This window comes from Flavobacterium sp. ACN2 (assembly GCF_002303885.1).
Lineage (GTDB): Bacteria > Bacteroidota > Bacteroidia > Flavobacteriales > Flavobacteriaceae > Flavobacterium.
The window spans coordinates 403,701-454,278 of record NZ_MRCM01000001.1; the positions used below are offsets into that span (position 1 = coordinate 403,701).

Genomic DNA, 50,578 nt, shown 5'->3' on the forward strand with positions numbered 1-50,578 from the left:
CTAAACGCTGCCAATCAGCACCTACTGGATAATAATATGAAAAAGCCACCGCTTTATTTTAAAACTTTACAAAATGCAAAAAGATTAATCCAGCCAAATTGTAATTAATTTTCCCTCAATCCCCAACAGTGCATCTAAACCAAATCTATAAAGCGCATGAAGACAGACACTAAAAATAGGGAACCAATCTCTTCAAATCTTCCATAAAATGTATAGAAATTTGTCCCATTCCTCTCATAAAAGCCAAATGGCGCCAATTGAAGGCAATTGGCGCCATTATTTACATATATTACCCTGTTTGTTAAGCACTTCCGACTCATTACATCTTTTCAATACTGGGAGGAATCAATTTATACATGACCGCCGTTACAATTCGTGATAAAATTGTAGAGCTGATTAACCCCCCAATTAGCACAATTGCCAATGGCGCGATCAAAGGATTTGAATTTAACGCAATCGGAATCAAACCGCAGATTGCAGTAATTGAAGTCAGTACTACAGGCAGAAAACGTGTTTCTCCTGCAATTGCAATAGCTTCTTCGATCGAGTGTCCTTCCTGTCTCAGCTGATTGGTGAAATCCACCAGCAGCAAAGAATTCTTTACCTGAATTCCCGAAAGACCAATAAAACCGATTATAGCAACCAAAGACATCGGGCTTCCATTGAGAAGCAATAATAGCACACCTCCTAAAATCCCCAGCGGTATGATAGATAATACAATAATAATTCCTTTAAAAGTTTTAAACTGCAGCAGTATAAATACATTTACTTGCGAAAAGCAAGTGATTTTAAATTTATTTTATGAAAACTCAAAAAAAGAGATCAGACTGCCCGGTAAGTTTTTCACTTGAAGCCTTTGGAGACAAGTGGTCACTGCTGATTGTTAGGGATTTGATGCTTAAAAAAAAATGCACCTATGGCGAATTGGCAAAGTCTGATGAGAAAATAGCAACTAACATTTTGGCTGCCCGGCTGCTTTCATTGGAAGAAAACGGAATTATCCAGAAACTGGAACATCCTGACAGTAAAGCCAAAGTATTATATCAATTGACGCAGAAAGGAATGGATTTAATTCCAATAATTGTTGAAATTAATCTTTGGGCGGAAAAGTATACCGACATTCCTGAAAAAAGAAAAGAATTGCTGGCACAGATGAATGCTGATAAGGAAGGATTTATTAGAAATGCTTTTAAAGAACTGGAATCAAATCTATGAAAATACCTGTTTGACTCTCAGATACGTATGAAAAAACAGTCTGTCAAAAGAAAAACACCTCCCCAGTACAGGCTCAAATCCCTTGACAGGACTGCCCATTTTGCGTAAATTTGCCCCATGACAACCGAGGAAATAAAACGCTATTTTGAAGCCGCCCCCCCGCCCAAAGAAGTGGACTGGAAGCCCTGGGCCAAAATTACAGATTCACAGGCATTTCTAAAGAGCTGCTACGCCACTATTAAGAATTACAAAGGAAGCCTTGATATGTGTCCGGCCTGGTGGCACCTAAAAGATTTTTATATGCTTATGAGAGCAAATGCGCAGCAAATTTCAAGTGAAAACCAAAGCGAACAGCCCTGAATGTGCAGCACTGTTTTAAAAGGCATCCTTATACCTGCATCTTATATTTTTACTTTTACCGGTTATATTATCAAGCGGCCGCCTCCAGAAGATGCCGCTGAAAGCATAAAGCGGATATTCAGCACCGTTCTTTTTTTGACCGTCCCAATCTAGGCGCCGTATTGGTTTTAATCCTTTTAATGCAGTATTATGCACCTGTAAGCTGTTTGAATAATTAAAAAGCGGTCCGGGCTATGGCATAATCCGGGTCTAAATAACTATTTTTACAGCCTTGCAGCCTAAATGATCATGCGGAAAACATACTGATAATGAAGAGATTTAAATTCTTAAAAAACAAATATAAAGCTGAGCTGCTTATCGATACAGGCACTTACAGGGACATTCCATACTATTTTTTTGAAAGCGAGCTTCATGATACCGATTTCTACGAAATCATATTTTTCTCTAAAGGAAACGGGATTTTAGAACTTGACCAGCAGCGAATTGAAATTTCAGACCATACCGTGATTTTTATTTCTCCATTTCAAAAAAGAAAATGGTTTTTGGACAAGACTAAAATTGAGTGTTCTTTCCTTTTTTTCCAGGACAGCTTCCTGTCTGATTTCTTCTCTGACAAGCTCTTCACTTTCAGGCTGCAGTATTTCTACAACAAAACCAAACCGCTCTCTATCAAGGTTAGTGATGACTTCTTTTCACAGTTGGAGAATATAATCGGCGAGCTGCTCGCTGAGATAAAAACATTCAGGTCAGACAGCGACCACCTTATAAGGGCACTGCTGTATGCTGTACTGATCAAACTCAACAGGGCCTATGCATCGCATTACCTTCTCTGCTGCGAAACAGAAAATAACAGCACTGCATTTATGTTCAAGGAGATCCTGCAGAAGCAAGTCCGCAGGACAAGAAACATCGACTATTACGCCCGGCAGCTGGGCATCAGCAGGGTTACGCTCAATAAATGCATCAAAAAGCAGTTCGGAGTTACCGTTTCTGAAATGGTAAATGAATTTATACTCTTTGAAATAAAGTCCCTGCTGTGTTATACCAGGCTTAATGTAAATGAAATTTCATACCGGCTTGAATTCTCCCAGGCCAATCATCTGACGCGTTTCTTCAAGGCGCAGACCGGGACTTCCCCAAAAGAATTCAGGAATGCTTATCAAAATGGTAGTTCTGTTATCTAACCGGTAATTATTCTCTTTGGGCTGTATTGTATTTTTGCGGATGAAAATATTTTTCCAAAAACAGCCTATCCATGAAAAACAGCACCAGATCTGCCTTAATGTTTACCTTGATACTGCTCCCCTGCTTACTATTTGGACAGCAGCGGCAAACCATTGAACTTGCTGATTTATACAAAAAAGGTAAGCTGAAACCGGTAAACAGAGAGGTAAAAATTGTTTCCAGTGACAGCGGAGCCTATCTAAAAATAGCCCAAAGCAAAAAGGAAGGCCTTGTATGGCTGCCTTTTAAGGACTTTAAAAACGGTACAATTGAAATCCAAATGCGGGGAAAAGACGTTTTCCAGCGGAGTTTTATAGGGATTGCCTTTCACCGTGCCGATGACAGCACTTATGATGCTGTCTACTGCCGTCCTTTTAATTTCTCTGCTAAAGATTCCATACGCAGAATTCATGCCGTGCAGTATATTTCCCATCCCGATTTTACCTGGGATAGATTAAGAAAGCAGAGCAATGCGGTTTTTGAGAAAGAAATCATCAATCCGCCAGACCCAAACGGCTGGTTTACAATGAAATTAGTAATTGAGGGCGCAACTGTCAAAGCCTTTATAAACAATGCGGCCCAGCCTTCCCTTACAGTGCAGAAACTCAGCAGTGCATCACAGGGAAAAATAGGGCTCTTTACAGCAGACAGCAGCGGAGGAGACTTTAAAACCATCAGGATCAATTATAAAAATTAAAAACAATGCCCCCTGGATGCCGGGAGAGCCTACTTCTGTGATAAAATTCACTTATGGACTGCCTGGTACCTCATTATGTCAAGAAAGGCCTGTAAATATGAGCTAATATCAAATATTATGATCAAAAGAATACTTTTAATTACCCTTATTTTTATGCCCCTTTTCACTGCTCAATCACAGAAGGAAAGCTTCAGTATCTGGGGAAGGATTGTAGATAGCGGATTCAATCCTATTGAATCATTTTCCATTAAGGTTTTCGAGCTTAATGCTTTTACAGATCAGAGAAAAAAAATCCAGGATTTTAAGGTCTGGGATCATAATGGGGAATTTTTAATAAAAAACCTTAGCGCGCAGCCTTATCTTATTGAAATTACAGTTGAAAATTATACCCGGTACAGCATTATAAAAACAGTGGCAGATAAAAACGAATCAGTAGGAGAAATCGTTTTACAGAATACCTGGTAAACCAATGAAGACCAAACTATCCCTGCATTGTGTCCTTTTGAAACCAGAACTTACCAAAATGATGCTCTCTTACAAAACAGATTTTTTTTGATCAGCAAAAAAAAATGCCCGCCAGATTTTAGCTCCGATTGGCAGTGAAATCCTTCTGCGCCGTGGTCCGCTACAAAAGATTATAACAGACAGCGGGACAGTTCCATGAAAAAATTAATTTGATACCTGTACTTTATTGTGATAATATGATTCCCATTACACGAAGACCTGCCTGCTTCCCTTTTTTGAGGACTTTGATCCGGACAACACAGATCATGCTGCATGACTTTGATCCCATTAAAATGCACAGTGAAAAAGCCCCGGTCATTCCCGGTTTGACAAATGCTTTTCCGAGACAAAAAATAAATTTCTAACCGGACCCATCAAGGCTTTGGCCCAGTGCAGAAAGAACACTTTTTTCAGCAGCAGCACAAATCCGGCAAAAGAACTGGGTTTCTGCAAATATAGGTCGGCCCCCTTCTCAAAGGCATCTTCAATATCCGAAGCATGATCCCAAGTGGAAAGCATAACGGCCGGGATGTCCCGAAGCCCATCGTCTTTCTTTATTTCCTCCAGCGCCTCTTTCCCTCCTTTAACGGGCATATTGATATCGATAAAAATCATATCGGGATTGGGCTTGGATTCATCCCTGAGCGTATCTAGGAGCTCCTGACCATTTTCAACGGTCGTTACCTCAGAGGGCACCTCAGCCTCCTCCAAGGCATCAAGGAATAATTCCTGGTCTTCGGTATCATCCTCGGCCAGTATAATCTTTACCGGCTCTTTTTCATCTGCCCCTTCAGGGGACGTGCGGGCATTCTCAGAATTTATCATCTCAAAGCGGATTTAAACTCATCAAATGTAGCGCAAAAATGCTTAGAAGATTCCTGTAAACCAATAATATTAAAAACAGCAGGAAATTTAGCCCGCAAAGAGCAGGCACAAATAATTCAAAAAAAACCGCCGGCCAGATTTTATAAAGCACTATGGCCTCGCTGACAATTCTGCTGCCTTTACCGGAGATCAGACCCGGTCTTTGAAAAAAAATCCAAAAACAGGTAAAAATACGGGCAGGTCTGCAAGGCATTTGTACTAATTTTAGTCTGATTAAAAAAATCTTAAAAAAAAACCGGCGCGAGCTTCAAGGCTGAGAGTCTGTGTATGTTCTATATAATGAGCCCTGTATCATTAAACCTAAATAATTATGAGAATTGGAATCATAGGAATCGGCAGCCTTACCCTTGAACTGGCCATAAGGTCTGCCAGGGCAGGATATAAAATTACCCTGCACAATCCCAGGGGCAACAGCCTTGTAGGGGAAGTTACTGCAAAAATGGGATCCAATGCCACCCTTGGCTCCCTTGAGAAGGCAGCGGCAGCAGATATTATACTTTTATTCCTTGCAAAGGATGATCTGGAGTGTGTCTTGAAGAAGCTGCCGGAGATGTCAGGAAAAATAATCCTGCATACCAGCAGCCTGATTTTTGATCCCCACTCGCTTTTATCGGGCATAACCCATGCAATGACCTACAAAATTACGGCATCGCTGCTCCCCGAGGCCCATATTGTAAAGCTCTTCAATCCGATAGATTTAAAAGCTGACAGCAAATGCACGGCCCATACAAATAGGGAAGAAATATTTTTTATTGCCGATCACAAGGCTTCGGGAAACTGCACCCGGAATTTTCTTAAAACACTGAATTTTACACCCATTGATCTTACCGGCAGGCTGCATCTGCAAAATACAGCAATGAAATTAAAACCAGTAATGCGTCCCCGCAGAGGGCCGTTTTCATAATAAACCGAATTAAAAAGACAGATTCCTGCATCGGACCGCAATGAAAACCAAAGCTCACCTTTTAGGGTATAAAAAAAGCTGCCCCGGCGTATGGGATGCTCCGGCCTTCTGATGTGAAGAAAACGGTTTTTCGGATCTTTGATACCAAAAACAAAAAAGCCCGCCTGGGTACAGCAGACGGGCCTGGGTAAAAATCCTGAGTTAATTGAGTTAAGCTGGGTAATCTATTGATATGGTCTGCGAGAGGTTCTGCTCACTTATAAAGGCCTCAATATACTGCTGCACTTCATTTCTTTTATCGGGCTGGGTCTCAAAAGTATTGATATGATACTGCTCGTCCTGGTCCATGATATGGATAATCTCGGTATAGCCTTTTGAAATAAGGCTTCCTTTTAATTTAATTACCCTGAGCTGCTGCTGAGGCTCCAGATCCTTTCTCACCCTGAATTGTACTTGTCTGTGCATTGTAAAAAAAACTTACGGTGATAAACCGCTGTGATTATAAATCAAATATAATTATTAAAAAGCTAACCCAGGCATGCCTGAATGTTAAAAAATAACCTGTACGGCCTAAAATTTGCTGCTCCGCTGCTTTAAGAGCAGCAGCAACGTAAAGACCGAGCCCTGGTCCTTTGGCTTTTGTGGTGCCGCCATGCTGCTCAGCAATTTTCCTGCAGAGCGAAAGCTACACACCGCTGCCTTCATACTGGTCTTTGGAATGATAACAGTCAAAGGACGTGAAGATCCGCTCACTGTTAGCATTATCAAGCCCGATGCCATTATCCTCAATACTGATCTGCATCCAATCCCCCTGCTCGTCTTCTATGATACCGCAGGCGATAGCCACACGGAGCGGTACCTCTGCTTTGGATAATTTCAGGGCATTGTACACCAGACTGTAAAAAAGCTCTGTCTTTCAAATATGTCCGCAATCCATTAAAGCTCAATATCCCTTGTTTCTTTTCAGTACTTTGATATAACAGCAGACTGCGGCAATGAACGCTGAAAGAAAATTGGAGTGAATGCTGAAAGTAAAACTGATAATAATATCACTTGTGCCCTGAGATTAAAAATACCTGCAGCGGCAGATCCGGCTGCTCTGCCTTGGCACTCACTGCCTAGCCCCCCGCAAAAGCTTTGACTGCGCAGAGAAATACAGCCACGGCTGCTAAGCAGCAGGCCGGCCGGGCCACTTCAAATCATCCTTTGAATAAAATAAAAAATTTCAGCTTAAAAGGAAACCATGACCCGCATGGGGATCCTTCCAGTCAATTTCCATGACTCTGCGTATCAGGAATTTTAAATCCCTGTATGATACGGGCTTGACGGCATAAAAATCCGCCCCCATACCAAAGGCACGCTCCATAGTTCGGGGATTTCCCGAGGTGGAAAAAATAATAACCCGAATGTCTTTTATATCTTCTGAGCAGCTGCGTATTTCTTTAAGACATTCAAAACCATCTTTTAAGGGCATCTGCAGATCAAGAAGGATAAGGTCTGGAAGCGGATCCGGCTTTACAGACAGGGCTTCCATAAGCGCTTTGCCGTTTTCAAAAAGCCTCAGGCCCGCCAAAGGGAACATCTCATAAAAAAGCTCGGCAAAAATTTCCCTGTCATCAGGATCGTCATCGGCAAAATCGATATTTTTCATAGCTTTATGGCGTAATATTCTCTATTTTATAGTATAAGTTTAAGGAATCTTAAAATTAAAACGCTATATCTATAATCTATATTGACTTAAAACTTTAAAATCTGATGATACAAAAGATTACTAATAATTAAATATACACAATTTTCCGGAACCTGAACAAAAACAGGAATCTTACCGTAATTAAAACTTTTTCTTAACTGATTTCAAGCCCCTGCACCACAAAGGCATTGCCGCCGCAGCCTGCTCTAAGCCAGAGGAAAACTCTCTTAAAGGCACCCGAATTTATTTTTATAAAGATTGAGTTCCTTGTCGGTTTTTTCCAGCAGTTTCTCCAGAAGGGCAATCTTGTCACTGTAGAGCCTGTTTAAAACACTGCCCTGTCCTGTGCCGGCAATGCTTTTAAAGCCGGGTTCCACATAATGACTGATGTCAAACTTTATGATGTTTCTAACATCCATTTCAAAGACTGCGGCAATTTCTTCCAGCTTTTCAAAACTCAACCGGTTTGAGCCTTTTTCAATCCTGCTGTAGCCCGCCTGTGTGATATTAAGCCTTAAGGCCATATACTCCTCGGTGCAATTTTTAAGTTCTCTGATTGTTTTTATATTTTCATTTATTCTGCTGTACATAAATCTGGATTTAATTACGTTTAAATTTGCATGCTAACGAACATGCTGAATCAGGCACTACTGCAAATAAATAAACCTGAGGTTTTCATGCAATAACAAATGTTAACTGTTTGGATGTTTTTTTTCATGGCATACTCCAGGCAGCTCAGGTACACGGTACTGATATTAAGGCATGAAGCAATATAATACTACGGCACCCGCTGCGTAAAGCCTGCAAACTGGATATTCATGGTTTTATAGCACTCCATTGGAGAATGCATGTAAAAATCCTTTATCTTTTCGTGAAGCAAAAAAATAATCTCCCATAATAATTCTTCGCAGCTTATCTCCATATCTCTAGATTTTACATAGATTCATATACAAATTAACGCTGCAAAGACCGTAAAAATTTCCTAAAAAATATCAAAACTCTGCCTGGCCACTATAAAATAGTACTTCCAGCCGAACTTAAAATTTTGCTTTATGCCGTCAGCCTGTTTTACATGATCGCCTGCCAGGAAAAATGGATTCAAATTCAGCAAGGATTGTCTGTCATGCAGAGCACTCTTAGGCATCTTAATTACTTACTGCCTGCTTTTTTTTTCCTTAAAAATTCTAAACTGATTATTTTCAGCTCACACCTTTTACAGGAGTGAGGGAAGAATGCTTTGTGATTTAAAACCTTATATAAAAAAATAGCTTCCCATTTTTTTTATTTTTGATTCAATTTTCTTATTTTTAAAAAAAATATTTTGTGGAAAAAACTTTTGTGCTTCCTGATAAAATACTTCAATTACTTGCAGCAAATATTAATTCATGCCTTACTTTTGAAGAGCTCTCAGAACTGCTTAACCCGGTTTTTAAAACCTCAGGCATGAATATCGGCAATCCGTCTCTTGAAAAGCTGAAGCATGCAGAAACAGTAGATGCCTTAATATTTTTGGAACAGCAGGGATATATCGTTTTAAATCCAGATAATGACCAGAGCACCGTAAGCCTTAAGGGGATAATTAAAATAAAAAATGACAGGGGCTTAAAAAGCAGCTTACCAAGCTAAAACAATTCACCTGCCTGATAAACTTTAAAGAAGCCGGCGATGCAAACAGATAAAATAATGCCAATATTCATAACCTTTGTTAATTATAAAAAAAGAATATAAAAAAGCATGCAGACCAGCAGTTATGCCTTTAAACTTCTTCCTAAAAGTTAATAAAAACACAATTTAATTTCTTTTTACCCTTTACCGCATTTCAATACACTACATTTGAACAAATTAAATATTTAAGATGCAGGAAGGTACAGTAAAATTCTTCAATGAAGATAAAGGTTTCGGATTTATAACGCCAAATAACGGAGGAAATGAAATTTTTGTCCATGTTTCAGGCCTATCGGAAAATATCCGTGAAAACGACTCGGTTCGATACGACATAAAAGAAGGCCAAAAAGGGCCGAACGCAGTAAATGTAGTGATAGCTTAATATACTATAGCTTTGATAAAGCATCTGTCCCTGACAGGTGCTTTTTTTTTTATCATAAAACAATTCAAGAGCCTTTTGGCCTTATTAAATTATTTTTTTAAGCATTCCGCTAATATAAAACCATGAAACGGAAAACATTAAATAAATTATTTGGCATATGTGATAAGCTTCATCAATATAGATGCAAATCAAAGAATGATTTAAGGGATCTTTTCCTATTGCAGGTCCTGACCAGTTTGATTATGGATAATAAAAAAGCAAATAATTATTTTCTGTTCTGAACTAAATGATTGATAATACGCTCAAGGATTATCAGTATTGCTTAATATTAAGATATTTCTTTTAAGCTGGATCTCCTGAAATCTAAAGGTGAGATACCGGTATATTTTTTAAAATATTTTACAAAATAAGAGTCATCGTCAAAACCCAGGCAATTTCCAATTTCACTGATATTATAACTGGTGCCGAGTAGCAATCTTTCTGCTTCTGCAATAATCCTTTCGCAGATAATCTCAGAGGGACTTTTATCTAATAATTGGCTGGTAAGACCCGATAATGTCCTGGAAGAGATCTGCATAAGTTCTGCATAATGGCAGATTTTAAGTTCTTTTTTATAATTTTCCTCTACCAGATCCTTCAGCCCTCATAAATAGGAAACTGTAGTGCACCTGCTTTTTTTCAGCCTTAGTTTTTACGCCATAACTAAGCAGAGACATAATGATTTTTAAATACCAAGGCAGTCCCATTTCTTTGGCAAATTCAGGTGTCGGCGGTCCTGAAATAGAAATTATTTTCCATTTGGTCTTAAAACATTCAACGATTTTTCAAGTATTTTTTGATCCTGGCTGTTTACAACAACATCATAATCTTTAAGTATAGTTTCAAAATCAATTGTTTTGCAATGGCAATTCCTATTTCTCCCTTTTCAATCATTTTTGCTTTTATATCCTTATTTTATAATTACTCTAAACAAAGAAACAGCCAAAAAAATACGTATCATAAAGAAAAATAAAATGAATTTTCAATCTATAATTAGATAACTTAACAGGATTCGAACACGAGGAATAGAGTCAGGATTAAGTTTTTATTATCCTAAATTGTATTGAATTGATTCATTGACAAATAATGATACCCATTTAGAAAATTACCTTTCATTTAATGATTACTTATATCTTCCCCTCTCAGATCCCCTTTATTAATTGTTGCTGGACTGAGTTTAAAAATTAGTTTGTTTCTGCATAAAAAGCTTACACAATTTCCACATTAAACATGGGAATTATGAAACATCTTAGTAAGCCGGCATAATGCAGTCAGTACCGCTTTAGGATAACTTTACAGCACCAAAAAACATAATCTATGCATCCAAATACGATTCTTCTGCAAGACATAGCGGACAATACCCTTCTGCCTACGGCCGTCTATACTGGTGATAATCTTATGATTGTATTTGCTAACCAAGCTATGACCGAAACGTGGGGAAGAGGAAAGCAGGTGCTGGGCAGAACATTTAGCGAAGTGCTTCCAGATTCTAAAAAAGAATATTTATCTAATCAGGCTCTTAGCGTTTTAAAAACGGGAATACCAATTCAGGACCGGGATGAAAAAGTAGAAGTCAGCAGAAATGGTGTAATTTTATCCTATTACTTGAACTATAGTTTTATTCCGCTTTACGATCCAGATAAAAATATCTACGGCGTACTTAATACCGCTGCAGATGTTACAGAACTTCATGAATCCAGAGAGAAGACCCTTAAGGCAGATGAAAGGCTTAAAATGGCAATTGATGCTTCCGGCATAGGAACATACGAGATAAATCTAACAACCAGAGAAGTTGCTTCATGCGGAAACTTTAAGCAGATTCTAGCAGTTGATGAACTGAAAGATATTGATGTTTTAATTTCAAAAATCCACCCCGAAGATCTGGCTGTCCGGGAGAATGCACATAGAGAAGCCGAAATTACAGGGCTGATATCTTATGAAGCAAGAATAATCAGCAGCGGCCAATCTGAGAAGTGGGTAAAAATAACCGGAAAGATTGTTCGTGATTTAAATGGATCGCCCCAGACCATTATAGGAACTATTCTGGATATTAATGAGCAGAAGAAGTTTCAGGAAGAATTAAAAAAACAGGTTGCACAAAACACAGAAGAGCTTCGCCGCTCCAATGATGATCTTCTGCATTTTGCACATATTGTCAGCCATGATCTTAAAGAGCCTGTAAGGAAAATTAAGTTTTTCAATAATCTCTTAAAAAATGAGGCGCAGGATTTTATAAAAGAAAAATCTAAAAAATATTTTGACAAACTGGATCAGAGTGCACAGAGAATGCAGAATATTATTGAAGGGATTTTAGCCTACTCCACTATTAACAAATCCATACAGACTGTTGAAAAAATAAATCTCAATGAGATTTTTGAAAATATTAAGACCGATCTCGAGCTTATCATGAAAGAAAAAGGAGCCATACTAATTACCCGAGAACTTCCTGATATCCAAGGGGCACCAATTCTAATACACCAGCTCTTTTACAACCTTATTCAAAATGCCCTAAAGTTTTCAAAACCGGATCAGCCCCCGCGTGTTACCATAAAATCGTCGATTATAAAGGATAATGGTTCGGACTTTTTAAGGATCATCATTAAGGATAATGGAATCGGACTGGATCCAGTCTACGCTGAAAGGATTTTTAATGACTTTGAAAGGCTGCATTCCAAAGATGAGTATGAAGGAAACGGCCTGGGTCTCTCGCTCTGCAGAAAAATAGCAAAAAGGCATAATGGAACAATCACCGCTCCGGAAAAAAAGATAAAGGTGCAGAATTTAGAGTTTCTCTTCCATTAAGACAGAGCAGATCTGCAATTTAATAATATCAATTCAGCTGGTCAAATGGCAAAACTGTACAATATTGGAATTACCTTCAATTTTACCGCAAAAAGCTAAGGCGGTTTATAAAGATATTTCACAAGGCAAAGTTTTGCTGCAAAACCGTGGCAAATCGACTATTGGAGCTTCCTGCAAAAGTGCCGCACAAAGCTAAGGCGGATTCTATTTAAGCTGTCTTAAAAAATCAAATAGATTTTTATACCAATCCCCAACAGGACATCAAAACCAAATTCATAAAGCAAGGAAAGACAGACACTATATATGGTAAGTCAATTTCTTCAAATCTTCCATAAAATTTATAGAAATTTGTCCGTTCCTGCCACCACAGCCAAATGGCGCCGATTGAAGACAATTGGCGCCATTTTTTATATGTTTTTTGGATTAATACATTCATCTTACTTTTGTTTATAGATATCTTGTCAATTCATACTTTCCAATTTCTGAATCATTGCTTTTGCAGATTCTGAACCTGAGTCTAATTCGAAAGACTTTTTATATGATTTCAAGGCATTCTCTTTATCCTCATTCAAAAAATACGCTTCACCTAAACTATCCCAGGAATTGGAATCATTTGGAAATAATTTTACATTCTCCTGAAATACAATCAGTGCGCTATCCATTTGTTTGTCCTGCATAAATGCATAGCCAATTTTGTTCAATACATTACTCGTATTTTTTTTCATTGTTTTTTTTACAGCATCTATATACGCATATACAAATGCATCTTTTTCATCCGTTTTTATGTCTGGCTGAACACCTTTTCCTTCCCAATTCGTTTTTGTAACCGGATTAATAGATTGTATATAAGGTAGCGATATTGTAAATCCGTCATTCAAATTAATTCGTTTTGTTCTATTAGCGCCACCTTTAGTGATTTCTCCTACTACTGCTGCCCTGTCCAAATGTTTTAATGTGTAAGTAAATGCTTCTGCAGCTGAAAAAGTATGCTTACTGGTTAGAATATAAAGCGGCTTGTCTGTGCTTCGTTTTCCCTTTACATTTTCAAACGAATATAGTTGTGTTTTTTCATTGGTTTCTCGTTCATAAAAATCACTTAATAAAACAGGTTTTTCATAAAAGAAGTAACTCGATAATAACTGCATCATACTTGGAACACCACCTCCATTAGCACGCAGATCGATAATGATTGCATTAGTATTGCTTAAGAAATTCATTGTAGCTGCAACAGTTTCTTCTGCATATTTTATATCTGCAAATTGGTTTAAATTTAAATAGCCAATATTTCCGTCCAATATTTTTACCTCTTTAAATCCGTAATTAATTTCGGCCATTTGCAAAGCCATTCTTTTCTCCATTTCTAATTGCGCTTCCTGAGAAATAATATTCTTTTCCCTGGTAATATGCTCCGGTTCAAATCGAACTTTTAAATGTAAATCTTTGCTAATACGTTGTAAATCTTCGGTTAGTATTTTAGAGAACTCAACAGGACTTGTAATTTCTTTATATTTATTAGATTTTAAATTTTTATCCAGTTCAATTGTCATTCTTTTTGACAAATCTAAATCGATATAAGATTTTCCAATATGAGTTTTTATTGCCGATACAATGGCCTTTTTCTCTTTTGTATCCAATAGCCGTTTACTGTCTTGTGCCATTGTGTTTTGTACAATTAAAAATAGTGTCAGAAGGATCATTTTAAAATAGTTTTTCATAATGTTTTATTTTTAAATATTTATAATTTACAGCAAACCTATCTGTAAACTAAAATGATTTAAAACTTCTTTCATGAACCTGTAAATAGTTAGCACATACAATTAATTTGTATAATCAAATCTAGTTGAAGTCGAAAATAGTAGTGTTTATGTTTCATTTAAGTGAATTGATGCACATTGTAGGGTAAAAAAGTCAATTTTTGTTAATTTTGACTCATGACTGAATTTCTTAAAAAATACAAAGCTTTTATCTATGGATTGGTGATCCAAAGGATAATAGCGGCTGTTTTGTTACATTTTCATTTTATTTACATAGATAATACCGCACTATTGTCCAACACATTGAGTTTCATTTTTAGCTGGCTGATAATCTCACTGCCTATCCATTATTTTTCATTTTTAAAACAGCATAAAGCCACTAGTTTAAAGTTACTTGTCTTAATTGTCATTTTTTTGGCAATCATTGTAAACGATATGAATTCGAAAATAATTGATAATCCAATAACATTTGTAGGATTAGTTGGTGTTGGATTATCTTTTTTCTCCATTATAGCCCCCTCCTATTTTAAGAAGCATGGCTTGATTCTAATCGGTTTTTATGTTCTGGCCTTAGGCTATTTCTATTATATAAGGGTTTATACTAAAGATGTAAATAATTATTTTCAGCAGGAAAAAGAGATTAAAATTATCCTGACGCTTCCCTTTTTTATTTTACTTTTTATATGGTTTTATCAGCAATGGAAATGGCTCAAAACAATAGAATCAAAAAAAGCTAAAGCAGAGTTATCTTTATTGAAAAGCCAGATCAATCCGCACTTTTTTTTCAATACTTTAAATAATCTATATGGTCTAATAATAGAGAAATCTGATGATGCTCCAAACGTCGTTTTAAAATTATCTGACATAATGCGCTATACCATTTATATGGGAAAACAAGATACCATACCACTAAAGGATGAAATAGAATATTTAAAGAATTACATTGATTTACATAAAATACGATATCAAAAAAGGGTCGATATTTCTTTTAATCATGAGGGGCAGGCTGAATATAAAATTGCGCCATTATTATTTATTATTCCCTTAGAAAATGCTTTTAAGCATGGAGTAGAGCGTTTAACGGAAGATGCTTATATTCACATTAATATAAAAACTGATAATGACCTAATCTGTTTTGACATTGAGAATAACTTTGAAGCGCGGGAATCTCAAACTCCCGGTATTGGATTAAACAATTTAAAACAGCGTTTGAAGCTATTATATCCTAATAAACACCAAATGAAAATTGACATTACAGATTCTATTTATAAATTACAACTAAAAATAGAAATGACATGATATACTATTTAATTATAGATGATGAACCTATTGCACATCGTATTATTGAAAACTATTGCGAAAACTTGATGCATTTGGAAAAGAAAGGAAATTGCTATAATGCCTTTGAAGCTATAGAATTCTTAAATGAAAATTCAGTCGACTTGTTATTTTTAGACATCAATATGCCTAAATTATCTGGCTTCGATTTTTTAAAAACATTACCCAATCCACCTAAAATAATAGTAACCTCAGCCTATAAAGAATTTGCCTTAGAGGGTTATGAACTTAATGTCTCTGATTATCTGCTGAAACCATTTGGTTTTGAGCGTTTCATAAAAGCAGTTAACAAAACAATTGATAATGCTCAAAATAAAAAAAGTATAACAGCAGGGCCAACAAACGAAGCAGAGCCAAAAACAAATAGCTTCTTTTTAAGGGGTGATAAAAAGTACCATCAAATTCATTTTGACGATTTACTGTTTATAGAAGCTTATGGACATTACTGTAAAGTATATCTAAAAAATGACATGATTATAAGTCATCAGAAAATTTCAGATTTTGAACAGCTTCTTCCAAAATTTAATTTTATAAGAACCCATAAATCTTTTATTGCTGCAAAAGATAAAATTAAACAGATTGAAGGTAACAGGATATTAATTGATAAATACAAAGTACCTATTGGACAAACTTATAAAGAAAACATTATGATGCTTTTATAATTTTGAATTTAATAAACCATTTACATTCATCTTATAGAGTTTCCCAATAGGAACTGTAAAATCACTGATCTTGATCCTGTTTCCTTCCACACTTTTAATATGTTTAATGGCAACAGCAAAGGATTTATGTACCTGCATAAAATCATTTTTAGGCAGTAATTCCATCAAATCAGAGAGTTTTTCTCTAACAAGTATTGCATTGTCATTTTTGGTAATTACTTTAACGTAGTTTCCTGATGCTTCTACATATAAGATCATACCAATAAAAATCTGTATGTGTTTTTTATCTGCACGTAAAAAAATGCTTTCTGAATGTTCATCCTCTACAGGATTAATGCTTACTTTAGAAGTCAAACTGGAAATTTTGTTTATCGCTTTTAAAAAACGTTCAAAACCAAATGGTTTTAAGAGGTAGTCAATAATATTAAGTTCATAACCTTCAATTGCGTACTGCTGGTAAGCTGTCGTAACAATAATTTTGGGAGGAGATGCCAGTGTTTTTAAAAATTCAAATCCTTTTAATTTGGGCATATTTAGATCTAAGAAAATTAAATCTACCGTATGATCTCTTAAATAATCCAGAGCCTCTAAGGCATCATAACAATTCTTTTTTAACTGCATATTGGGAAGCATATTACAATACTCCTCAATAATAGTATGCGCTATATGTTCATCATCTATAATTAAATACCTGATCATTATAATTTTAAAATTAAAAGTGCTTTGTATGTAGTATTATTTTTTGAAACTAAAAATTCATGCTTTTTTGGATAAGCCAATTCTAATCTTCTTTTCAAATTCTTAATACCGATACCAGATGACTGACCTGCTAAATCCATATCATAGTTATTCTCTACTTTAAAAGATATAGTATTATTATTTGAACTAAGTTTAATAGTAACAAATGCATTTTCTCTTAAATTTTCGACACCATGTTTAAATGCATTCTCCAAAAGCATTATATAAAGTAAAGGAATTATTTTAAGCTGATCATCCTCCACAGTAGTTTCAAAATTTACGTTTATCTTTTTGTGATAACGTAAAGTATGCAGGTCGATGTAGTTTTTTAAATAGGCAATTTCCTCTCCTATCGTAACAAAATCTTTCTGGCCTTCATAAATACTATAACGCATCATATCAGAAAGTTTCAAAATTAATTCCTGTGCTTTTTTCTGGTCCTTTGCCACCCAGCCGTACAAATTATTGAGCATATTAAAAAAGAAATGGGGATTTACCTGATTCTGCAGATGCAGCAGCTCCATTTTCCCGTTTTCGTTTTTTAGTTTAATAATAAACAAAATTTGTTTTACCAGCCAATAAATACCAAAGCAAAATAATGCCAGATAGAGCAGGAAATAAAAACTGATAATCGGAATGCTGACTTTTGGACTATAGTTTTCAAAAAGTACTACAGAATCCTTATTTGAGGTAATTACTATAAAAAATATTACCACTATTGGGACTGCTGCTAAAACTAAAGCAATTGCCCCGATTATATTCCTCTTGTTATTGTTAGTTGCTAAAATCATAATCACAAATGTAAATTAATAAAAATTATTGATAAAATAAGTTGACAAACAATACATACAACACTTCCAACAGCCAGAAATAAGTGATGAAAACACTTTATGAGCACCAAGTATATTTGTGTCACAAAACAGACTGGTTCATCACATTTACTTTATTGATATCAGCTAAGAAAATATGTTTGTTTAAAATTTAAATTCAAACAAATGAACAGTCTTAACATTTCCAATCTCTCCAAAACCTATTCTAATGGTGTAAACGCGCTGCAAAACATAACGCTGGATATTCCGGTAGGCATGTTTGGTCTTTTGGGTCCCAATGGTGCAGGAAAATCAACTTTAATGAGAACAATCGCCACCTTACAAGAGGCAGACTCCGGCAGCGTGAAACTCGGAGATATAGATGCCCTTAAACAGAAACATGAACTAAGAAAAGTATTGGGATACCTGCCCCAGCAATTTGGTTTGTACCCTAAAATTTCCGCTGAAGTCCTCCTGCACCACTTAGCGGTGTTAAAAGGAATTACTAAGCAAAAAGAACGCCGCGAAATAGTGAATGCCCTTTTACATAAGACTAATCTATATGAGGTAAAAAACCAAAACCTAAGCGGATTTTCAGGCGGAATGAAACAGCGTTTTGGCATCGCGCAGGCATTACTCAATAACCCAAAATTACTTATTGTTGATGAGCCCACTGCCGGACTCGATCCTGTTGAAAGAAACCGGTTTTATAACATCTTAAGCGAGCTTAGTGAAAACACAGTGGTAATACTATCAACGCATATCGTGGATGATGTAAAGGAATTGTGCACGAGCATGGCCATCATCAATAAGGGAGAAGTACTTCTTAAAGGGAATCCTTTGGAACTAATAAACCAGACTGAAGGAAAAATATATCAAAAAACAATTCATAAAAATGAATTGGAAGAGTATAAGAAAGAATATAAAGTAATTGCAGAAAAATTATTTCTTGGAAAACCTATAATTCATGTCATAAGTGAAAACAATCCCGAAAATGGTTTTATCTCAGTAAATGCTGGTTTAGAAGATGTGTACTTTTCGCAGATTCTTGCCAGTTCTAAAAAGAACCTTTAATTCTCCTGAATACTTAATCAAGTAAAATTTTCTATTCTAATCTATTAAAATTAACGATTAACCATGTGGTACGACATATTTAAATTCGAAATCCAATACCGAATAAAACGCCCTGACACCTATATCTTTTTTATTTTTATATTCTTCTTTTCCCTTGCGGGTGTGGACTTTGTCTTTCAAGGGATTGATATGGGTTCCGTAAAAACAAATGCGCCTATAGTAATAGCTAAAGCAATGGCTGCTGTTACCGCAATTTTAATGATGGTGACTTCTTTGATTATGGGTGTTTCAGTATTGCGGGACTATCAATACAATATAGAATCCCTATTATTTGTTAATCCAATCCAAAAGCGGGATTATTTATTAGGCCGGTTTCTAGGCTCTTTTGCAGTATTATTGTTTGTATTTACAGGGCTTTTATTAGGATTTACCCTTGGGGAATTTATGCCTTGGCGTTATCCGGAAAATTTAATGCCTTTTAACTTTTTAGCTTACATTCAGCCCTTTATAATTATAGTGCTGCCCATGCTGTTTTTTGGATCGTCATTGTTTTTTGTTAGTGGCGCTTTAAGCAGAAACTTAATGGTAGTCTATACACAGGGAGTACTTCTTTTTGTTCCCTTTCTATTGACAAAATCTATAAAGAACGATTTCCTGCAAGCCCTTTTAGATCCTTTTTCCCTGACAACGCTCACTGATATGAATGCCTTGTTTACAGCGGCAGAACGCAATTCAACGCTTGTTCCTTTTACTGGTGTGCTTCTATACAATAAATTATTCTGGGTTTTTCTAGGAATGCTTATTTTAATAGTAGGGTACTTCAAGTTTAATTTTAGTACAGCAAAAAACAAAAAACCTAAAGAGAAAAAAATAAAGACTATCCATGACTTAACTACTGCCGCTAACGAGAATCTCAAAATCCCCATAGTATTAATACAGTATAATTTTAAATCACAATTTGTTCAGCTATTACAACTTACATGGTTTTATTTTATATCCATTTGTAAGCAGGTATCATTCTGGGCTATTATCATCTGTGCATTAATTATCATTTTAATAAACTCTATTAATCTGAATACTGCATATGATGCTGCCAGTTATCCTACAACCTATCTTGTTATAAAAGAATTAAAAGAATTATCGCTATATTTTTTTGTAATAATACTAATCTTCTATTCTGGCGAGCTCATTTGGAAAGAAAGAGAAATTAAGCTGGATTTAATCTATGACGCAACATCCATATCGGGTATTATAAGCCTGCTGAGTAAATTCCTGGGCCTTTTATTGATTTATATCGTATTGATACTCTCACTAATTATATTTGGGATTACCTTTCAAACGGCAAACGGCTGGTATCACTATGAACTGGATGTTTATTTCTATGGCTTTTTTATTGAGTTTTTTCCCTTTCTGGTTTTGTACACTTTTATATCTTTTTTCTTTCAGGCGCTGACAAATAATAAATTCACAGGCTTTATTTTAGTAATGGTTTTTGTTATCCTAAATACTGTTTCGGATTTTTTTGGTTTCGAGCACGATCTTTACAAATTTGGCGGGAGCGGTCTGGGTTCCTATTCAGACATGAATGGTTACGGTCACTTTCTAGTATCCTATTTGTGGATTAAGGCATATTGGATTGTATTTGGCATTCTCTTGCTAATCCTCGCTTCGATTCTCTCTGTCAGGGGCACTGAAACCAGTTTAAAAAAACGCATCGAGCTGGGTATGCAGCGCTTTAAAAAACCCATGCTCAAATTTGTATTGTCAGTATTACTGGTATTTGCTTTGCTGGGAAGTTATATTTTCTATAATACCAATATCCTGAACAAATATGAAAGTACCGATGATAAATTAGAATTTAGGGCAGATTATGAAAAAACACTCAAAAGGTTTGAATATCTGCCGCAGCCTAAAATTACCGATGTTAAGCTGCAAGTTGAGCTGTATCCAAAAACCGGAGATTATACTGCTCAAGGCTATTACATGCTTACCAATACCTTAAAAGAACCTATTTATAAAATCTATCTGCAAAAACCGTTGGGCTCGGAAATAAATTTAGAAGAAGTAAATTTTGGACGGGAAGTTTTTTTAGATAAACAATATAACCAATACGGCTTCTATATCTACACCTTAAAAAAACCATTACAAGCAGGTGAGGCTGTTAAAATGAAATTTAAACAGACCTATACAACAAAAGGTTTCAAAGAAAATGATTCTAACAGCAGTGTACTTCATAACGGTACATTCTTGACAAATAAAGCATTTCCAACTTTGGGCTACAGCAAAGAATACGAGCTTGATGAAACTAGAATCAGGGCAGAATTTGAACTTCCGGCTGCAAAAGGAATGGCCAAAAGAAACGATAAAACGGAATTAACTTATTCAAGTACCGGAGGCAGCGCTGATTTAATCAATTTTGAAGTTACTATCGGGACAGAAAAAAGGCAAAAGGCAATTTCCTCAGGCACTTTACAAAAGAGATGGACATTAGGCAATCGTTCCTATTTCCATTATAAAACAGATAACCCCATAGTAAATCAGTATGCGATAATATCGGCAGATTATGAAGTTTCCAAAAGCAGATGGCACCCTAAAAATAATAGTTTGGCAGTCCCCGTAGATTTGGAAATCTATTATCAAAAAGGACATCAGTATAACGTGGAGAGAATGATCCAGGCTTTCAAATTATCTTTTGATTATTTTTCAGCAAATTACGCCCCTTATCAGCACAGCAATATTCGAATCATAGAAACTCCTGCTTACACCCAGCAAGCAGAGTCGTTCTCCGGTGCAGTGACATTTTCGGAATCCAATGAGTTTATGCTCAATATTGATGACCAATCAGATGTGGATATTATTCTCTACAGAACAGCGCATGAATTAGCACACCAATGGTGGGGAATGCAGCTGCAGGCGGCTAATGTTCAAGGAAAAAATATGATTTTGGAGACCCTGGCCCAATATGCTGCCTTAGTGGTGATGAAAAAGAAATACTCCAAAAAAAAAATAGAGCAGCTTCTGCAAAAAGAACAAGAAGTCTATCTGCAGGCAAAAAAGAGATATACTAATCAAGAAGCACCATTAGAATTAGTTGAAAAACAAGATTATATATTCAATGCAAAAGGAATTTTAGCAATGTACGCTCTTCAGAATTATATTGGGGAAGAAAAGGTTAATCTTGCTTTAAAAAGGTTTATTCGTGATTGGAACAATTCTAACGGAAAATTGAAATCAAAAACTCCTAATTATCCAACATCAAAAGAACTGCTGACTTATTTTATTGAAGTCACCCCTGTTTCTTTGCGTCATAAAGTGTATAGTTTGTTTGAAAAAACGGAATTCGATAGCAATATTATTTTTAGCGATAAATGATTCCCATTTTATTAATTATTCGCAGTAAAAAAATAAAAAATAATAATGGCTAAAATTTATGCTGGAATTATTTTCATAACAATACTTGCCTGTACATTTTTCGGGCAAGTATTTTGAAAATTAAAGGTAGAGCTAATACTTTTTTGTGGCTAAAAGTTAAGTCTGCAGCCAGCAGAAATCAATCATTACAAATTTTGGCATGAAATGCAGCTCATTTCCTGCTTCATGAAATTTGGATCAATGTTAATGGGGATTTTAAAAGCTGGGTTAATTTAGTTTAGAATCCAGTATTTTTAATAAATTTCTAACAAAAACATACCACCGTTAATCAGTTAGTTAACGTTAAACAGAAGCTGCATTGAAAGCGGTTTCGGGCTTAAGGTTCAATCCTGCTCTTGGAACGGTTCAAATCGTGTTAAAGCACAAAATACTAAAAAGAAGCTGTATTTTTCTTTTTGAGGATGTAATCGAGCGACAAAGGTATTCCTGCCGGCTATTTCTTCCGGTTATGATTCAATTTCATCGCTTCTGTTTCGATTTCCTCTACGGTTTTCCTTTTCCCTTTAGAAATCCATTCTAAAAGCTCTTCTTCAAAAAAATACAGCTTTTTACCGTATTTATAGCAGGGAATTTTTCTCTGCCGTACAAGAGCGTAAATTGTAGGCTTTGCTTTTCCTATGATCCAGCTTGCTTCTTCAATACCGATAGGAATACTTTTTTCTTTAGATTCATATACCTGCACATTCTGAATCAGAACTTTGATCTCGGCAATTTCTTTCACTAAGTGCGCTACTGCTTTGGGCAGGTTCTCAAAAGAGATTTCGTTTGTGTCCATAACTGTCGTTTTTAATAGTTATGTTGCAAATGAAAAAAGTGTTTCTGCTGTGTCCTTCTTCACAAGAGAAACATCTGAAAAACACAGTGATTTACAAGTATCGGCATTTAAAAATATGTAAGATCTTCAACAATCTTTAAAAGACCTTTCTGTTCATCATCTTTCAGATGCGTTTTAATGCTTTTCTGCTCAACATCTTTTAAAGCGTCGGCAAAAGTCAGTTTTAAAAATTGTGCGGCTCTGTCCTGCCTGCTGGCTTTAAAACAATTCCAGATATTCCAGCCAAAATGATAAAGATCCAGATTGGACAGATCTTTTACTTTTACCGGCTTAATATTTTCGAAATTTATGCCTTCAGCATATATGATTATATTCCTTCCCAATTGTTCCAGATCTTCATCCGAAACGTACAGCGCAAACTCCCGCTTTGCATAACGGATGGCTGTATCAATCCTTTCCTGTTTTTGATTTCTGGCTGCATTTTGACGCTCCTCCCTTATCTTCTCAATATCAAGGGCTGAATTTTTACTTTCAGGCATTTCGGGCTTAATTAAACCATTCTGAAGCCCTTCTTCTATTTTTACAAGGTCCTCACTTGTAATGAGGCTTTCAGGCGATTGCTTTTTTTCAGCCTTCAAAAAACGATTCAGTATTCCTGCAGCCAATTCGTTTAGAAACAGGCTTAGAATTGCAAACATTAAAACTCCAAATCCAGTGCTGATCCAAAAAAAAACACCGGCCGTATATTCATCCGCACCTTTTTCCAAGAGCACCAGTCTTCCGATTATGCCGACAAAAATGCAGACTAAATAAACAGAGAGATAAACTGCAATATATTCGAAGAACTTTACTTTCATTGGGGTCTGTTTTTTAAAGATTCCAATTGTATTGCCTGCGAAGCTTTGTTTTTCTTCTCATCGACCACTTTTGCATAGATTTCAGTAGTTTTTAGGTTAGTATGCCCCAGCATTTTACTGACCGTATAAATGTCTGTCCCGCTCGACAGCTGCAATGTTGCAAATGTATGGCGGAAGCAATGGAAGGTAATATTTTTTTTTATGCCTGCCGATTCAACCCATTTTTTTAGAGGGCGTGAAATCCACGATATGTCTGTCAAATCCTCAAAAACAAGCTGCCGGGGAAGCCTCGGTTCTCCGCAGAGCTGAAGAGCCTGCTCAGAAATAGGCATATATTCGACACCCTTTGTCTTTTTCTGCGTGAAGTGAAGTCTGGCAATACCCTCTTCCAAAATTATCTCTTTCCAGCGGAGCTTCTGAATGTCGGAATGTCTCAGTCCTGTAAGTGCTGAGAAAAGTGCTGCCCTTTTAAGGACATCTTTTTCACATGCTGTTGATGCCAGTACATTCAATTCTTCAATGGTCAGATATTCACGTCTTGATTCCTGCTCGGGAATGCCTTTTATTTTTGAAGATAAGTCAACAGTTAAATATCCGTCGATAAAAGCCTGTTTCAAAGCCGCTTTAAATATGGAAAAATAAGCTCCCGCAGTGTTACTGGAAATGGTTCCTTTTCTATTTCCTTCTAGCGGAGCGGCTAATAAAAACAGTTTAAAATCCTGTGCCATTCTGTAGTCAATCTGAGAAAATATAAGGCTGTTTCCTGAATAGCTTTTTAAAAATTCTTTGGTCCGCTTCCAATTGATCTGTACAGATTTTGAACTTCGAGCGTGTCTTTTTGCCGCCAAATCTGCAATGTATTTAATAAAATCCTCCAGCCCTTTTTCTTTCTGTTCAACTAATATATTCTCAGCATCACTGTAGAGATCTCTATTATCATATTCTTTCTGCTGAACTTTACGGATTCCGTCGGCATACAGCATTATTTCACGGTCGCTATCGCTTCTGCACATTATTATTCCGTTATCGTTGCGCTTCGGTTTGTAGGATTTTGTTCCCTCTGCATCCGTTCGGGCGGTTCTTTTTTTGTCCCACTCCACTGTTGTTACCGATCTGTTTATATATTCACGGATTCTTTGGGGAGTTTTCTTTCCGGAAACCTCAACAGGATAGCTTTCTATATAAACATACCATTCATTTTTGTTTTCTGCTTTTCGAATACGCACAGTTACCTTGGTTTTCAGTAATTGTTTCATATAAAATCATTTCTGTTATAAAAGTTATCAATTTCCATTTTTGGAGCATATACATACTTTCCGCTCTGTCTGGTTGGTATTGAATATTTCCGGAGATGGCTGTCGACAGAATCTTCAGATATTTGAAATCTCTCAGCTATTTCGCTAATGGAATAGCAGTCTTCTTTTTCAAGTCTGTATAATTTTTTCTTCAATGTATTTCAGATTCCGGCAGGCTGTGGAAAATGAAAACATCTCAGCAATGATTTTCCGGTCAATCCCTAGAAGGTAGGTTCCCAGATTAACTGAAGGAATTTTTCCGTATACAGAAGCCACTCTTTTGGGGCAACAATTCTCCCCCACAGAAAGACATTCTTTATTTTTCTCTTTTCATCGCCTATTTCCCTCTATTAAGGTACAATAAGTATACATAAGAGACACTTTGTCTCCACTTAAGTGCCGGTGCAAATGTGGTACAAATATATGATGAAAAAAGATTAAAAAAGAGCAGAAACAATAAAAAAGAAAAAAGAAAAACCGCTGTAAACATTAAGTTTCCAGCGGTTTAGCACTTATTATTAACCGATGTTAATCGATGTTAATTAACCTACTTGACCTCTTCGAATTCAACGTCTTCAACGTTATCTCCAGAAGACTGCTCTTGTTGTGGAGCAGCTTGCTGTCCTTCACCACCTTGAGCGTACATTGCTTCTGTAGCTGTTTTCCAAGCTGCATTTACATTGTCTAATCCTTTTTGGATTGCGTCAAGATCTTGAGATTGGTGAGCCATTCTCAATTCAGTTAAAGCGTATTCGATAGCTGTTTTTTGATCGTCTGTCAATTTATCTCCTAACTCTTTCAATTGAGATTCAGTTTGGAAAATAGTACTGTCAGCTTCGTTCAATTTCTCAGCTCTTTCTTTTGCAATTCTGTCAGCATCAGCGTTAGCTTCAGCATCTTTTTTCATTTTTTCGATTTCTTCAGCTGTTAATCCAGAAGAAGCTTCGATACGGATATCGTGAGATTTTCCAGTTCCTTTATCAGTTGCAGAAACTTTGATGATACCATTAGCATCGATATCGAAAGTTACTTCGATTTGAGGAACTCCTCTTGGTGCTGGTGGAATACCATCTAAGTGGAAACGACCGATAGTTTTGTTATCAGCTGCCATAGCTCTTTCTCCTTGTAATACGTGGATTTCAACAGATGGTTGAGAATCAGCAGCAGTAGAGAATACTTGAGATTTTTTAGTTGGGATAGTTGTGTTAGACTCGATTAATTTAGTCAATACACCACCCATAGTTTCGATACCTAAAGAAAGAGGTGTTACGTCAAGTAACAATACATCTTTTACATCTCCAGATAAAACTCCACCTTGAATAGCAGCTCCAATAGCAACAACCTCATCAGGGTTAACACCTTTAGATGCTTTTTTACCGAAGAATTTTTCAACTTCGTCAGCGATTCTTGGCATACGAGTAGAACCTCCTACAAGGATTACTTCGTCGATATCAGATGTAGATAAACCTGCATCTTTTAATGCTTTAGCAACTGGCTCCATAGAACGTTTTACTAAAGTATCAGATAATTGCTCAAATTTAGCTCTAGATAATTTTTTTACTAAGTGTTTTGGTCCAGAAGCAGTAGCAGTTACGTAAGGTAAGTTGATTTCTGTTTCAGCAGAAGATGATAATTCAATCTTAGCTTTCTCAGCAGCTTCTTTCAAACGTTGCAATGACATTGGATCTAAACGTAAATCAATACCTTCTTCAGATTTGAATTCGTCAGCTAACCAGTCAATAATAACCTGGTCAAAATCATCTCCACCTAAGTGAGTATCACCATTTGTAGACAATACTTCGAAAACTCCGTCTCCTAATTCAAGAACAGAGATATCAAAAGTACCTCCACCTAAATCGTAAACAGCAATTTTTTGATCATTTCCTTTTTTATCTAATCCGTAAGCAAGTGCAGCAGCAGTTGGCTCATTGATGATACGCATAACTTTAAGACCAGCGATTTCTCCAGCTTCTTTTGTAGCTTGACGCTGAGCATCGTTAAAGTATGCAGGAACAGTGATAACTGCCTCAGTTACTGTTTGACCTAAATAGTCTTCAGCAGTTTTTTTCATTTTTTGAAGTGTCATAGCAGACAATTCTTGAGCAGTGTATAAACGACCGTCAATATCCACACGTGGAGTATTGTTGTCACCTTTTACAACACTGTAAGGAACTCTTTTTGCCTCTTCTTGAGTTTCAGCAAAAGTGTGTCCCATAAAACGTTTAATAGAAGCAATCGTTTTTGTAGGATTCGTTACTGCTTGTCTTTTTGCAGGATCACCTACTTTAATTTCTCCACCTTCAACAAAAGCGATGATAGATGGTGTAGTTCTTTTTCCTTCTGCGTTAGGGATAACAACTGCTTCGTTACCTTCCATTACAGAAACACAAGAGTTCGTCGTACCTAAGTCAATTCCGATTATTTTACCCATTTTTTATATATTTAATTTTTGATTTAATTTTATAACTCAGGTGGCATAAGTCAATCTTTGTGCCAATATAAAAAACTAAATAAAATTGTCAGTTTTAGCGTCAGTGCCCTAAAAATCATCTGACAACATGACATTTTTAAAACCTGACATTCGTGGCACGACATATTTTTTTCATGTCATTATGAAGCAATTATGAAGCTGTTTCCCGCTATCCGCTCTATCTTTTATGCCGAACCCCGGCGCAAAAGGATGCCGCTTCTATCGGGGCTAGGGCATCCGTTTTCATAAGAACTTATTTTTATAAAATTTAGGATACTTTCACTAAGTCGAAATTAATTACATTAGCATTTCTCAAAATTAAAAAAATGGAAAATTACAGCATTATCATCTTTATACTTGCAATCGTAATAGGACTATCAGCTTTTGCAGACAAAGCCAAACTTCCCTACCCGATTCTGCTTGTAATTGTGGGAGTGGCCATCGGATTTATCCCAACTATGCAGGAAATAGAAATTAATCCAGAAATTATTTTCCTGATATTTCTTCCGCCATTGTTATATGATGCTTCTTTCAATATTTCCCCAAAACATTTTAAAACGAATCTTAGTACTATTAGCACATTAGCAATTCCGCTTGTATTTCTTACTACTTTTTGGATTGCAGTTGTTTCTCACTACATGATTCCAGGCATGACATGGCCTTTGGCTTTTGTACTAGGCGCCATTCTCTCTGCGACAGACGCTGTTGCAGCAATAAACATTACAAAAGGTCTTGGTTTACCCGAAAAAACACTTACAATATTAGAAGGCGAAAGTCTTATAAATGATGCCTCTGCTCTTGTTGCTTATCGTTTTGCAGTTGCTGCTGTTATGGGTGCTACTTTTATAATCTGGAAAGCCGCTTTTCAATTTGTTTTCTTATTGGGAGGAGGTTTTTTGGTTGGTGCGATAATGGGCAAAATATTAGGAATCATACTAAGGACGGTTAGAAATAACATTAATGTCGTTGTAAGTTTTATGCTTTTAATGCCATTTGTAACCTATCTTGTCGCAGAGCACCTAAATGTTTCTGGAGTAATTGCAGTTGTTATTCTAGGTTTGGCAATGGCGCGTTTAAGCAATAAAGTTTTTCCTGAGCGCTTAAAAAACAGTTCTAAAAGTCTTTGGGATGTTATTATCTTCTTACTCAATGGATTGATTTTCATCTTAATCGGACTCAATTTTCGATATATATTAAAAGACATCGACGACGGAATGATTTTACCCTATATTGGCTATGCCATAATAATTACAATCGTTGCATTATTAACTAGAATGACAAGAGTGTTTTTTCAAAAGAAAAACCTGCAAAAAGCCTTTCAGAAGAATAAAAACGGAAAAAGAAAAGTAAGCGAAAATGCTCTTCTCGATTTTGGAAACAGCTTAATTATAAGCTGGTCTGGAATGCGAGGCATAGTATCACTGGCCATTGCCATTGGACTTCCCAAATTTCTAGAAGACGGAACTCCTTTTCCGCTCAGAAATGCTATTATATTTATCTCTGTTGCAGTTGTATTATTGACATTAATCGGGCAAGGATTAACACTGCCGTGGATTGTCAAAAAAATAAATGAAATTGAAGAAAAAAAACAGCTAAACCAATAAATTTATAACTACACTAACTAACCCAATTTAAACCAAAAACTATGGAACATGAACTAAAAGGCCACTTCGACGAATTTGAAAAACCGGAAGTAATAAGACGTAAACTTCTTCCTTGGTGGATAAAAGTTTTCTGTTGGATTTTTATGCTCATGGGAGTTTGTGCAATAGGTTCTCTAATTATAAATCTTTTTGTTCCGAATGTAAATTTATCACTTTACGGGTTTTCAACCGACACCGCTTATTCTGGAACTGGAATTTTTATAATTTCTATTATGCTTTTAAAAGCATTTGCAGCATTTTCCCTCTGGTTCGAAAAACCTAATGCCATTATGATTGCCAAAATAGATGCACTTGTGGGTATTGCAATATGTGTTGCTTCTTTGTTTATACTTCCTTTTAGTGCAGGAAAAGACCATTTTTCTTTTAGATTAGAAATTCTACTCCTTATTCCTTATTATATGAAAATCAATAAAATTGAATACGAATGGGATAATCTTGAAAGCATCTAAAAAATAACGTAATTTTATAACTGTGCATTTTTGTTTCATTTAAAAACTATCAAGAAAATGACTTCAGATATTCTTACTACAACATCAGATTCAGAAATTGTAACCACACGTATCCTGAATTTCCCGCAAGAACTTGTTTTTAAAGCGTGGAGCGATCCAGAACATTTACAAAATTGGTGGGGACCAAAAGGTTTCACCAATACTTTTCATGAGTTTAACTTTTGCGAAGGCGGAAAATGGAGCTTCATTATGCATGGTCCAGAAGTTGGAAATTATGCCAATGAATGCGAATTCATCAAAATAGACAAACCCAATCTTATTGCTTGGAAACGCCATTCGAAACCACTTTTTCAAATCTTAACCACTTTTGAAACTATTGCCGAAAATCAAACCAAAGTAATTTTTAAAATGCTTTTTGAAACTGAAGCAGAATGCCAGAAATTAAAGCCTTATGTTGTCGATAAAAACGAAGAAAACTTTGACAAACTGGAAGTTGAATTATCTAAAATGTAATTATGAAAACTTAATTCCGTATTTTTACCTTATCATCAATCATTAAACAATCAAAAATCAATCACATGAAAAAAATTATCCTTCTAGCAATTTTTCTAATTGCTCAATCCTTTTATGCGCAAAACCAAGTCGCAAAAAAACCTGAAACTGTTATTATTATCAACAACGAAATTGCCACAATGGATCAAGTTATGAAATATGGCAATGAGGGTTATGTCAAATCAATGAATAAAGGCGTTAGTGAAGAAAAGCGAAATGAACTAGCAAAAAAATTTGGCGATAAAATTGGCGACAGAGAATTTATAGTGGTCGTAGAAGTTTTTACCGAACAAGAAAAAATCGAAAACGATAAAAAGACTAAAGACAGTGCCTTAGATCCAAAACCTCAAGTCGAACAAAAACAATTTCTATTAAATGTAAACGACAAAGCCAAAGACTTTACCTTAAAACTTGTCGACGGCAAAGAGGTAAAACTTTCTGACTTAAAAGGAAAAGTGGTACTGGTTAATTTCTGGGCAACCTGGTGCGCACCTTGCCTACAAGAGTTCTACGATATTCCATCAAAAATTCTCGAACCTTTTAAAAATGATAATTTTGTCTTTTTAGCAATCTCAAGCGGAGAAAAAGAAACTGCAGTGGCTAAAAAAGTAGTGAAGTTAAAAAATGATGGTCTTAATTTTAATTTCGGCATTGATCCAAATAATATAATATGGAATCAATATGCTACAAATGCAATTCCGAAAAACTTTTTAATTGATCAAAACGGAATTATACAATATGTGGCAGTAGGAAATGCGGAAGGAAACCTAGATAAGATAGCAAGCGAAATCAAAAAACTGCTTTCAAAATAGATTATTGGACCGCCTATTTATAATGTGAAAACGAAAAAAAATTATGCATGCATAGTAATTTTGTGCTATTCGTTTGTTTTTTATTTGTAATTTCGGTTTTTCAATAAAATACAATATTAAAAATGGCTTCATTTACAAAAGAAATATCTTTCCGTTGGTCAGATCTTGATCCTAATTTTCACGTTCGTCACAGCGCTTATTATGATTTTGGTGCGCAACATCGTATCGAAATTTTAGAAGAATTGGGTTTAACATTAAAAGTAATGCAAACGCAAGGTTTTGGTCCTGTTTTGTTTAGAGAAGAATGCGTTTTTAGAAAAGAATTAAAACTTTCTGATAAAATATTCATTCATACTAAAACTTCAAAAATGAAAGCCGATGCTTCTCGCTGGTCAATCATTCATGAATTTAGAAGAGAAGACGATACACTTTGCGCAACAATCACGGTTGATGGTGCGTGGATGGATACAAAACTGAGAAAACTAGCTTCTCCAACGCCAGAAATCGCGATTCAGGCTTTGAGTATTTTCCCGAAAAGTGATGATTTTGTTGGACTATAAACCAGCAAATTGTAATCTTATAAAAAATCCCAAAAACAATTTTAAATATTGTTTTTGGGATTTTTCTCTTAACCAAATTGTATTTTTAATTTCGTTATTCAAACTTTAATCCAAAGTTTACTTTTTCAAAAGTTGTACTGCACGAAAAGGCAAATCGTCCGACATTAACAGTTCCGAAAATTCCGCCAACTGAATGTCCAGAATAAAATCCACCAGTAGAAAATCGGCGAACCTGATATTTTAAAGCAATATCATTTACCTTCGAACTCAACTGCCCAAAAGCAATTACATGCGGGATAATTTCATAACTCCCAAAAACTTTGGGAACCAGTTTTTTGTAATAATCAAAACTTTCATCAGTTTCATAATCAATAATTGACGAATGCAAATTTTCAAGATTTCCGCCAATATAGGTGTTTTCAGAAAAATGCCAGGAGATACTGAAACCTGTAAAAGTTCCCTCATAACCGCTTCTAGAATCTACATAACCGATACCAATTGTAGCTCTAAAATTTTCGCAAATTTTCCCTATGTAACCCACATAAGTGCGATCGATTTCGGATTTGTCAATTCCAGCACCAAAAATGATATCGTCTTCACACATGGTAAGAGCATACTGAAAATAAGCTGAATATTGATCTTGATTTGCCGCGACGACACTCCGGCCTTTATCGAGATCTATATTGGGAGAAATTAAGGTTGAGTTTATAACGGCGAAATCAAAAGTATTGAGTTCTTGGGCAAATGTGGGGACAGTGAGCAGGAGCAAAAGTAGTGTCTTTTTCATAATACTATTTTTTTAAGGCTTACAACATTCTGATACTAAATTACATACATTTTTCCTGTTAATAAAAGAAGTTCTTTGAAGTGCTACATTACTCGTCAAAATACATTATTTTCATAATCAGCTTCATTTAATCGATAAAAACTCAATAAATCATCGATTATTAACACTAAAAACATTGAAAATATTTTGAAAGCTTTTTTTCTGATAACTTTAAGATATTATACTTTGTTTTAAAAATGGTTCGGTTTAATTTTATAAGTCTTAATAACAAATGCCATTAAAATGAAAATACTCAAACTACTCTTTATACTAATTCCTTTCTTAAGTTTTGGCCAGCAAGGAAATATAAAAGCACTGGATATTAATTTAAGTAATTATGAATATCCATTCCCTGTTCAATTTATCGAATTGAGCAGTCAGCGTCAATACATGAAAATGAGCTACATGGATATCATTCCAGAAAACTACAATCAAAAAAATATTGTGTTACTTCACGGAAAAAATTTCAATGGCGCTTATTGGGAAACTACTATTAAAGCCTTGACAAAAGAAGGTTATCGTGTAATTGTTCCCGACCAGATTGGATTTGGGAAATCGACAAAACCAGACCATTTTCAATACACTTTTCAGCAGTTAGCCGAAAACACCAAGAAGCTTTTAGATCATTTGGGAATTCAAAAAACGACCATTTTAGGACATTCTATGGGCGGAATGCTGGCAACTCGTTTTGCATTGATGTATCCTGAAACAACAGAAAAATTAGTTTTAGAAAATCCGATTGGTTTGGAAGACTGGAAATTAGTTGTTCCGTACAAGCCTGTTGATTGGTGGTACGAATCGGAATTAAAACAGAATTACGAAGGCATCAAACAATACCAAATGGCAAATTATTACGATGGAAAGTGGAATGCAGATTATCAAAAATGGGCAGAACTGGGTGCAGGATGGACAACGGCACCAGACTATGATCGAGTTGCTTGGAATTCTGCTCTGTTATACGATATGATTTTTACGCAACCTGTTTTGTACGAATTTAAAAATATTAAATGTCCAACGCTATTAATTATAGGAACGAGAGATAAAACTGCTTTAGGAAAACCACTGGTTTCTGAAGAAGTGCGAAAAACAATGGGAAATTATGCTGAGTTGGGTAAAAAAACACAGAAAGAAATTCCAAATGCAAAACTCGTAGAAATTCCAAATACAGGGCATTTGCCACATATCGAATCTTTTGATTCGTTTATAAAATCATTAATCGTATTTTTGAAATAATTTATCAGCTATGAATTAATTTTTCTTTTAATTAAAATAAAATTAGTGCCAATACGTGTAATTGCTTCGCCTGTTCGCTATCGCTCGGGTCGTGGCAAAATCTAAAATCTAAAATCAACAATCTAAAATTAAAAATATGTTTACAATCGAACAAATAAAAGAAGCGCATGGAAAAGTAAAAAGTGGTGCAGATTTTCCAAATTATATCCAGGATTTAATCATTTTAGGCGTAAAAGGATATGATACTTACGTTCACGACGGAAGCACTGTTTACTACGGATTAAATAATTATACCGCAGCAGCCGAAGAAAAATATCCAGAAATTAAAGTTGCTGATTCTCCAAACAAAGAACTTTTTATAGAAAATTTGGTAAAACATCAGCATGGCGAAACCGATTATATGACTTTCTGCAATCATTGCGCACAAGCTGGAATTGCAAAATGGCGTGTTGATATTATTGAAATGACTTGCACTTATTTTGATAAATCGGAACATGAAATTTTAATCGAAAAAATTCCTGTTTAATTGCTTCAATATTCATGACTATTTTCAACCAAAACCACCAAACCATCTTCAAAAAAAGCATTTTACTTTTAGCTTTAATAGTTTCTTTCTTTGGCTTTTCTCAAAACAAAAAAGAACATTCAAAATTTAAAGTCATTGCTTTTTATACGGCAAAAAACGATCAGGCGCATATTAGTTTTGTGCACGAAGCCAATAAATACTTTCCAAAATTAGCTGCAGAAAATCATTTTAAATACGATTCTACAAGCAATTGGGATAATTTGAATGCTAAGTTTTTAGCGAAATATCAGGTTGTTTTATTTTTAGATACAAGACCTGAGAAAAAAGAACAGCGAGAAGCTTTTCAAAAGTATATGGAAAATGGCGGCGGTTTTATTGGATTTCATTTCTCTGCATTCGCTTTAAATGATTCTAGCTACAATCAAGATTGGAACTGGTATCACAACACCTTTTTAGGTGCTGGCGAATATGGAAGCAATACTTGGAAACCAACTTCGGCAGTTTTAAGAGTAGAAAATGAGCACCCTGTAACCAAAAATTTGCCTAAAACCTTCTCTTCTGCTCCAAATGAATGGTACAGATGGTCGAATGATTTAACCAAAAATCCAGATATCGAAATTTTAGTAGCTATTGACGAATCTAGTTTTCCACTCGGAACTGGTCCAAAAGCCCACGAAATCTGGCATAGCGGTTACTATCCTGTGGTTTGGACAAACAAAAAATACAAAATGCTGTACGTAAATATGGGACATAATGATATTGATTATGAAGGCGGAACAAACAAAACATTATCATATACTTTTGAAAACAAAACACAAAGTCAATTAATTTTAAATGCCTTGCTTTGGCTTGGAAATTCAAAGAAAAAATAAATTGTACAAACAACCAAAATTAAACCATTTATAATACCCAAAAACATTATTCTTTTATGAAAAACCAAATTGCTTTCGTTCTTATTACACTAGCTTTATTTTCCTGTAATTCCAAACAGCAAGAGAAAAATAATCCTAAAAAAGAAATTGTACAAGAAAGCAGTAAAGCAAATAAAACTGAGAATACTGCAAAGACAGCTCATTATGAAATCTCGGTTTATGATGATCCTCAATTTACAGACAGAATTTTAGACACTCGAGAAAGCTTAAAACAACTTTCTAACGAAAAGCTTTTCTCAAATATTAGTGCTAAGTTGACAGCAAAACTAGATGAAAAACAGCATCAATTTTTCAAAACAAACGCAGATTACGAACTGCTTTCTTTTGCAAAAGGCAGTATATTTCAAAATAACAGTGAAGATTATATTTTTATAGTTTATGATGCAAAAAATAATAGAACCAAAATTTTATTGTTTAATGCCACAACAAATACATATGCAGAGCTTTATAAGGATATAAAAGTTGAAAATGGCTTAGAAAATGCCGATTGCGGCAGTTATTCTTTTGGAACGCTAGATTATCAATTTGCTGTCGAGCATTTAATTACAAATGAAGACGCGATTAGAATAAATCCCGAATATTATTTAGAGTCACCACCAGTTAAGATTACTGATATATCAAAAGACGAAAATTTTGCATTGCAAGATGGATGTTTTTCAAAGAAAGCTTCCAAAAAAAACTTCGAAAACACACTTTGTATTTCGACAAGCCCTGTTTACAATAATTGGGATTGTCTGAAGTATAATAAAACAACTAATACTTTTCTAATTTTTTACAGTCAGGCATTTGCTGACTAATCAACTGAAAATAAACCATGAAAACAATTTCAACATGTCTACTACATTTTCACCTATTATAAACATTGAAGAATTATTAAAGATTCAAGATTCAATTATCTTAATTGATGCTCGGCCTGGCGCAAATACTTTTGAAAATTATCAAAAAGAGCATTTAAAAGGTGCTCGTTTTGTCGATTTAAATCGTGATTTGGCAGCAATTCCAGAAAATCCTGCAAATGGCGGAAGACACCCCTTGCCTTCTCCTGAACAATTTGCAAAAACACTTTCTGCATTAGGAATTTCACCTTCCGATCATGTTGTCGTTTACGATGATAAAAATGGCTCTAATTTCGCTGCACGTTTCTGGTGGATGATGTGTGCCATTGGACATGAAAAGATTCAGGCTTTAAATGGCGGTTATCAAGCTGCGATTCAAGCTGATTTTCCAACCAATTCTGGAAATGAGACTTTTGAAAAAATAGCCTATCCTTCTCAAGAATGGAAATTACTTTTAGCCGATATTGACGAGGTCGAAAAAGCTCGTAAAAACGATCAAAATATCGTAATCGATGTTCGTGACAAAAACCGTTATGATGGTTTAATAGAACCTCTGGATTTAATTGCTGGACATATTCCTGGAGCTATCAACGTTCCTTTAACTGGGAATTTAGACGAAAACGGATTGTTTAAATCTGCCGAAGAATTGGCAGAAAAATACAAAGCTGTTCTTAAAGATATAAAACCAGAAAATACAATTGTCCATTGCGGCTCTGGCGTTACAGCCTGTCATACGTTATTGGCGATGGATTACGCTGGACTTCCAATTCCGAAATTATATGCAGGTTCTTGGAGCGAGTGGTCAAGAAACGATCGCGAAATGGCGTTGAAAGAAAATAAATAATACTTACAAAAATATAATGCAACACTGGGATATACTTTTATCAAATCAGGTAGATAAAAAGAAATTAATAGACAATATATTAAATGGCGAAGCAACGGGCGAATTAGCCGTTTTTAACCATCAAAAAGGAATACTGTTTTCTGATATTGCCATCGAAAAATTCATCGAAAAAGAATTTCAATATGACAGCGTAGAAGCTTCTCCAGATTCGCACAGACAACTTCGCACTTTTTCGTCTGGCGAACGTAAAAAAGAGTTTTTAAAATACTGCATCAATCAAAAACCAGATTACATTATTTTCGATAATCCTTTTGATCATTTGGATCAGGCTTCAAGAGTAATTTTAGCCGATTCGTTAAAAGATCTAACCCATGATATTGCAATTATTCAGCTTTTAAATCGTACTGTTGATGTACTTGAATTTGTGCCCAATAAAGCTCAAATTAAAGATAACACATTCGAATTGCATCCATTTAAAAAAGCCGAAAATCATTTCAAAACATTAAATACAACTGCAATTCCTAAAGCAACAGAAACTCATACTTTTCCAGAAGATGAGCTAATAAGGCTTGAAAATGTTTCGGTAAGTTATGACGAAAGAAAGATTCTCGACAACATTTCCTGGACAATCAAACAAGGCGAATTCTGGCAGTTAATTGGTCCAAATGGTTCTGGAAAAAGCACAATTTTATCTTTGATTACAGGAGATAACCCGAAAGGGTTTGGGCAGAATTTGTTTTTGTTTGGAAGAAAAAAAGGAACTGGCGAAAGTGTTTGGGATATTAAAAAACAAATCGGGATTTACACTACTTCTATGATGGATCTGTTTCAGAAGGGCCATACGGTAGAACAGATGATCTTATCGGGATTCTTTGACCAAATCGGATTGTATACAGAACCTACAACACATCAGAAAAATATCGTAACGCAATGGCTCGAAGTGATTGAAATGACGCATTTGCGCAAAAAGCGTTTTATAGATCTTTCTATCGGGCAGCAGCGTGTGGCGTTAATTGTTCGCGCCGTTTTAAAACATCCGCCATTATTGATTCTAGACGAACCTGTAGAAGGTTTAGACGACGAAAATGTAGATTTGGTAATTCAGCTTATCAACACCATAAAACAAGAAATCAATGTTTCTATACTCTACGTTTCGCACCGAATTGAACAAGGCCTTGCTCCTACTTCTGTTTTCGAACTTTTTCCATCAGAAACGGGATCAACCGGAAAAATAAAATAGCAATCAGAATTAAATTAAAATGAGTTAATTAGATAATAGGTCAATTAGATAATTATCGACAGAACGCAAAGCATATCTGTAGAGACGCACTGCAGTACGTCTCCGCAACGAATATTCACAATACGTTAGACATACAGCAATACACCCCTACGCAATACCGGAACGACACCAAATTATGATAAAGCAAATAAGCATTACATTTATTTTTTTACTGATTTTAAGTTCGTGTTCAAGCACGATATCGACTTCTAAAAAAGAATACATTTTACAGGATTCAAAAAAACTAAAATCAAATTGGACAATCGATTCTAAAGAATGGATTTTAAAAAATGATACCCTGACAGGAAACGGTTCTCTTTCGCCTTGGGGAGTCTTGGTTTCAAAAAAACAGCTTCCAAAGAATTATGAAATTGATTTTAAAGTCAACATGACAAATTCATCTTTATTCGAAATCATGCTCAATTTGGATAAAGGAAAATACATTAGAACCTACTTATACCAAATTGATCAAAACATTGTAATTGGTGACGGGATCTATGATAAAAAAGACGATTCATATGGCAAACGAGGCGGAAAAACCTTATTCAAAAAACCAATGAAATTAGAAAACAACAAGTGGTATGCTGTAAAAATTAAAGTTTTAAAAAATCAACTATTCTTTTCTGTAGACGATAAAACAACTTTAGAATGTTCGCTCGAAAAAAGCAATCTAAATCAAAAAGGAAAACTAGGTTTCATAACCAACGGAGAAGTTAAAATAACCGATTTAGCAATTAAATCTCTACAATAATTAAATTAATGGAAACAAATATGCCATTAATATTCTAACACAAAGCATATCCGTAGAGGCGCACTGCAGTGGGTCTCCGCAGAATATTGGAACGATAATAAAATTACGTTAAAACAAAAAAGCTCCTTTAACGGAGCTTTTTCTATATTCTTTAATCTATTCTCTATTTTCTAAAGAACTAATTCTCATCTTCCGTGTTATGCGACTTCACATAAACACGCCATTTCTCAATACAATCCTGAAAATCCTGAGGCAATTCTGTATCAAAACGCATTAATTCTCCCGTATTTGGGTGAACAAATCCAAGCGTTTTTGCATGAAGCGCCTGACGTGGTAAAGCTTTAAAACAATTCTCAATAAACTGTTTATATTTTGTAAAAGTTGTTCCTTTCAAAATCAAATGCCCACCGTAACGCTCATCATTAAACAACGGATGACCAATATGTTTCATATGCGCACGAATCTGGTGCGTTCTACCTGTTTCTAATTTACAAGAAATTAAAGTTACATAACCAAAACGCTCCAAAACTTTATAATGCGTAATAGCTGGTTTTCCAATCTCTGGATCATCAAAAACCGCCATTTGCATACGGTCTTTTAAATGTCTCGCTAGATTTCCTTCAATTGTACCGCTCTCGGCCGCAACATTTCCCCAAACAAGAGCAATATACTCACGTTCGGTAGTTTTAGCTTCAAATTGTTTTGCTAAATGCGTCATTGCAGCTTCTGTTTTAGCAACAACCAAAAGACCAGAAGTATCTTTATCAATTCTATGAACCAAACCTGGACGCTCGCTGCTGTTCATTGGCAAATTATCAAAATGATGCGCCAAAGCATTTACCAAAGTTCCAGTGTAATTTCCGTGACCAGGGTGCACAACCATTCCAGGCTCTTTATTAATCAATAAAAGAGCATCGTCTTCATAGACAATATTCAGCGGAATATCTTCAGGAAGAATATGATTTTCAAACGGAGGATGCGACAACATAACCGTAATCACATCAAAAGGTTTTACTTTGTAATTTGATTTTACTGGAATCTCATTCACAAAAATGTTTCCATTAGTTGCCGCATTCTGAATTTTATTTCGTGTGGCATTCGGAATCAAATACATTAAATATTTGTCAATACGCAAAAACGCTTGACCTTTTGGGACTTCAAATCTGTAGTGCTCAAATAATTCGTCTTCCAGATCTAAATTTTCTTCAATATTATTGTTCATCACTTGGGGTTTCTACAGGCGCTGCAGTACTATCTGTTGCCTGACTTTCATCTACATAACTTGCTTTTCCGTCTCCTAAAACCAAATCGATTTTAGACGCTTTCAAAACGCGATCTCCTACTTTTAAGTTTCTTCCTTTTAAACGCATTTCCAAAACCATATCTTTTCCAAGATTCGGAATATACGTAATCGTTCCTGGCTCAAGACCTAACGCTTTCAACGTTGGCACAGCTTCACGATATGTTTTTTCGATTAAATCTGGAATTTTCACAGAAGAAAAACCAGATGCATTAATCTTAATATAAATTTTTCTACCCACTTTTACCATCGTTCCAGGCAGTGGATCTTGCTCTACAACGCTATATTTTGGGTATTCACTTCTGTAATCAACACTGTCCAAAAGAACATAATCTAAATCCAGTTCATCCAATTTATTTTCAACTTGCTCTTCAGTTAGTTTAGACAAATTCGGCACCGCAATTTCGTGACCGTGATCTGTTGTAAAAGTTAACCAATGCATGAATAAATAACCAATAACCGCAATAATAGCTGCGGCCGCAAGCAATTGCAAGAAAAAAACTCGGCTTGTTAAATACTGACGTAAACTCATAAATTTATTTTTAATAGCGACAAAGATAAAGTATTTCGTTTCAAAAAAAATGATAATTTTGTTTAAAACAAGAAAGTCCCGAGATTGTCATCCTGAGTAAAGACTAAGGATAATTTTCAGAAGCTGTTTCCCGCTTTCGCCTATATCTTTTTGTCTGCAGAAAAAGCAGCCAAAAAGGATACCGGCTCTATCGGGGCTAGGACACTCGGTTTCATAAGAACGTTTTCTTATTGTCAGACTGAGCGAAGTCGAAGTCATACAAAGTGATTCAGCACGCGGGACTTCGACTTCGCTCAGTCTGACAATCAAAACGAATAAAAAAACGTTTAAGAAAATTAGTTCACCCGCTCCGTCTTTTAGCTATAGCTTAGATTGTGGCAAAAACTTGAAACATTAAACTTGAAACAATTAAAAAATAAAAATATACAATGAAAAACATTGCCATCATCATGGGCGGCTATTCCAGCGAATACAAAATATCTTTAATCAGCGGGAATGTCGTGTATCAATATCTTGACAAAACAAAATACAACGGATTTCGTATTCACATTTTTAAGGAAAAATGGGTTTATGTTGATCCAAATGATGCCGAATTCCCAATCGATAGAAATGATTTTTCAGTTACCGTAAACGGCGAGAAAATTACTTTTGACTGTGTTTTCAACGCCATTCACGGAACTCCAGGCGAAGACGGATTAATGCAAGCCTATTTCGAATTAATTGGTCTGCCACAATCTTCTTGCGATTATTACCAATCGGCACTAACATTCAATAAAAGAGATTTATTGTCTGTTTTAAAACCATACGGAATCAAAACAGCTATTTCTTATTACTTAAACAAAGGGGACGAAATCAACACAGCAGAAATCGTTAAAAAAGTTGGGCTTCCTTGTTTCGTAAAACCAAACAAAGCAGGTTCAAGTTTCGGGATCTCAAAAGTAAAAACCGAAGCTGAATTGCCAATCGCGATTGAAGTTGCATATAAAGAAGACAACGAAATCATTATTGAAAGTTTCCTTGACGGAACTGAAGTTTCTGTTGGCGTAATTAATTATCAAGGAGAAATTAAAGTATTGCCAATTACAGAAATTGTATCAGACAATGATTTCTTTGATTACGAAGCAAAATACGAAGGAAAATCGCAGGAAATCACGCCAGCGAGAATCTCTGACGAAATGACTAGAAAAGTTAGCGAAACAGCAAAACGTGCCTATGAAGTTTTAAAAATGAAAGGTTTCTCTAGAAGCGAATTCATTATCGTAAACGACGAGCCTCATATGCTTGAAATGAATACCATTCCAGGTTTAACAACAGAAAGTTTAATTCCACAACAAGCAAAAGCAGCCGGAATTTCTCTGGAAGATTTATTCACAAATGCGATTGAGTTAGCTTTGAAATAAGATGCTAAGATACTAAGGTGCTAAGATTCTAAGATTTTAGCACCTTTGTTTTTTATAAAACAATTTAATTTTTTGCCTCTCTGAACCTTAATAAAATATGCTCTTTCTAGTCGGAACTCGAGATTCAAATGTGAAAAATGGGATAATTTCAAATGAAAAATGTCCCAAATGCGAGATTAAAAACACACTGCATTTTAGTATATACAAAACGTATACTCATATTACTATGATTCCTCTTTTTCCCGTCGGGAAATATGTAAATGTACAATGTGGTAACTGTGAAATTTTATTTGATTACAATGATTTATCTTCCAACGCACAAGAAAAATTACGAAATCAAAAATTAGAAAGTTCAGTTTGGATGTTTTCTGGAAGCATTATAATGCTTTTAGCCATTATTTATAGTATAAATACTTATATTAACAACAATAACAAAACAGCAATTTTAATAAAAAAACCTCAGGTAGGTGATGTTTATAATTTAAAGTTTTCAAACGGTTATTATTCATCTTTTAAAATAGATAGAATAACAACCGACAGCATTTTTACAACACATAATGATTTTGATGCTTATATGCCTTACGAATTAGATGATTTAGATAAAAATGAAAACTATTCAGATCGAAAAGTATCTTATTCAAAAAAAGCAATCATTGAACTTTATGATAATAATGAAATAATAAAAATCAAACGAGCTAAATACCCATTAGAAGCGAAAGAACTTGAATACAAAATTCCAGCAACAAAATAAAAACTTAGAATCTCAGCAACTTAGAACCTTAGCACCTTAAAAAAAATGAAAGAAATCTTCGAATGGAATAGACTGTTTTTTAACGAATTGCCAGAAGTTTTTCTTTTGGAAGTAATATTTCGTTCGACAGTAATGTTCACCATTTTACTGTTAACGCTTAAACTGGCTGGTAAACGAGGTGTTAAACAATTATCAATTTTCGAAACCGTAATTGTTATTGCATTAGGTTCTGCTGCTGGCGATCCTATGTTTTATGAAGATGTCGGAATCGTTCCGGCAGCAATTGTCTTTTTGGTCATTATTATTTTGTACCGTTCTGTGACATGGCTTACTGGAAAAAGTAAAAAATTCGAAGAGTTTATAGAAGGTAAAACCGAATGTTTAATTAATGATGGAAAATTTTCAATCTCTACTTTCAAAAAAGAAAGTCTGGCGCAAGACGAGTTTTTTGCTGAATTGCGTATCAGATCAATTGAGCATTTAGGACAAGTACAGCACGCCTTTATAGAAACCAGTGGCGAGATAAGCGTCTTCTTTTATCCAGATGAGAAAGTAAAATACGGACTTCCTATTTTACCTTCTATGTTTAATGCTAAGAACAAATTCATTCCAACCGACGGAATCTATGCTTGTTCGTTCTGCGGACATACACAAGAAGTTAAAAAAGGAACAGCAAAATGTGATGTCTGTAAAAAAGAAGAATGGGTCGAAGCGATAAATACCCTTAGAATAACTTAAAATAAATTCCAAAAAAGAAAAATTCCAAATTCCAAAACAAAGAAAAACTAAGATTCAGCACCATCCAAATAAAACTTAGTCCCGATAGCTATCAGGATAGCATCCCACAACCTTAGAAACTTAAAGAAATGCGAAAAGCCATATTTCCAGGGTCATTTGACCCAATTACGTTAGGACATGAAGACATTATCAAAAGAGGAATTCCTCTATTTGACGAAATTGTGATTGCCATTGGTGTTAATGCCGAAAAAAAATACATGTTTTCACTAGAAGAAAGAAAACGCTTTATTGAAGAAACTTTCAAAGACGAACCAAAAGTTTCCGTAATTACTTATGAAGGACTAACAATTGATTTGGCTAAAAAAGAAAAAGCCAATTTCATCTTAAGAGGCCTACGTAATCCAGCCGATTTCGAATTCGAAAAAGCCATTGCACATACCAACAGAAAACTGTCTAAAATAGAAACTGTTTTCTTATTGACAGCTGCAAGTACCTCATTTATCAGTTCGAGCATTGTGCGTGATGTATTGCGCCATGGTGGCGAATATGAGATGCTGGTTCCAGATGCGGTTAGAGTGAAAAAATAATTGAATTAAATTTTACAATTTCTATTTTCCTAGGAAACCGATTATTCTTTTTATTTAAACAATTATGAAGTCAAATACTTTGCACTATAATTTTTATGCTATATCTCTTTTTAGGATAAAAGATAAATTACTGCAATGGGACTACAGTACAGTAGAAGGAACTGGTGTCGTAGCAAAATTTTCAGGAAGAGGTAAATATGCCCATGTTGAATTATCTATATCAAATTCACCAACCAACACAAATGAAGTAATTTGGAATATTACTGAGGAACAAATTCCAAACAATTTTGGGCATAAACCATATATTGAAGAGGCATTAAGTTTTTTTTTAGCTCATGTTTCTGCCCTTACAGGGAATAGAGTTTATTTAAAATTTGACATTAATTTCATTAGTTTTCATATTACTGATAGTCATCCTCGCGATTTTTTAGAAGCTACTATGAATGCAATAGTAAATAGTTTCGACCCTACTGCTTTTCCTTTCGATAAAAATCAAGTAGAAAGAATAATTCAAACTACTTATAATTATCAAAAAGAAAATAATATGCTGAAAAAAGATATTATTGAATCTTTAAAAAATGAAGTGGTGACGGAAAAGTTTTCAAAAATAATTAGTCAAAAAAATATTGATTCAAGAATGCTCAATGGCATTCATTTCAATAGTTATACTATTGATCTTTTTGAAAATAGGAAAGCATTACTCAGTGAAGATGAAAGAAAATATTTCCAAACACAAAATGCAATTGATTATTATGAAAGGCTTACAAATATTGGTAAAGCTCATATCGCAAAAACACTAAATGATTATTATGATTTAAACTATCATTTTGATATACAAAAAGAAGATTATCAATAAAAAAACTATTTTATTTATTCTTCACTTTATAAACTTGCCAGCGAAGCAAATTATAAGTAATTTCGCATTTTTAAAACAAACAATAAATAATGAGCATCGAAAGAGAATTAAGCAAACGAAGCGGATCTAAATGTGAACTTTGCGGTAATGAAGAGAATTTAAAAGTTTATCAAGTCCTGCCAACCAAAAAAGGCGGAATTGATGAAGCTGTATTAGCCTGTAACACTTGTATTGACCAAATTGAAAATCCAGACAACGTTGATTTAAATCACTGGAGATGTCTTAACGACAGTATGTGGAACGAAAATATTCCTGTACAAGTTGTAGCTTGGAGAATGTTAAGCCGTATGCGCGCTGCAGGATGGCCACAAGAATTGCTAGATATGATGTACCTAGATGAAGATATATTAGAATGGGCAAAAGCAACAGGAGAAGGCGAAGACGACGAAAATAAACTAGTTCACCGCGACAGCAACGGCGTGGTACTACAACATGGAGATTCTGTAGTTTTAATTAAAGATCTTAAGGTAAAAGGTTCTAGCATGGTTGCCAAACAAGGAACTGCTGTTAGAAACATCCGTTTAGACCACGAAAACGCCGAATATATTGAAGGAAAAGTAGATGGTCAACAGATTGTGATTATTACACAGTATGTGAAGAAGATTTAGATAAAGTTGCTAAGGTTCTGAGGTGCTAAGATTCTAAGTTTTTTTTAGAATACTAACTATTTAACCGCAAAGCACACAATGATTTACGCAAAGTTCGCAAAGTTTTATCCACAAAGCTTTGCTAACTTTGCGCTTTTATAAAGCCTAAAATTAGAAAAAAAACTTAGCGAGCTTTGCGGTAAATTCAAAGACAAGGTATATCAACTTAAAATCTGAAACTTTAAACAAAAAAAGCCCGTCCATAAAACTGAACGGGCTTTTTAAATATATTGTTTTTAATCGAAAATTATTTTTGAAATAATTTATTGATCTGATCTTTTACGAATGGCTCAGAAACGTTGTTTGTTGCTGCGTCTCTTTCTTTACCAGAAACCATAAACTGAACTGTAGCTTTGTCTGGAACCACATTTCCTGTGTAGTGTAACCAAATGTAGTTGTTAGGTAACTCTAATTTGATATCGTACAACGGAGAAGCTGTAAATCCGCCCATGATAATGTTGTATAAAGCGTTATAAGCATTATCGATGTTCTTAAATGAAAATTTTCTCAAAGTCGAATCGTCATCACTTTGAACAATAGTGTAATACACAGTGTATTCGTCACCAATTTTCTGAATGTAGTTGTTATTTACTTTTCCTAATTTTTCTACAGGAACCGTTTCTAGAACCTTAACCTGTGCAAACGAAATAAAAGTAAAAAACAATGCGGCAAGAGTAATAATCTTTTTCATATAGTATTTGGGGTTACAATTTTACGAACACAAAAAAACACAGAAATATTGAAAAAACACCTATCAATTCGTTATTTTTTTAACATAAAATTGTAAAACTTAGCCAAGCAATCCTAAACTATTGAAATACAATAAAATAAATATTGTAAATTCCAAAATTCAAAATCCAAAATCCAAAATCAGAAATCAATACTTCCCTCTCTTCTCCTCTTCTTCTTTCTTGATGACATTACGAGCGACTTCTATTTTAAACTTCTTCCCTTTCATTTTTTCATCCTTAATATTCTTCAGAAGATCTTTTACTTTATTGTATTTTACCGCTGCAAACGAAACAAAATCTTTTACTTCAATCAAACCTAAATCGTCTTTTTCTAGTTTTCCCTTTTGCGAAAAGAATCCAACAATATCAAATTTGTTCAGTTTGGTCTTTTTACCGCCACTGATATAAATAGTTTGAAACTGAGGCGGATTTGGTAAAGAAACTTTACCTTCAACATCCAAAACCTCCATTTCGTAATCAATGTAGTCTAATTGTTTTTCACTTTCGTGAATAATTACATACGCCGTTCCTGTTGCCTGCATACGCGCTGTACGTCCGTTACGGTGTGTAAACTCGTCTTCTTTTAAAGGCAGATGATAATGAATAACATGTTTCATTTCTGGAATATCCAAACCTCTCGCAGCCAAATCGGTTGTAACCAAATACGTAACACTTCCGTTTCGAAACTGAATCAAGGCACGCTCACGTTCTTCCTGATCCATTCCGCCATGATAATACACCGAATAGATTCCTTTTCCGTTTAAAGTATCGCTAATGCGTTCTGCAGCATCACGGTGATTACAGAAAATAATTGCCGATTCTGATTTTAAAGAACAAATCAAATTGAATAAACTTTGCAGTTTATCTTTTCCTGGCGAAATCACCATTTTCATCGAAAGATTGGTTTTCTCTTCTTCCTCTGGAATAAAGTCCAAAACAACCGGATTTACAACTCGCGTATATTTCGGAATTTCAATATCAGAAGTCGCCGAAACCAAAACTCTTTTGTTTACTTTCGATAATCTTCCAATGATAAAAGACATCTGTTCGTGAAACCCTAATTGAAGCGATTTATCAAATTCATCCAAAATTAAAGTTTGAATTTTATCGGTTCTAAAAGTTTCTCTTTCAATATGATCCGCTATTCTTCCAGGCGTTCCAATTAAAACTGCTGGAGGATTGCTTAAATTCTTGATTTCAGTTTCGATTGAATGCCCGCCGTAACAAATATTAACTTTGTACTGCGTTCCCATTTTTTTCCAAACCTGTTCAATTTGAAGTCCCAATTCGCGTGACGGAACCAAAATCAAACATTGAACAGACAACACTTCTGGCTGCAACAATTCCAATATCGGAAGTAGGAAAGCCAATGTTTTTCCAGATCCTGTTGGAGAAAGTAATAAAGTATTGTTTTCGTTTAAAATAGCATCATGTGCCATTTCCTGCATTTCGTTTAGGCTTTTAATCCCTAAATTCGAAAGTATATCGTTGGAATGGTGTTTTTTATTCATTTTGCAAAAGTAGAGAAAAATAGTTGGCAGTGTACAGTTTTTAGTATTCAGTTTTCAGTCGCAGTTTTCAGTCTTGAGTCAAGTTTATGCAGAAATCGTAAAAAACTATTTCACGCAGATTTTGCAGATTTAGGCAGATTTTTATTTTTATTATTTTTAAAAATCTTTTTTTAATCTGCTCAAATCTGTAAAATCTGCGTGAAACCAATAAACGCAAAGCTTGTCAACTTGAAACTTGAAATCTGAAACAAAAAACTATATATTTGATTCCTATTAAAACCAAAACCATGAAACTTTTTACCATTCTCTTTTCACTTTTTACTGTAGCCATTACTGCTCAAAACAATAAAAAATACGATACTTTTTTTGAGAAAGGAAACGGAAACCAATCTGCTTCGTATCAAGAAACTATCGCTTATTGGAAGATGCTCGCTGCTGATTTTCCGACTATTCAAATGAAAGAAATGGGACTAACGGATTCTGGTGAACCTTTGCACATGATTACCTTCAATCCTGACAAGGAATTTGATTTTGATAAAATCCAAAAAAACAAAGCTGTTCTATTTGTGAATAACGGAATCCACGCTGGAGAACCAGACGGAATCGATGCAACTATGCAGTTTTACAGAGATTTGGCAACAGGAAAAATGAAAGCGCCTAAAAACACTGTTTTGGTTACCATCCCAGTTTATAATATTGGCGGTGCTTTAAATAGAAATTCGACAACGCGCGCCAATCAGGACGGACCTGAGATTTATGGTTTTAGAGGAAATGCAAGAAATTACGATTTGAATCGTGATTTAATGAAATCGGATACTCGAAATACAAAGAGTTTTGTGGAGATTTTTCAGAAAATAAACGCCGATGTTTTTATTGATAATCACGTGAGCAATGGTTCTGATTATCAATACAAATTGACGTACATTATGACGCAGCACAACAAATTGGGAACGGTTTTGGGTGATTTTATGAATAACGAAATGATGCCGGCTTTGGTAAAAGATCTTCAGAAAAAGAAAATCGAAACTACGCCTTATGTCGATTCGTTTAAAGATACTCCTGATAAAGGTTTTGGGCAATTTGTGGATAGTCCGCGATATACAACGGGGTATACTTCGCTATTTAATACGATTGGTTTTGTGGTCGAAACGCACATGCTGAAAAAATATGCCGAGCGTGTAAAAATGACCTACGAATACATGAAATCGACTTTGGATTTTACCGATGCGAATTATCAGAAAATAAAAGATTTAAGAATAAAAAACTTAGAGCAATACCAGCCAAAAAAATCATACACTTTAAAATGGGAATTGGACAGTACAAAAGCCACGACTTTTTCATTTTTAGGTTATGAAGCCGGTTACAAAAAAAGCGACGCTACAACAGGAAATCGTTTGTATTATGACCGAAGCAAACCGTATAAAAAAGATGTTCCGTACATTAAAGAATTTAAATCGGTTAAAGAAGTGGCGATTCCAACGGCTTATATTGTTCCGAGAGGATATTGGAATATTATTGATCTTTTGAAAAACAATAATATCTCGTTTAAACCAATTAAAAACGACACGATTATAGAAGTCGAAAGCTACAGAATTGTCGATTTTAAAACGGTTCCATCTGCTTATGAAGGACACTATTTGCACAGAAATACAACGGTAACTTCTAAAATCATTAAAATGGCTTTCGCCAAAGGAGATTACCTAGTGCCAACAAACCAAAAAGGTGTTAAATATCTCGTAGAAGCTTTTGAACCAGAAGGTGTTGATTCGTTCTTTAACTGGAATTTCTTCGATCCTATTTTACAGCAAAAAGAACATTATTCTGAATATATTTTTGAAGATACTGCTGCACAGCTTTTAAAAGAAAACCCAGCTCTAAAAGCAGAATTAGAAACCAAAAAACAAAACGACCGCGAGTTTGCTAAAAGTTCCGAAGCGCAATTAGACTGGATTTACAAGCATTCTGATTATTATGAAAAGGCGCATATGCAGTATCCTGTTTATCGTGTTTTGTAGAATTAAATTATAAAAAAAAATCGACCAAAATAAATTAAGATGAAAAAACATGAAAATATTGTTGAGCTATTTAATCTTTGCAAAGAAAAGTATGACTCATTAAACTCTCCTACAGAAGAATTTTTAAATGAAATTCAAAATCAAGCACAAAAAGAAGTAAAAATACAAACTACAAATAGATATTTATTAGTAGTTTCTGCTGCTCTTTTGACATTTTTATTATATCCTTATACAATAATTAAAGTTTATGATTTATCAAATATAGCTAGTAATCAAATGTTTTCATTTTTGAAATCAATTTCATCTGATACTAAAATGCTACTTAATATAACGCTTGGCTTACTATCTGTATCTGCTCTATTATATATATTTATTATGCCATTCCATAAAAGTTCATTATCAAAATATAGCATTGAAGATATTAATTTTAAACAGAAGAGTTACATAAGTTATGCAGTAGTCGGATCTTATTTTATAATCTTAGAAGTCTTAATTTTACTTTATATCAATTATCCCACTATTAGATTATTTATAATTAAACCTTTTAATTATATTTTTTTTGCACCAATATCAATAATTACCTTACTAGTTGTAATGATGTTGATAATTATCACC

53 protein-coding genes are annotated in these 50,578 nt (G+C 34.9%); 34 read left to right on the forward strand and 19 right to left on the reverse strand.

Going from position 1 to position 50,578, the window contains the following annotated elements; genetic code table 11:
- Nucleotides 1–319 precede the first annotated feature (319 nt).
- Complete coding sequence (locus BSF41_RS01675) at nt 320–787, reverse strand: efflux RND transporter permease subunit (protein WP_256385510.1); 468 nt, start codon at nt 785–787, stop codon at nt 320–322.
- 14 nt (nt 788–801) lie between these two features.
- Between BSF41_RS01675 and BSF41_RS01680 the strand changes: the two genes are divergently transcribed.
- From BSF41_RS01680 to BSF41_RS01700, 5 genes are all read left to right on the forward strand, one after another.
- Nucleotides 802–1,215, forward strand: a complete 414-nt coding sequence (locus BSF41_RS01680) for a helix-turn-helix domain-containing protein (RefSeq protein WP_095927788.1) — start codon at nt 802–804, stop codon at nt 1,213–1,215.
- Between the two features lie 117 nt (nt 1,216–1,332).
- On the forward strand, nt 1,333–1,575 hold the full coding sequence (locus BSF41_RS24060; protein WP_095927789.1) for a hypothetical protein: 243 nt from the start codon (nt 1,333–1,335) through the stop codon (nt 1,573–1,575).
- Between the two features lie 308 nt (nt 1,576–1,883).
- On the forward strand, nt 1,884–2,759 hold the full coding sequence (locus BSF41_RS01690) for an AraC family transcriptional regulator (RefSeq protein WP_091490879.1): 876 nt from the start codon (nt 1,884–1,886) through the stop codon (nt 2,757–2,759).
- Between the two features lie 71 nt (nt 2,760–2,830).
- Nucleotides 2,831–3,496, forward strand: coding sequence for a hypothetical protein (locus tag BSF41_RS01695; protein WP_091490881.1), 666 nt, complete (start codon nt 2,831–2,833; stop codon nt 3,494–3,496).
- A 117-nt stretch (nt 3,497–3,613) separates the two neighbouring features.
- Nucleotides 3,614–3,961, forward strand: coding sequence for a carboxypeptidase regulatory-like domain-containing protein (locus tag BSF41_RS01700; protein WP_141248107.1), 348 nt, complete (start codon nt 3,614–3,616; stop codon nt 3,959–3,961).
- A 354-nt stretch (nt 3,962–4,315) separates the two neighbouring features.
- On the opposite strand, the gene BSF41_RS01705 is transcribed toward BSF41_RS01700, so the two are convergent.
- Nucleotides 4,316–4,825: a response regulator gene (locus tag BSF41_RS01705; RefSeq protein ID WP_095927791.1), complete on the reverse strand. Its 510-nt coding sequence runs from the start codon at nt 4,823–4,825 to the stop codon at nt 4,316–4,318.
- A 370-nt stretch (nt 4,826–5,195) separates the two neighbouring features.
- Between BSF41_RS01705 and BSF41_RS01715 the strand changes: the two genes are divergently transcribed.
- Complete coding sequence (locus tag BSF41_RS01715) at nt 5,196–5,789, forward strand: NAD(P)-binding domain-containing protein (RefSeq protein ID WP_095927793.1); 594 nt, start codon at nt 5,196–5,198, stop codon at nt 5,787–5,789.
- 210 nt (nt 5,790–5,999) lie between these two features.
- Here the strand turns inward: BSF41_RS01715 and BSF41_RS01720 are convergent, their stop codons facing one another.
- From BSF41_RS01720 to BSF41_RS01735, 4 genes are all read right to left on the reverse strand, one after another.
- Complete coding sequence (locus BSF41_RS01720; protein ID WP_095927794.1) at nt 6,000–6,254, reverse strand: hypothetical protein; 255 nt, start codon at nt 6,252–6,254, stop codon at nt 6,000–6,002.
- A 220-nt stretch (nt 6,255–6,474) separates the two neighbouring features.
- On the reverse strand, nt 6,475–6,684 hold the full coding sequence (locus tag BSF41_RS24065; RefSeq protein ID WP_095927795.1) for an ATP-binding protein: 210 nt from the start codon (nt 6,682–6,684) through the stop codon (nt 6,475–6,477).
- Between the two features lie 330 nt (nt 6,685–7,014).
- Entirely contained in the window at nt 7,015–7,440 is a 426-nt protein-coding gene (locus tag BSF41_RS01730; protein WP_095927796.1) for a response regulator, read from the reverse strand.
- Between the two features lie 266 nt (nt 7,441–7,706).
- Nucleotides 7,707–8,069, reverse strand: a complete 363-nt coding sequence (locus BSF41_RS01735) for a helix-turn-helix transcriptional regulator (protein WP_095927797.1) — start codon at nt 8,067–8,069, stop codon at nt 7,707–7,709.
- Between the two features lie 733 nt (nt 8,070–8,802).
- On the opposite strand from BSF41_RS01735, the gene BSF41_RS01740 reads away from it, so the two are divergent.
- Together BSF41_RS01740 and BSF41_RS01745 are read left to right on the forward strand one after the other, a co-directional pair.
- Entirely contained in the window at nt 8,803–9,105 is a 303-nt protein-coding gene (locus tag BSF41_RS01740) for a hypothetical protein (RefSeq protein ID WP_095927798.1), read from the forward strand.
- Nucleotides 9,106–9,334: 229 nt separating this feature from the next.
- Nucleotides 9,335–9,526, forward strand: coding sequence for a cold-shock protein (locus BSF41_RS01745; RefSeq protein WP_091490900.1), 192 nt, complete (start codon nt 9,335–9,337; stop codon nt 9,524–9,526).
- Between the two features lie 328 nt (nt 9,527–9,854).
- On the opposite strand, the gene BSF41_RS01750 is transcribed toward BSF41_RS01745, so the two are convergent.
- On the reverse strand, nt 9,855–10,103 hold the full coding sequence (locus tag BSF41_RS01750; protein WP_091490902.1) for an AraC family transcriptional regulator: 249 nt from the start codon (nt 10,101–10,103) through the stop codon (nt 9,855–9,857).
- Between the two features lie 779 nt (nt 10,104–10,882).
- On the opposite strand from BSF41_RS01750, the gene BSF41_RS01760 reads away from it, so the two are divergent.
- Entirely contained in the window at nt 10,883–12,367 is a 1,485-nt protein-coding gene (locus BSF41_RS01760; protein ID WP_253251744.1) for an ATP-binding protein, read from the forward strand.
- Nucleotides 12,368–12,431: 64 nt separating this feature from the next.
- Nucleotides 12,432–12,563: a hypothetical protein gene (locus tag BSF41_RS24015; RefSeq protein ID WP_256385508.1), complete on the forward strand. Its 132-nt coding sequence runs from the start codon at nt 12,432–12,434 to the stop codon at nt 12,561–12,563.
- A gap of 265 nt (nt 12,564–12,828) precedes the next feature.
- On the opposite strand, the gene BSF41_RS01765 is transcribed toward BSF41_RS24015, so the two are convergent.
- Entirely contained in the window at nt 12,829–14,082 is a 1,254-nt protein-coding gene (locus BSF41_RS01765; RefSeq protein ID WP_095927799.1) for a S41 family peptidase, read from the reverse strand.
- Nucleotides 14,083–14,298: 216 nt separating this feature from the next.
- On the opposite strand from BSF41_RS01765, the gene BSF41_RS01770 reads away from it, so the two are divergent.
- Both BSF41_RS01770 and BSF41_RS01775 read left to right on the forward strand, forming a co-directional pair.
- Nucleotides 14,299–15,420, forward strand: a complete 1,122-nt coding sequence (locus tag BSF41_RS01770) for a sensor histidine kinase (protein WP_095927800.1) — start codon at nt 14,299–14,301, stop codon at nt 15,418–15,420.
- Nucleotides 15,417–16,121: a LytTR family DNA-binding domain-containing protein gene (locus BSF41_RS01775; protein WP_095927801.1), complete on the forward strand. Its 705-nt coding sequence runs from the start codon at nt 15,417–15,419 to the stop codon at nt 16,119–16,121. The genes BSF41_RS01770 and BSF41_RS01775 overlap by 4 nt, the downstream gene beginning before the upstream one ends.
- Here the strand turns inward: BSF41_RS01775 and BSF41_RS01780 are convergent.
- On the reverse strand, nt 16,116–16,820 hold the full coding sequence (locus tag BSF41_RS01780) for a LytTR family DNA-binding domain-containing protein (RefSeq protein WP_095927802.1): 705 nt from the start codon (nt 16,818–16,820) through the stop codon (nt 16,116–16,118). The genes BSF41_RS01775 and BSF41_RS01780 overlap by 6 nt on opposite strands.
- Complete coding sequence (locus tag BSF41_RS01785) at nt 16,820–17,650, reverse strand: sensor histidine kinase (RefSeq protein ID WP_095927803.1); 831 nt, start codon at nt 17,648–17,650, stop codon at nt 16,820–16,822. The genes BSF41_RS01780 and BSF41_RS01785 overlap by 1 nt, the downstream gene beginning before the upstream one ends.
- Before the next feature lie 204 nt (nt 17,651–17,854).
- On the opposite strand from BSF41_RS01785, the gene BSF41_RS01790 reads away from it, so the two are divergent.
- Together BSF41_RS01790 and BSF41_RS01795 are read left to right on the forward strand one after the other, a co-directional pair.
- A complete protein-coding gene (locus BSF41_RS01790; RefSeq protein ID WP_095927804.1) occupies nt 17,855–18,742 on the forward strand; it encodes an ABC transporter ATP-binding protein in 888 nt (295 codons plus the stop codon).
- Between the two features lie 63 nt (nt 18,743–18,805).
- A complete protein-coding gene (locus BSF41_RS01795; RefSeq protein WP_095927805.1) occupies nt 18,806–22,114 on the forward strand; it encodes a M1 family aminopeptidase in 3,309 nt (1,102 codons plus the stop codon).
- 493 nt (nt 22,115–22,607) lie between these two features.
- On the opposite strand, the gene BSF41_RS01800 is transcribed toward BSF41_RS01795, so the two are convergent.
- From BSF41_RS01800 to dnaK, 4 genes are all read right to left on the reverse strand, one after another.
- Entirely contained in the window at nt 22,608–22,949 is a 342-nt protein-coding gene (locus BSF41_RS01800; RefSeq protein ID WP_095927806.1) for a helix-turn-helix domain-containing protein, read from the reverse strand.
- Nucleotides 22,950–23,056: 107 nt separating this feature from the next.
- Nucleotides 23,057–23,806, reverse strand: a complete 750-nt coding sequence (locus BSF41_RS01805; RefSeq protein WP_095927807.1) for a hypothetical protein — start codon at nt 23,804–23,806, stop codon at nt 23,057–23,059.
- On the reverse strand, nt 23,803–25,062 hold the full coding sequence (locus tag BSF41_RS01810; protein ID WP_095927808.1) for a site-specific integrase: 1,260 nt from the start codon (nt 25,060–25,062) through the stop codon (nt 23,803–23,805). Before BSF41_RS01810 ends, BSF41_RS01805 begins: the two co-directional genes overlap by 4 nt.
- Before the next feature lie 586 nt (nt 25,063–25,648).
- On the reverse strand, nt 25,649–27,532 hold the full coding sequence (dnaK, locus tag BSF41_RS01820) for a molecular chaperone DnaK (protein ID WP_095927810.1): 1,884 nt from the start codon (nt 27,530–27,532) through the stop codon (nt 25,649–25,651).
- Nucleotides 27,533–27,897: 365 nt separating this feature from the next.
- Here dnaK and BSF41_RS01825 point away from each other — a divergent pair, with 365 nt between their 5' ends.
- The 5 genes from BSF41_RS01825 (at nt 27,898) to BSF41_RS01845 (ending at nt 31,608) form a co-directional block, all read left to right on the forward strand.
- The gene (locus BSF41_RS01825) at nt 27,898–29,175 is read left to right on the forward strand and encodes a Na+/H+ antiporter (protein ID WP_095927811.1); all 1,278 of its coding nucleotides are present in this window, start codon (nt 27,898–27,900) and stop codon (nt 29,173–29,175) included.
- 41 nt (nt 29,176–29,216) lie between these two features.
- Entirely contained in the window at nt 29,217–29,684 is a 468-nt protein-coding gene (locus BSF41_RS01830) for a hypothetical protein (RefSeq protein WP_095927812.1), read from the forward strand.
- A 57-nt stretch (nt 29,685–29,741) separates the two neighbouring features.
- Nucleotides 29,742–30,197: an SRPBCC family protein gene (locus BSF41_RS01835; RefSeq protein ID WP_095927813.1), complete on the forward strand. Its 456-nt coding sequence runs from the start codon at nt 29,742–29,744 to the stop codon at nt 30,195–30,197.
- 65 nt (nt 30,198–30,262) lie between these two features.
- Nucleotides 30,263–31,048 carry a TlpA disulfide reductase family protein gene (locus BSF41_RS01840; RefSeq protein ID WP_095927814.1) on the forward strand — a complete coding sequence of 262 codons (786 nt, stop codon included), beginning with the start codon at nt 30,263–30,265 and terminating at the stop codon, nt 31,046–31,048.
- Nucleotides 31,049–31,170: 122 nt separating this feature from the next.
- Complete coding sequence (locus BSF41_RS01845; RefSeq protein ID WP_057122622.1) at nt 31,171–31,608, forward strand: thioesterase family protein; 438 nt, start codon at nt 31,171–31,173, stop codon at nt 31,606–31,608.
- Between the two features lie 94 nt (nt 31,609–31,702).
- Here the strand turns inward: BSF41_RS01845 and BSF41_RS01850 are convergent, their stop codons facing one another.
- Nucleotides 31,703–32,395 (reverse strand): hypothetical protein, encoded by a 693-nt coding sequence (locus BSF41_RS01850; RefSeq protein ID WP_095927815.1) that lies wholly within the window; start codon nt 32,393–32,395, stop codon nt 31,703–31,705.
- A gap of 282 nt (nt 32,396–32,677) precedes the next feature.
- On the opposite strand from BSF41_RS01850, the gene BSF41_RS01855 reads away from it, so the two are divergent.
- The 7 genes from BSF41_RS01855 to BSF41_RS01885 all read left to right on the forward strand — a co-directional run bounded on the left by BSF41_RS01855 (nt 32,678) and on the right by BSF41_RS01885 (nt 38,835).
- A complete protein-coding gene (locus BSF41_RS01855) occupies nt 32,678–33,667 on the forward strand; it encodes an alpha/beta fold hydrolase (protein WP_172426834.1) in 990 nt (329 codons plus the stop codon).
- Nucleotides 33,668–33,803: 136 nt separating this feature from the next.
- Nucleotides 33,804–34,193 carry a DUF1398 domain-containing protein gene (locus tag BSF41_RS01860; protein ID WP_095927817.1) on the forward strand — a complete coding sequence of 130 codons (390 nt, stop codon included), beginning with the start codon at nt 33,804–33,806 and terminating at the stop codon, nt 34,191–34,193.
- A 14-nt stretch (nt 34,194–34,207) separates the two neighbouring features.
- Nucleotides 34,208–35,065: a ThuA domain-containing protein gene (locus tag BSF41_RS01865; protein ID WP_095927818.1), complete on the forward strand. Its 858-nt coding sequence runs from the start codon at nt 34,208–34,210 to the stop codon at nt 35,063–35,065.
- Between the two features lie 56 nt (nt 35,066–35,121).
- The gene (locus tag BSF41_RS01870; RefSeq protein WP_095927819.1) at nt 35,122–35,922 is read left to right on the forward strand and encodes a hypothetical protein; all 801 of its coding nucleotides are present in this window, start codon (nt 35,122–35,124) and stop codon (nt 35,920–35,922) included.
- 34 nt (nt 35,923–35,956) lie between these two features.
- Nucleotides 35,957–36,805: a sulfurtransferase gene (locus BSF41_RS01875; RefSeq protein WP_095927820.1), complete on the forward strand. Its 849-nt coding sequence runs from the start codon at nt 35,957–35,959 to the stop codon at nt 36,803–36,805.
- Between the two features lie 16 nt (nt 36,806–36,821).
- The gene (locus BSF41_RS01880; protein WP_095927821.1) at nt 36,822–38,045 is read left to right on the forward strand and encodes an ATP-binding cassette domain-containing protein; all 1,224 of its coding nucleotides are present in this window, start codon (nt 36,822–36,824) and stop codon (nt 38,043–38,045) included.
- A 175-nt stretch (nt 38,046–38,220) separates the two neighbouring features.
- Nucleotides 38,221–38,835: a family 16 glycoside hydrolase gene (locus BSF41_RS01885; protein ID WP_095927822.1), complete on the forward strand. Its 615-nt coding sequence runs from the start codon at nt 38,221–38,223 to the stop codon at nt 38,833–38,835.
- 178 nt (nt 38,836–39,013) lie between these two features.
- On the opposite strand, the gene BSF41_RS01890 is transcribed toward BSF41_RS01885, so the two are convergent.
- Together BSF41_RS01890 and BSF41_RS01895 are read right to left on the reverse strand one after the other, a co-directional pair.
- Complete coding sequence (locus tag BSF41_RS01890) at nt 39,014–40,057, reverse strand: RluA family pseudouridine synthase (RefSeq protein WP_095927823.1); 1,044 nt, start codon at nt 40,055–40,057, stop codon at nt 39,014–39,016.
- Nucleotides 40,047–40,667 carry a PASTA domain-containing protein gene (locus BSF41_RS01895; RefSeq protein WP_095927824.1) on the reverse strand — a complete coding sequence of 207 codons (621 nt, stop codon included), beginning with the start codon at nt 40,665–40,667 and terminating at the stop codon, nt 40,047–40,049. The genes BSF41_RS01890 and BSF41_RS01895 overlap by 11 nt, the downstream gene beginning before the upstream one ends.
- Before the next feature lie 428 nt (nt 40,668–41,095).
- Between BSF41_RS01895 and BSF41_RS01900 the strand changes: the two genes are divergently transcribed.
- The 6 genes from BSF41_RS01900 to BSF41_RS01925 all read left to right on the forward strand — a co-directional run bounded on the left by BSF41_RS01900 (nt 41,096) and on the right by BSF41_RS01925 (nt 45,667).
- Nucleotides 41,096–42,067 carry a D-alanine--D-alanine ligase gene (locus BSF41_RS01900; protein WP_095927825.1) on the forward strand — a complete coding sequence of 324 codons (972 nt, stop codon included), beginning with the start codon at nt 41,096–41,098 and terminating at the stop codon, nt 42,065–42,067.
- A gap of 97 nt (nt 42,068–42,164) precedes the next feature.
- Nucleotides 42,165–42,818 (forward strand): zinc-ribbon domain-containing protein, encoded by a 654-nt coding sequence (locus BSF41_RS01905; protein ID WP_141248108.1) that lies wholly within the window; start codon nt 42,165–42,167, stop codon nt 42,816–42,818.
- A gap of 45 nt (nt 42,819–42,863) precedes the next feature.
- Nucleotides 42,864–43,556, forward strand: coding sequence for a DUF421 domain-containing protein (locus BSF41_RS01910; protein WP_095927827.1), 693 nt, complete (start codon nt 42,864–42,866; stop codon nt 43,554–43,556).
- A 128-nt stretch (nt 43,557–43,684) separates the two neighbouring features.
- Entirely contained in the window at nt 43,685–44,143 is a 459-nt protein-coding gene (gene coaD / locus BSF41_RS01915) for a pantetheine-phosphate adenylyltransferase (RefSeq protein WP_026729362.1), read from the forward strand.
- A 64-nt stretch (nt 44,144–44,207) separates the two neighbouring features.
- Nucleotides 44,208–44,999, forward strand: coding sequence for a hypothetical protein (locus BSF41_RS01920; protein WP_095927828.1), 792 nt, complete (start codon nt 44,208–44,210; stop codon nt 44,997–44,999).
- Nucleotides 45,000–45,088: 89 nt separating this feature from the next.
- On the forward strand, nt 45,089–45,667 hold the full coding sequence (locus BSF41_RS01925) for an alkylphosphonate utilization protein (RefSeq protein ID WP_095927829.1): 579 nt from the start codon (nt 45,089–45,091) through the stop codon (nt 45,665–45,667).
- 286 nt (nt 45,668–45,953) lie between these two features.
- Here the strand turns inward: BSF41_RS01925 and BSF41_RS01930 are convergent, their stop codons facing one another.
- Together BSF41_RS01930 and BSF41_RS01935 are read right to left on the reverse strand one after the other, a co-directional pair.
- Nucleotides 45,954–46,397, reverse strand: coding sequence for a hypothetical protein (locus BSF41_RS01930; RefSeq protein ID WP_095927830.1), 444 nt, complete (start codon nt 46,395–46,397; stop codon nt 45,954–45,956).
- A gap of 186 nt (nt 46,398–46,583) precedes the next feature.
- Nucleotides 46,584–47,948, reverse strand: a complete 1,365-nt coding sequence (locus BSF41_RS01935; RefSeq protein WP_095927831.1) for a DEAD/DEAH box helicase — start codon at nt 47,946–47,948, stop codon at nt 46,584–46,586.
- Between the two features lie 287 nt (nt 47,949–48,235).
- On the opposite strand from BSF41_RS01935, the gene BSF41_RS01940 reads away from it, so the two are divergent.
- Complete coding sequence (locus BSF41_RS01940; RefSeq protein WP_095927832.1) at nt 48,236–49,963, forward strand: M14 family metallopeptidase; 1,728 nt, start codon at nt 48,236–48,238, stop codon at nt 49,961–49,963.
- 39 nt (nt 49,964–50,002) lie between these two features.
- Nucleotides 50,003–50,578, forward strand: a 576-nt coding sequence (locus BSF41_RS01945) for a hypothetical protein (RefSeq protein ID WP_141248109.1), incomplete at its 3' end; no start/stop codon positions are given.

Bases quoted from the DNA above. Each gene is read 5' to 3' on its own strand.
- BSF41_RS01680 (WP_095927788.1), top strand. From the start codon at position 802: ATGAAAACTCAAAAAAAGAGATCAGACTGCCCGGTAAGTTTTTCACTT.
- BSF41_RS24060 (WP_095927789.1), top strand. From the start codon at position 1,333: ATGACAACCGAGGAAATAAAACGCTATTTTGAAGCCGCCCCCCCGCCC.
- BSF41_RS01690 (WP_091490879.1), top strand. From the start codon at position 1,884: ATGAAGAGATTTAAATTCTTAAAAAACAAATATAAAGCTGAGCTGCTT.
- BSF41_RS01695 (WP_091490881.1), top strand. From the start codon at position 2,831: ATGAAAAACAGCACCAGATCTGCCTTAATGTTTACCTTGATACTGCTC.
- BSF41_RS01700 (WP_141248107.1), top strand. From the start codon at position 3,614: ATGATCAAAAGAATACTTTTAATTACCCTTATTTTTATGCCCCTTTTC.
- BSF41_RS01705 (WP_095927791.1), bottom strand. From the start codon at position 4,825: ATGATAAATTCTGAGAATGCCCGCACGTCCCCTGAAGGGGCAGATGAA.
- BSF41_RS01715 (WP_095927793.1), top strand. From the start codon at position 5,196: ATGAGAATTGGAATCATAGGAATCGGCAGCCTTACCCTTGAACTGGCC.
- BSF41_RS01720 (WP_095927794.1), bottom strand. From the start codon at position 6,254: ATGCACAGACAAGTACAATTCAGGGTGAGAAAGGATCTGGAGCCTCAG.
- BSF41_RS01730 (WP_095927796.1), bottom strand. From the start codon at position 7,440: ATGAAAAATATCGATTTTGCCGATGACGATCCTGATGACAGGGAAATT.
- BSF41_RS01735 (WP_095927797.1), bottom strand. From the start codon at position 8,069: ATGTACAGCAGAATAAATGAAAATATAAAAACAATCAGAGAACTTAAA.
- BSF41_RS01745 (WP_091490900.1), top strand. From the start codon at position 9,335: ATGCAGGAAGGTACAGTAAAATTCTTCAATGAAGATAAAGGTTTCGGA.
- BSF41_RS01750 (WP_091490902.1), bottom strand. From the start codon at position 10,103: ATGCAGATCTCTTCCAGGACATTATCGGGTCTTACCAGCCAATTATTA.
- BSF41_RS01760 (WP_253251744.1), top strand. From the start codon at position 10,883: ATGCATCCAAATACGATTCTTCTGCAAGACATAGCGGACAATACCCTT.
- BSF41_RS01765 (WP_095927799.1), bottom strand. From the start codon at position 14,082: ATGAAAAACTATTTTAAAATGATCCTTCTGACACTATTTTTAATTGTA.
- BSF41_RS01770 (WP_095927800.1), top strand. From the start codon at position 14,299: ATGACTGAATTTCTTAAAAAATACAAAGCTTTTATCTATGGATTGGTG.
- BSF41_RS01775 (WP_095927801.1), top strand. From the start codon at position 15,417: ATGATATACTATTTAATTATAGATGATGAACCTATTGCACATCGTATT.
- BSF41_RS01780 (WP_095927802.1), bottom strand. From the start codon at position 16,820: ATGATCAGGTATTTAATTATAGATGATGAACATATAGCGCATACTATT.
- BSF41_RS01785 (WP_095927803.1), bottom strand. From the start codon at position 17,650: ATGATTTTAGCAACTAACAATAACAAGAGGAATATAATCGGGGCAATT.
- BSF41_RS01790 (WP_095927804.1), top strand. From the start codon at position 17,855: ATGAACAGTCTTAACATTTCCAATCTCTCCAAAACCTATTCTAATGGT.
- BSF41_RS01795 (WP_095927805.1), top strand. From the start codon at position 18,806: ATGTGGTACGACATATTTAAATTCGAAATCCAATACCGAATAAAACGC.
- BSF41_RS01800 (WP_095927806.1), bottom strand. From the start codon at position 22,949: ATGGACACAAACGAAATCTCTTTTGAGAACCTGCCCAAAGCAGTAGCG.
- BSF41_RS01805 (WP_095927807.1), bottom strand. From the start codon at position 23,806: ATGAAAGTAAAGTTCTTCGAATATATTGCAGTTTATCTCTCTGTTTAT.
- BSF41_RS01810 (WP_095927808.1), bottom strand. From the start codon at position 25,062: ATGAAACAATTACTGAAAACCAAGGTAACTGTGCGTATTCGAAAAGCA.
- dnaK (WP_095927810.1), bottom strand. From the start codon at position 27,532: ATGGGTAAAATAATCGGAATTGACTTAGGTACGACGAACTCTTGTGTT.
- BSF41_RS01825 (WP_095927811.1), top strand. From the start codon at position 27,898: ATGGAAAATTACAGCATTATCATCTTTATACTTGCAATCGTAATAGGA.
- BSF41_RS01830 (WP_095927812.1), top strand. From the start codon at position 29,217: ATGGAACATGAACTAAAAGGCCACTTCGACGAATTTGAAAAACCGGAA.
- BSF41_RS01835 (WP_095927813.1), top strand. From the start codon at position 29,742: ATGACTTCAGATATTCTTACTACAACATCAGATTCAGAAATTGTAACC.
- BSF41_RS01840 (WP_095927814.1), top strand. From the start codon at position 30,263: ATGAAAAAAATTATCCTTCTAGCAATTTTTCTAATTGCTCAATCCTTT.
- BSF41_RS01845 (WP_057122622.1), top strand. From the start codon at position 31,171: ATGGCTTCATTTACAAAAGAAATATCTTTCCGTTGGTCAGATCTTGAT.
- BSF41_RS01850 (WP_095927815.1), bottom strand. From the start codon at position 32,395: ATGAAAAAGACACTACTTTTGCTCCTGCTCACTGTCCCCACATTTGCC.
- BSF41_RS01855 (WP_172426834.1), top strand. From the start codon at position 32,678: ATGAAAATACTCAAACTACTCTTTATACTAATTCCTTTCTTAAGTTTT.
- BSF41_RS01860 (WP_095927817.1), top strand. From the start codon at position 33,804: ATGTTTACAATCGAACAAATAAAAGAAGCGCATGGAAAAGTAAAAAGT.
- BSF41_RS01865 (WP_095927818.1), top strand. From the start codon at position 34,208: ATGACTATTTTCAACCAAAACCACCAAACCATCTTCAAAAAAAGCATT.
- BSF41_RS01870 (WP_095927819.1), top strand. From the start codon at position 35,122: ATGAAAAACCAAATTGCTTTCGTTCTTATTACACTAGCTTTATTTTCC.
- BSF41_RS01875 (WP_095927820.1), top strand. From the start codon at position 35,957: ATGTCTACTACATTTTCACCTATTATAAACATTGAAGAATTATTAAAG.
- BSF41_RS01880 (WP_095927821.1), top strand. From the start codon at position 36,822: ATGCAACACTGGGATATACTTTTATCAAATCAGGTAGATAAAAAGAAA.
- BSF41_RS01885 (WP_095927822.1), top strand. From the start codon at position 38,221: ATGATAAAGCAAATAAGCATTACATTTATTTTTTTACTGATTTTAAGT.
- BSF41_RS01890 (WP_095927823.1), bottom strand. From the start codon at position 40,057: ATGAACAATAATATTGAAGAAAATTTAGATCTGGAAGACGAATTATTT.
- BSF41_RS01895 (WP_095927824.1), bottom strand. From the start codon at position 40,667: ATGAGTTTACGTCAGTATTTAACAAGCCGAGTTTTTTTCTTGCAATTG.
- BSF41_RS01900 (WP_095927825.1), top strand. From the start codon at position 41,096: ATGAAAAACATTGCCATCATCATGGGCGGCTATTCCAGCGAATACAAA.
- BSF41_RS01905 (WP_141248108.1), top strand. From the start codon at position 42,165: ATGCTCTTTCTAGTCGGAACTCGAGATTCAAATGTGAAAAATGGGATA.
- BSF41_RS01910 (WP_095927827.1), top strand. From the start codon at position 42,864: ATGAAAGAAATCTTCGAATGGAATAGACTGTTTTTTAACGAATTGCCA.
- coaD (WP_026729362.1), top strand. From the start codon at position 43,685: ATGCGAAAAGCCATATTTCCAGGGTCATTTGACCCAATTACGTTAGGA.
- BSF41_RS01920 (WP_095927828.1), top strand. From the start codon at position 44,208: ATGAAGTCAAATACTTTGCACTATAATTTTTATGCTATATCTCTTTTT.
- BSF41_RS01925 (WP_095927829.1), top strand. From the start codon at position 45,089: ATGAGCATCGAAAGAGAATTAAGCAAACGAAGCGGATCTAAATGTGAA.
- BSF41_RS01930 (WP_095927830.1), bottom strand. From the start codon at position 46,397: ATGAAAAAGATTATTACTCTTGCCGCATTGTTTTTTACTTTTATTTCG.
- BSF41_RS01935 (WP_095927831.1), bottom strand. From the start codon at position 47,948: ATGAATAAAAAACACCATTCCAACGATATACTTTCGAATTTAGGGATT.
- BSF41_RS01940 (WP_095927832.1), top strand. From the start codon at position 48,236: ATGAAACTTTTTACCATTCTCTTTTCACTTTTTACTGTAGCCATTACT.